This is a genomic window from Halostella litorea, assembly GCF_004785955.1.
GTDB classification, from domain to species: domain Archaea; phylum Halobacteriota; class Halobacteria; order Halobacteriales; family Natronoarchaeaceae; genus Halostella; species Halostella litorea.
The window spans coordinates 1-55,968 of record NZ_SJER01000010.1 but is presented as its reverse complement, the minus strand read 5'-3'; the positions used below and the strand labels follow the sequence as shown (position 1 = coordinate 55,968).

Sequence of the window (55,968 nt, the reverse complement as noted above, 5' to 3'; positions counted from 1 at the left end):
CTCTGCCAAACGGCGATGGTAGACAAGTTAACGAGAGCTTCGATTATTAGACCAGAACGCCTACTCTAGTCGGGATGGGACTCTGGGGTATGAACGAACCCCCGACTCCCACACGACGCAGACTCTTGCACGTGCTTGGTGGAATCTCGCTCGTTGGACTGGCAGGCTGTGCCAGTGACGATTCTCAGTACGAGGACCTTCAGGGATCGGTCCCTGATGAGTACCGAACAGCGACTGCCCAGGGTGGGACTGAACGCTCCCCAGACAACCTTCAGTCGAAAGCAGGTGTCAACTACCACGAGGCACAGGGAACCACCACCTGCGAGAACTGCACCCACTACATCCCCGATATGAACGACGACGGTCTCGGTGCCTGTAGCCTCGTCGAGGGATATATCGAACCGAATGCATGGTGTACGATCTACGCTAGACACATCGAACAGTCAGTGAATTGATGAATTCGTGCTCGGTGAGAGGATTCGAACCGCCGCCGATGCAGATGACAATGGAACGGCCGAACTATACGTCGGATGGGACGGAGGGACATTTCTGACCCTGGTTGTCTATCAGAACAGACCAATTAGTCGACGGCGGCTCTCGAAGAGCGACGATACTATTAATCCACCACCAGTCCTCGCTGATATCGACGATGTCGGCCGGACCGACGAGATTCTCGTTCGGTAATGGGACCGTGGTCGTCATGACCACCTTCACGTCATGAGTGCACTTCGTTAATCGGACCAGAATCGCCATACTTCCACGCGTTGCCTCTCGTCCTGTTGCATGAGAGAGCAACAATCACCACTGCCGGACGAGGAATCGACGTCAGATACAACGACTCGACGGCGCTACCTCAAAGGGACGCTCGGTGCTGCTGCTACTGTCGCTGCCATTCCCGCTCTGAGTGGCGTTGCTGCGGCGCACTTTCCACTCGAACTTGATATCGATATTCAACCCGAGAACGCTGAGAACTTCATTGACGTAGAAGAACACGAGTGCGTCTCGGTCGCGGTCTATCCCTCCGTGTTTCTCAATGGCGATGGCGAACGAGAGACGTTCGACCCCACGAATGAACCTGTGCGGTATCGGTTCGGGTCACGGTTCACTCTCCAGGATGGCGAGGGGGCACGTCCACTCGACGATGGAGAAGTCACCCAAATCGAGACTGGGCATGGTGACAGCCAAGAGGCGCTCGTTCTGGAATTCCCGGTTGGCGACTTAGGGTTCGATGGTGAAGAGGAGACTGGATGGCTGTATTGGGAGCGTAATGAGGCCGGCGAACATGGCTACGCTGGCGTCGATTCCGTCAGAGTCTACGGAACGGAGCCATCGAACCGAGACCTTCTCGATCTACTCGGACGATTACTGCGTGGACGCACTCAATCACCAGGGCGAGCAGGGTCTAACTAAGAGCACGCAAGGACGTATATTCGAGACCCGAACCAGACACGCCAAATGGTTGAGGCCGTAACTGCCGAGTATGCACCGACGGACGTTTCTCAGGTCAACCACCACAGTGGGAGTGATCGGCGGACTCGCCGGTTGTCTCGGGAGTGTCGGCCTCGGCGATTCGAATCCCGATGTTGTCCTCGGTGAACCTGATCGAGAATTCAAGAGCAGTGACGTTCCGTATCCCGCGTGGGGCGAACGGATTCCGGATGTAACAGTTCCCGCGCCAATCGAGTCCCGAGAGATTCGCCTGCGTGATAGTGAGACGCCGTCGCTGCTTACGTTCTTTTTCAGCCATTGTCGAACCGTCTGTCCCGTCCTCATCTCGACACAGCGAAATATCCAGGTTCACGCGAAGAACAATGGGTACAGTGACGCCGTTTCGTTTTTCCCGATGACGTTTGACCCCGCCCGTGACACTGCCGAACGCCTCCGAACGTACGCCGAGGAAATGAACGTGGATGCCGATAACGAGAACTGGCACTTCCTCCGGCCAGCCTCGAAGGAGCGAGCCAAGGCCGTCATCGAGGACCAGTTCGGCGTCGCCTTCCAGCGGACTGACCCCGAAGATATGGATATGTATATGTTCGTTCACTCGGCTCTGACGTTGCTCGTCAATGCCGACGGGTTTGTCGAGCGTGCCTATCGCTCGAAATCGCCGGACGAGGAAACCATTATCTCCGATTTGAAGACGGTGAGAAACGCGTGAACCGCCGGCAGGCCATTGCCGGGATCGCTGGACTCGGACTTACTGGGGGGAGTCTATGGGTCGCACAAAATGGTCTGCCAAGTATGCAGTCTCGAGGTGAGCAGCAGCTTCCAATTCGCGTTGAGACCCTAGACGCACGTGGTTCGACGGCCGGCGAAGCGGTCGTGCCGACACCAGATACTGTCACTGTGGTCGACCTCTTCGCCACGTGGTGTGCCCCTTGCGACGACCAGCTCGAGATTCTGAACGCGATCCGGCCCGAGTATGAGGAGGTATCGTTTATCTCCGTGACGAACGAACGCCCGAGCGAGACGCTGACGAAAGCTGACATCGCCGAGTGGTGGAATCGCAATAACGGTGCTTGGACCGTCGGCTTGGATCCCGGTAGCGAGCTGCTGGCGGCGTTCGGAGCGGGAGGACTCCCCTACATCGCCATCACCGACGAGAACGGAACCATCGAGTTCGGCCACAGCGGGCTCGCCGGGGAGAAAACACTCCGAGACCAACTCGATTCACTGGTGTAACATGGTCGAACCTGCAGTCGTTGGGGCACTGGCCTTCGCTGCAAGCGCTGGCGTCGCGACGTTCTTCGCACCCTGTGCGTTCCCGCTTCTTCCGGGCTACGTGGGGTACTATCTGAGCGAGAACGATGGGGATACAGGGATGCTCGCACCTGCTGGTGCTGCTGCCGGAGGCGCACTCGGTGCTCTCGCCGTCGTCGCGCTGCTCGTCCTGGCGGTGGGTCAGCCAGTGAAGACCGCACTGCCGGTACTCGAACCGATTATCGGGGTTGGACTGATCGCCTTCGGCATCGCGACGCTCCTGAACCGCGGACCGGAACTTCGCGTCCCGCTTCCCGAACGACCGGCGTCAGTGACCGGATTCGGTGTGTTCGGTGCCGTGTATGCAGTTGCCGCAGCAGGCTGTGTGGTGCCACTCCTCTTCGGCGTGGTCACCCAAGCGCTCGCATTGCCGGCCCATTCGAGTGCCCTCGTACTGGCCGTGTATGCACTCGGGGTGACGCTCCCACTTGTTGGAGTGACGTTGCTCGCGGGCGTCGGAATCGACTCATGGCGCTCCTTGGGAACGTACTCGAGACGGGTCCAACAGGTTGCGGCCGTGGTGATGATAGTGGCCGGTGGTGGGCAGATCTACCTTGCAGTGTTCGAACTGGGCGTTCTGTGACGGGACCAGGACCCAAAGTGAGCTCTCAGCCCGCTACAGATCCCTCGTTTTGGGTGATTTTCACTCGTCGAGTCGCAACGGCGAGTATTGTCGCCAGAATCGTCAGCGCAACAGCGCCCGCAGCTGCAAAGTCGTGTGCCGGGGAGAGTGCTGGACGGTGCCGTTCACAATCGGTTCGACCGGCAACAGGGTGTGATGCGGTGTCCCGACGATCGGGACGAAGTAGTCGACGAGGTCGTTAAATCCGTACCAGATCACGGCACCGAGAATCGCTCGACCCGGAAAGTCACTGTAGCGATGGATGAGGAACGCTTGGACGACCATCCCCAAGTGTGAGACGAACAGGAAGGCGTACATCGCGTTCGAGACGAGTTTTCGTCCGAACAGTGGAACAACCTGCGGTGGTGGCGTAACCGTCGCGAGAAACGCGTCTGCGAACACCGTCAGGACGTACGAGGTCCAGAAACCGATCTCGATGAGACCGTATGCATTGAGACGACCGGGCTCAACTTCCACGACCCTTGGAAGTTGAGACTATAGCGGGTTTGTGATGCGTGTTTTCGGCTGAATCGACGAGCGGAATCTGCTTCAGATTGTTCTCCAAACGAGCATTCTTATTGCATTTCTAACTATAAACCCAAATTTCTGCGATTTTCGGTAGCGTTGCCACTCAAACGGCGCGCTAACACGGGTAGATCCCCCTCACTACCCGATTCCAGTTTCCTTCTTCAGCAGCGTCAGCGTATTATCGGCTGTCACGATTGGCGAATGCTCGTACTCACCAGTCAACTCAACCTGTACGAGCAGGTCCACCGCTCGCCAGATCGAGTACAACAGACAGGCGAACACGAAGTAGAAGAACCGCAATCCGAAATTCTTGGAGGTCGTCACCGCCATGAAGCGTTTGATCGACCTGTAGCCGCTCTCGATTTCCCACCTGTAGCCATACTCACTGAGGAAGCTACTGCCTCGATTGGACATGAACACCGAATACTGACGGTGGTCGTCGTGCTCAGAGTTCTCTTTCCGACGGTAGATCAGCGTCGTCTTGTGCCACTCGTTGTTGCCGAGATGGAGTTTCCGACCCGTCTCGTAGCGGTCTTTCCCTCGGTTGAGCAGGCGTTTCGCCTGGGCTTTCTCGCTGGTCTGCATCCGCTTGGGCACGACATACGAGAGGCCACGTTGGCTGACCAGCTCGAGGACGTGCTGACTGTCGAACTCCCGGTCCATCAGGACATTATCGACGTGAACGAGGTCCTGAGCCGAATCAAGCAAGTCCTCAACGATCTCCTTGCGTGACTCGCCTTTCTGTACCGGCCGCACATCAAGGACGAGCGGGACTGCATTACCGACTAGCTGGACTGTCGCCCACTGGTACGCGTACTCGTCGGTCTGTTCTTTCGTCCCGATTATCTCGTCCTCGTGGCCCGTTCTATCGCCTGTGAAGGGGTCGGCTTCAGTGATGTCGACGGCGACGATCCCTGCGCGGAAAAACTTCTCCGTCTCTGCGACTTCGTCTATGAGTTGCCGGATCGCCTGTCGGTACATCGTTCGAATCTGCTCGATAGAGAGACCACGAATGTGCTCGCGATGGGCGTGGCCCAGCGGCGTCCGGTCTCGGTTTGACTCGTGAATAAAGCTCCAAGCGCCTTCGTTCACGGCGAGATTCTCTCGAAGTCCGAGATACGTCTGGAGGTCCCAGTAGGCGTTCTCGTGGATCTCACACCCCTCACCACGGTCCAGTGAGAACGTCGGGAAAGCAACGCGACTTACGTGCTCAGTGACTGTCTCTGCTTGCTCCAGCACGACCTGATCGCCAGGGTCCGATTCCCTACTCTCGTCACCGTGTCTACGGCTCTGTCGTTCTGGCTTGCGCGGAACTGAGATACCTGCATTCTGGGCTTTGATGAGGATGGTTCGAGCCGCTGTCTTGACGGTGTTGCGGAGGTCAGCTGTGAAACGGTGGTGCCAGCTGCGCCAGAGTGTCGACTGATTCGGCACCGACTCTAGACCAAGTCGCTCGCAGAGGTCGGGTTGCTGGGTAAGGTATTCGACGAGGGCAGTCTCGTGGCCCCAGCCGTAGAGTTCTTTCAGCACAAACAGGCGAAACAGCGTCTCCATTTCGTAGCTTGTCGAGCTTGTGTACTGGTCATGTGCATCAAACCGGACGTATGCGAGCGGCAGTGTGGAGACAAACGGTTCGACTGCTTCGTATTCGCCGTGGTCAAACTATATTTCCGCGACGACGCGGACGTCCGATTCGAGCGCGGGAAGCGACGTGCGATCGAACAGCGGGGTGGATTCGTATGCAGGCCAGTCCACGTAGGATTGTTGGGCGATCTGGCGGAAGACAGTACGGCGAGACTCACGTGTCGGGGCCACGGCGGGACGGTAGCGATGACACGCTCAAGAATCCGTCTGACTACAATGACGTTCCCATGTACTGTCCAGCGCTGACGGACGCAGAAGTTGGAAACTTTCTCTACTATAACAGACAGGGGTATGATTCGGGGGTCGGCATCGAAATCCTTGACAACTACGACTTGCTTATCGAGGATGGGATGCTCGCTGACACGACAGGTCTGATCGCAGTCGGAGGTGGCGTTCCGAAACACCATTCATGACGAATCTGTTCCGGGGTGGGGCGGATTACGTCATCTACATTTCGACCGGTATGGAAGGAGATGGATCACTCTCTGGAGCGCCCCCGGACGAGGCAGTATCGAGGGGGAAGATAAAGGATGATGAGCGGTGAATTACACGCAGGTCGAGGCAGAGGCAACGCTCGTCTTCTCACTGCTCGTGGCAGGTGCTTTCAGCGATTAATTCGAAATTAAAAGCCTGCAGCACTACCTCACTCTGGGCCGGGGGCCGAAGTGGTTCTCCAGGTGCTTCGATCGAGCGTTCATGCCCATTTCTCAGTTGAAGACTCTGAAGCGTCGCTGGCGGACATAGTTGACACTGAGAACCTTGACGTGTGAGTACGATCTACTCACTGAACCGCGCAATGCGGCAGTTACATCCGTCTTTAGCTAAGAGGAGAACCACGAGACAGCGGCGGCTTATCGAGGCTTCTTTTCGAGAGGAATGAGGAGGCGACGGCTGTGCACACCAAAGCCTCCTCATCGAGAATCATGCGTCGGCTCACTACATTGTTTCCCTCCGAGTTCCTCGAAGAGCACGCCGAGGAACTCGGCGTGGTCGAGCGTGAAGGGAAGCTTCAGGTTCCAGTCCTCGTGTGGGCGCTCGTGTTCGGCTTCGCCGCAGGCGAGAGCCGAACACTCGCTGGGTTCAGACGGAGCTACAACTCGACCGCTGATGAGACGATCTCACCAGGCGGTTTCTATCACCGGTTGACGCCGACACTCGCGGAGTACCTCCGCGACCTCGTCGAGCACGGCCTCGACGAGGTCGCTGTTCCCGACGCTGTTGACGCTGATATCGACCGATTCAGGGACGTGATGATCGCTGACGGAACCGTGTTGCGGTTGCACGAGTTCCTCTCTGAGGAGTTCCAAGCCCGTCACGAGGAGCAGGCTGGAGCGAAGCTCCACCTGCTCCACAATGCCACCGACGAGACGATTGAACGGATCGACGTGACCGACGAGAAAACGCACGACAGCACGCTGTTCAAGACGGGTTCGTGGCTGCACGGACGGCTAGTTCTGCTCGATCTGGCGTACTTCAAGTACCGTCGCTTTGCGTTGATCGACGAGAACGACGGCTACTTCGTGAGTCGGCTGAAAGAGAACGCGAATCCGGTGATAACGGAGGAGTTACGGGCCTGGCGCGGCCGCGCCAGGCCCTTGGTGGGTGAACAGATCCAGGATGTCGTTGACGATCTGCACCGACAGTACATCGACGTGGAGGTCGAAGCGGAGTTCAAGCGGGGACAGTACGAGGGAACGCGCTCGCTGGACACGAAGCGGTTCCGCGTCGTCGGCGTCCGTGACGAGGACGCCGACGACTACCATCTGTACATCACGAATCTGCCGCGAAATGAGTTTCTCCCGGCGGATCTCGCAACGCTGTATCGGTGCCGGTGGGAGGTAGAAACCCTGTTTCGTGAGTTGAAGACGCAGTACGAGTTGGACGAGTTCGACACGAGCGATCCGGATGTCGTGAAAATTCTGTTGTACGCGGCGTTGCTGTCGCTGCTGGTGAGTCGTGAGCTGTTGGATCTGGTCACCGAGCAGGCCGACGATGAGATCGTGTTCCCGCCGGAACGCTGGGCGGCGACCTTCCGGTCGCACGCCCAGCTCATCCTCCACGAACTCGGCGAATATCTCGGGTACTCGCCACCGCCGCTGTTGGAGCGGCTGATCGAAGATGCACAGAAGATCCACCAACAACGACCGATCCTACAAGAGACGCTCGCTACCACTACGCAACCGAGGTGTGAGTCTTAGCTAAAGACGAATGGATGTAGGGTTAGTTCCGGTTTTCGATGGGATGAGTAGATCAGGATAGAGATGGTAGAGTGAATGTCAGAATCACAACCCCAATTCCAAATGTTGTTAATCCCCAAGCCATCTTGCGATATAGGTGAAATAAATTCTCCTCGTTGTCTTCCATAATATCTCTGTTCTTTTCAATACAGTCTATTTGATCCCCTAATAATCTGGCTGGATTCTCGTCTTCAATAATATCCCTCAAATCAGCCGCTTCTGGGCCTATTATTGCCCTTCGTGTTGGACCATAGTCAACTCCTTTTCCGACAAGAAGGAGAACTAACTTTGTGACTTGCTTCCAATAGGGAATCGAATTTACGGGCCTACCGGAGAGGACGTTTAACGCTGAGTAACTTCCGCGAAAGAATCCAATAATGCCACGAGCTAATAGGAATATTCCAAGAATTACACTTATCGGTCCGGCTATTACCCCTGAGAACCCTTCTCCAACAATTCTGACGGGTAGTTCAGTAGTGATCGAAGTCGAAAGAACAGCGGTTAGAGCCGCCACAAGGATACCAGCCACGGTAAACTGCACGCGGAGAACCCTGAGTGCTTGATTGCGTTGTTCCCGTATTTCTTGGAGTTGATGGTTCAAGATTCGAGTTATTTCTGAAGTAGCCCACGAACTATCGTTGTGAGGTTTCTCTTCATTCTGTGCTGGCGTATTCTCGGACATATTGAAACCAATTTCAAGTTGACCCGTTTGTTCTTTGGGTGAATACTCCTAGGAATAAGGAGATGCATCCTCTATACTGACCAATTCAACAGTGTAGCACAGTTCAGCTATGACAGGTTAGTTGTTTAAACGCGCGCTTGTACAAGCCTCGCTCAGTTCCGGGAGGGGGATTCCAATTACATGCTCAACCCGTGCCACTGCATGGCCCTGTGATGAATCACTTTCACAGGTGAGTTTTTAACTCATAGGGGCTAAAATAGCAATAAGCAACTGAAAATATGTGGGATGCTTTTGTAAGCCATGCGGGAGAAGATAAAGATGAATTTGTAGAACCTCTAGCTAAGGAGTTGGAAAATTACGGTCTAAACGTATGGTATGATGATTTTGAACTCTCTGTCGGAGATAGCATCCCGGACGAAATTCAACGCGGTTTGCATAACTCTGATTATGGTGTTGTTATCCTTTCTGAAGCTTTCTTTGAGAAGAGTTGGACACAAGAGGAATTAGATTCACTAATCCAACGGGATGTGACTGAGATGGATAAAGTCATCCTCCCCGTTTGTTATGATATTACACCACAAGATGTACTTTCCCACCACAAGCTTTTGGGCAAACGATATCTGATTTCTGGAGATTCAATGTCTGTTTCCAAGATCGCCCAGGAGCTCTACCAAGAGATACTAGAAAATCGCACAAAACCTCTCACAGACGACGGGTTGGAAGAGTTCGACCCTGAAACTCTGGACTATCTCGCCGAAATTATCGGGGATATAAAACAAGGGACAGAAATTAAAAAATTTTTCGAACGTCTGAATTTTGAAATCGATTGGGATGATGCAAAAGAAGGCAGCATACATGAGTGGATTGCAACATTCCCCGTTGAGGCCAAAGAAAAAGGAATAGATTTAGAGAGTGCAAGGAAGAGTACGATTTTAGAAAACCTCAAAGAGCTAAATAACGAAGACCCATCAAATATAATATCTATTGTTGAAAAATTAGCTCATCCTAGACACTATATTGAGAATGATAAAGATAGAGCGCAAGTTGTAGAAAAATTGAACATCATCCTGAAATGGGAGGACTTGAGAATAGTTGACCAAGGAGAAGTAAAGAAGTTAACCTAAGCCACTAATCAATCGAGCTGATAAGAGAATTCTCTGTACTTAGCGACCTACGCTCGAATCTAGTAGCCGTTGAGAGTTTCAACAGAGCCCCAAATTTTCACCCGCCGTACTTTAAGTGAGTTGTCCGAGGAACACTCTGTATGAGCACGCTGGCAGACACGATTCACATCGAGAACGTTGTTGCATCCAGTGATCTCGGCCAAGAACTCGCCCTCGACCAACTCTCCACAGACCTTCCCGGCGCCGAGTACAACCCCGAGGACTTTCCGGGAATCGTCTACCGCCTCCAGGAACCGAAGTCAGCCACGCTGATCTTCCGGTCGGGCAAAGTCGTCTGCACTGGTGCGAAAAGCGTCGATGACGTTCACGAAGCCCTCGGGATCGTTTTCGATGATATCCGCGAGTTAGGCATCGATGTCGCGAGTAATCCGCCGATCGAGGTGCAAAACATCGTCTCCAGTGCCAGCCTCGAGCAGTCGCTGAACTTGAACGCAATCGCAATCGGGCTCGGCTTAGAGCAAATCGAGTATGAACCCGAACAGTTCCCTGGCCTTGTCTACCGGCTTGACGACCCCGACGTCGTCGTTCTCTTGTTCGGCAGTGGCAAACTCGTGATTACCGGCGCAAATGAATCTGAGGACGCCAAGCACGCGCTGGGACACGTCAAAGACCGCCTCACTGAGCTCGGCCTGCTTGAATGAGCCCATGGTCTCTAAACCGATAACTGTCCGAAAGAAGCAGTGTTGCTGGAGTGGGTGACATCCACCGTCCCTGATCGCTGGAAACAGAGGTGTTACTCGCTGAGGTCGACGTACTGGGTTTCCCAGTCGCGACGAGCAGCAATTTCACGGCGGCCACGCTGTGTGAGCGTGTACACGTTCGTGCGTTTGTCGAGTTGTCCCTTTTCGAGGAGGCCTTTGTCGACGAGGTCGTCGAGATTTGGATAAAGACGGCCATGATTGATTTCTTGTTCGTAGTAGTCCTCGAGTTCGTCCTTGACTGCGAGCCCATGTGGTTCGTCGAGCCCGGCGATCACGGTCAAGATATCCCGCTGGAATCCGGTTAAATCGTGCATCTGTCTATTTCTCTTCTTTTCGGGGATTGATTAAGTGTTCTCTGGTGCTCAGAGGGGAATACTCGATACTACTTGGCCGAAATCCGGGGTGAGAAAGTTCGAACCTTTATACGGTGGCCAAGCGAAACCTGCGATGGAATGTCTGACCTAATCGTCAAAGCAGCCGTGAAGGACGAACTTTCGGAGCACAACGTCTCGGCCGATTTCTACGACGCCCTCAACGAGGAAGTTGCCGAACTGCTCAACGACGCCGCCGACCGTGCCGAGGCCAACGACCGGAAGACGGTCCAGCCCCGCGACCTGTAGGCCTGTGTAACGCAGCCGACCCCGTCACTCGAACGTAGCTTTTTGAGGTTCCTGTTCAGAAGTTAGGAAACGGAGATGGCGGACGCACCGGACACCGAACGGCAGGCGGTCGAACCCGACGCGAAAGAGGTTCTTAGCGTGTCACAGCTGAACGACCGGATTGCATCGGTCGTCCAGGACACGCCTGCCCTCAACGGCGTCCGCTGTATTGGCGAAGTCACTGACCTTCACCAGAACAGTACGGCGCTCTACTTCACACTCACCGACGGCGACGCCGAACTCCCCTGTATGATCTGGGCGAACCGTTACCGGGAGATGGACGCCGACCTCGAGGACGGGACCGAAGTCATCCTCGAGGGCGATATCGACTACTGGGTCGAAGGTGGGAAAATCGACCTCAAACCGTGGGAGGTGATCGTCGTCGGCGACGGCGACCAGGCGGCTGCAGTCGAGCGACTGCGAAGCGAACTCGAAGAGCGTGGCTGGTTCGACGACGAGCAGAAACAGCAGCCGCCAGCGTTCCCGGAGCGGGTCGGCGTCGTCACGTCCCTCCGAGGGGACGCCCGGTACGACATCCAGAACGCGATCCACGAGCAGGACCCCACCGTCGACATCCTGGTGAAGGACGCAACCGTCCAGGGGTCGAACGCGCCGACATCCATCGCGAACGGCATCCACCATCTCGACCGCTCGGAGGACGTCGACGCGATCATCATCGGTCGGGGCGGTGGGAGCGATTCGAACCTCCAAGCGTTCAACACGGAGCGGGTCGCGGAGGCGATCTTCACCGCCAATACCCCGGTGGTCACGGCGATTGGACACACCGATGACCGACTCATCGCGGATCAGGTGACGGACGTCGCGACGATCACGCCCACCGCCGCCGGCGAGTATATCGCGAACTCCCGGAATGACTTTCTCGCCAGCGAGATCGAGCCGCTAGAGCAGCAACTTGACGCTGCGTACGAGACCTTCCAGCAGGAGCACGAACACGAGGCGGAACTGGCAGAGGCTGTCGAGGAGGTGACGGCACCAGAGGGTCTTCCGCCAGTCTACTACAAGGCCGCTATTGCCGTGCTTCTGGTGCTGTTGCTGCTCATCACTGCGCTCTGGCTGGAGGTGATCTAAGCGTGGCAAAAGACTCTGAAATCCACGACCGACTGAGCCGCGTCGAGGAGATTATTGAGCAACTCGACGCGGACGAGTGCAACCTCGATGAAGGCACAGCACTCCACGAGGAAGGCCAGGAGCTCTTGGCTGAGGTGCGAGAAATCCTCGACGAGGGAAGTGGAGAAGTTGTGGAGCTCGAGTAAGCGAGCTGGCGCTCATTCTTAACCAACAGCCCCCTCATTCTTCCCCGGTTTGTTGGTTAAGTCTTTTTCTGCGACATGAACTAGTGATTCGGTTATAAGTCTTCAAACATTATTACGCCACTTGATATCCAGAAAGCATTTAGGTATCATCCAGCTACGCCGCCAATATGTACCGGGACTCAGCCAGGGCACACCCATACCCGCATGGATGATTACGAGGTCAGTCACCATCGAGGACATCGATGATCTGTACCTGATGTGGAACGACCACATCAACGCCTCCGCCCTCTATCGCCGCGCTCTCCGCGAGGAAATGGACGTTCACGGTGTTGATCCCGATGAACTCCGCGACCTCCTCGAACGGGCCCGCGAGCAGGGCTACACACTGGAAGAGATCGCAGAGGACACCAACCGATTCGACGACCTCCAGTCGCTCGTTGAAGACGAGCAGAGCCAGCCACCGACTGGAGATGCCGCCGATGATTAACCCGCTATGTCACAGGATCAGACTCCCTCCGACCCTGAGCGTAGTACCGACACCGAGTCACTACTGACGGGCAGGATTCCCCGACAAGCCGCGCTGACGTTCGTCCTCCTAGGCCTGTTCGCTGTCGAGCCAGTTGCCGCTCAGGACAACGCTGTCTGTAGCGCAGACAACCTCCCGAGCATGATTGAGGGGTTCTTCCAGCTGACTACCGCGCTGGGGATAGTCGGCCTCGCCATCGTTTGGCAGGCAGACTCCCTCATCGAGATGTTTACCCTCAACCCCGATCAGAAGGAGAGCCTCAAGCGCCACAAGCGCTCGGCGATGAAGTCCACAGTCGTCCTCGTCATCCTCGGACCGCTGTACACGGTTGCCGGGTCGATGATGAACCTGCCACTCGCGACGTGCGTTGACCTCGTTCCCTGGTAACCACCCCGCAGTCCCCGTTGCGAGCCCTATGAACCACCAAGAGCTCTCCGTGCTCATGGCCGGCTTGCTCGCGACGAGCCTAGTCACGGGTGTCGTCGCCGCTGATCCGCCGCGACCGGGGACGGAGAGGAACGGGCTCTCCGAGAACGAATCCGCGACCCTCTGGTCTCGCGACGCAGACAACTATATCGGTCAGGAGGAGTACCGCCAGCGGTACGGCGAGAACCGTTCCGCTGTCCATCAAGTAGCAAACGGGACGGATATCACGTTCAAACAACCGCCGGCGACTGCGGCGACGTGGACGCGAAACGACTTCGAGGACCTCGACGCCGGCGGCCCAGATACGTCCGTGCATCCACAGCACGCGGACCTCGAGGACGGCGTCTTTATCGAGGATGCTCACGCGACGATCTTCGCCGTCCAGCCCTCTACTCGTGGACACCTTGAGTCCGGTGAAGCCCCACTCTACATCGCGCCGAATGGGACGATGCGCGGGTTCGTTGATTACCGCGTTCGCGTGCCCAACGGGAGTTCCTCCGGCAACACGACTATCTCGTGGTCGCTCACGGAGCACGAGATCGAAGAAGTCCGGTTGAAGAAGGACGGCGAGACCATCGCCGAGCGTGACGGGTCCCATACGCCTGCCCTCGACTACCAGATCGAGGACGACTGGAGTGCGAATCTCACGCTGGAAGCGGAGATAAGCGTCCGGCTGAAGAAGACTGTAAGGACCGACCTGGGTGACCGGACGAACGTCGACGTCACCTATCAGACGGAATCACGCAACGTCTCCGATTCGATCACTGCCGAGATCTACGACCTCTCGGCGTCCCCCTACTACGCTGAGTATCCGAACGGCGATGCCGGCGTGGCCATCTTCCAGTCGCGGCCGTGGCAGGGATATACGCTCACGGACGACGGTGAGACACGGGTCCGTGGCATCTGGCGGTTCTACACCGCTCGGAACACCAACTGGGACACGCTCGTCCGGTCGAATCGCACGGATAGCGCCACCGTCGAGTCAGACGCGATTCCGGTGTACGTCCACGCCTATCCCTCACGGATCGGGCCGCGTGCCGAGCCGGTTCGAGACGGACCAGAACTCATCGAGACCTGGGGGACTGACCGCCCGTCACCAGTCGGCACCATCGGTGAGAACATCAATATCGACATCGTCAACCAGTCATACACGACGACGTACGGCGTCGCCGTTCGAGCCGAGAACGTCGACCGTGAGGCGCTCCAGGTAGCGGGCATCGTTCGCGGAGTGAATGCCTCAATTGCTGAGCCAGGCAGGGGCTCTGAGCGGCAGCTCCGCCGCAGCAATCTCACTGTCGGGGTCATCAAGCAGAACCAGTCGCAAGCGACGCTCAGGGTCGAACTTCGCGACAATCAAACCGGCGCACCGATCACGCTCGACGAGAGCCGTCAATATCCAATCGGCGGCACCACCCGGAACGGGTACATCACGGTTGCGGACCAGCGTGTCGAGACTAATGCCTCGGGGGTGGCGATTGTACCCATCGATGAACCGGGCATCTACACGGCTCGCTACCATCCGGGTTCGTGGCTCGGGCATGATCCAGCGTACGTGAGCGACACGGCGACCGCTCGCTGGCATTCGCTCGGAACCATCGACGGCTGGTTTGCGTTCCTCTTCGAGGTGGGCTGGCAGCTCATCCCGTTCGTCGTAATGTTCTACGCGGGACGCCGAGTCCTGCGGATGCTCGGTCCGGACGACATCTTCCAACGTAATTCATGAAACGAGAATCCCCACCCATCAGTAGGCGAACCGCCCTCCGAACAGTCGCTGGCGTCGCACTCACAACCATTACTGGGTGTATGAATACGAATGGGAACTCCGGAACACCCAGTAATGGGTCTCCATCTCAGAATGACCAAGGTCCACTTCAGCGCGTTGCTGTTGATGGGACAACGCTCGTGGTGGAACTCTCAGAAGACACCGATGTCAGCCAAGTCAACCTCATCCAGCCGAATAAAGAACTGTTCGGTCAACGTGATGTAGCGACAGGAGCACAGCAGGTTTCGTTTGAGATTGGAACGTCATACGTTCCAGGCGAGTATCGCGTTCTCGCACTAGAGGGCGAAGAGACTGTGCAGGAGTCCGCTCTTTCCATTCAGCCGAATCTTAGCATCGTGGAGATGGGGATCGGGAAGAATCAGTCTGAAAAGATGTGGGATAGCTCAAGTGACAAAATCTCAAAAGAGGCCTTCGTATCTGTTGAAAACCAAGGTAATGGCCCGGATGCGATCACGCAGCTCCTCTTTATTGGAGATGTTCCATATCCCTCGGATGAGGAAGGGACGAACTATGATGAAAACGACGATGTCAGTGGCATATACGACCCAGAAGAAGATACAGAAGTTGACGAGGTGGTCATAGAACCGGGAGAACAGCTGACACTGTACAGTTACCGTTCACCGTTTGCGTTCGTTCGAGGAGAGGGGACTTCGTGTGAGAGCGAAGAACAAACCGGGAGCTTCGAAGTCATTCTAGAAACACGAGTAGGGACTAACCGAGTTTCCAATACTTACAGCATCCACTACTCCGCGTCAGAGGAGTTCAATAATTGCGAGGCCACGATTAGTGAGGACTAATCATGGTAGACCTGATTGATGTCGTTCTAGAGGGGTTCAAAGACGTCGTCGATTGGGTGATCTCCCTCTTCATGGAGGGATTGAACACCGGTTATGAAACCCTCACTGAAGAGATGTTCGGGACTCCGACGCCCGAAACGGAAGGTGCATTTGTCTTTGGTGCGCCAACGAACGGCCCCTGGCCAGCAATTCGCGATGCGTTGGTTGGAGGTGAGATTATGCTTATCTCACTGCTCCTTCTGGTGATGTGCGTTCAAGGGCGACACACGGTCCGGATTTTCAATATCGGAAGTGCATATGAAGCGAGACGGACAAAGAAGACGGCGTGGGTTGGTGCGTTTCTCATCATCAGCTGGTACTGGGTCAGTGTTCTTGGTCTCTACATCGTCGACGGGTTCACAATTGCGTTGATGCCGAGTCTAGAATCCCTGGGTGACGCGATGCTGAATTTCCTCAAAGAGTCACTGACCAATCCAGGGCTTGCATTCGTGTTCGCAATCGTTGGCGGCCTCTCGATGTGGGCACTTGAGGCCCTCTACTACATTCGAGAGGTGTTACTTTACGTGTATGTCTACGGGATGCCGATAGCGTTTGCTCTCGGCTATGGTAATGTTCCAGTCCTTTCGGACATCGCGATGGGATTCTCCAAGCGGTTTGTTCCTTTGGCGGTTCTCCCCCTCCCGGCAGCAGTCGTGTTCAAAGGATACGATCTGCTCTATTCTGAAGGGGCGCTCACACCAAATAGTGCGTTTCTGAAATACTTGATTGCCGCTTCACTGCCTCTCATTGCTCTCTATGTCACGTGGAAGACGTTCAAATACGCGACTCCGCTGACTGCCAAGGTCGTCGGTGGTGCTACGAAAGGGGCGGCACTCGTCGGCGGTGTCGCTGCTGGAGCCTACGTCGGTGGTGCTGGCGTCGCGACAACTGCCGCCCGGTGGGGGCCGAAAGCGGCCGCAGGACAAGCTGTCGCCCAGAAAGCAGCCGCCCGTGGAGACAATAGAGATCAGGGCAGCGGTAAGCCGTCGTACCGCAGAACCGAGAACGACCCGGGCGAGCCGACAGCGAACACATCGAATGACAAACGCGATACGGAGTTTGATCGAGGGACCCAGTAATTATGTCAACCGATAAAGACGCAGCTGCACGGCGAATTATGAATCAGTTCGGAGAGAAAGGCCGTATCCCGTACCTCAACATCGAGGAGGGTGATGTCGGCGTTCTCATTGCCTTCCCCATTATCGGGTTGTTCGTCGCCGGCCTCACCGGTATCGAGTCACTTGCCCTCCCGTTCGTAGCTGGCGGCTTGGGGTTCGGCGTTGCCGTCATCTACGTCTCACCGAATCACTTGAACGCCTGGACGTGGACGAAAGACGTCTATCGGTACGCCAAGCGACCACAGATTACGTTCAGCGCCCCAGACAACGCAGAGAGCGGCACAAATGAGACGACACGGAATGAGGGCGGGCTCGCCAACTATACGCCGTTCAAACCTGACGAACGAACCCAGGACCTCACGAACGTCAAGCGGGCGTGGCCCGGCGTTGGTACCATCCAGCGGGCGGACGGGACGATGGAAGCGTTCGTCGAGATCCAGCCGGGGAACATGGATTTCGCAATGTCCGACGACTGGGCACAGCTTCAGGAGGCTGGCGAGGAATTCGCTAATAAGGAACTCGACTCGAAGCTCAAAGTCCACGCTACAACTCGCTCGTTCCCGGTCGAGCAAATCATCGAAAATATCGAAAATCGCCTCTCCGACGAAGACGTCACGCAGAACCCGATCTTCCGGGAACTTCTCGAAGAATACCGGGAGACACGGCCGAAGGAAATGCGTGACCGGGGCATTCAGCAGGTCCGGTACTACATCGGTGTCGAGGTCAGCCCCCTGGAGGTCTATGATCGCTACCAAGACGAGGGTACCCCCGTCGAGAAGCTGACCCAGTTCCCCGTCATCGGGTTCCTGTTCAACCCGTTCGTCACCCGCCGCGAGGATCTCACCGACGTCGAGCGCCGCACCCAGATGTTCGAGAAGCTGGACAGTCGCGTCAACGACCTGCGGGCCGAGTTCATCCAGCAATCCTCTGGCTGGTCCGCTCGTCGCCTTAGTACGGTTGAGCTGTTCGTGCTGAATATGGACTTCTGGAACGGTCGGGAACACGACTACGATGACGCAGAGCGCGTCGTTCGAGAGCAATCGATCGTCGGCCATTCGCGCCGGGAGGACGAGTCCGATGTTTAGTGTCCTTCTTCAGGCCGGCGGGAGGGCAACCGACCAAGTCGCCGAGTGGTTACTGAATCCAACGTCGACCGAAGGCGCAGCACTCTACGTCCTTCTAGCCGTCATTCTCGGCGTCGCTGGCAAGCTTCTGTGGGGTCGATATCACAGCACTAACGACGAGGAGGAAGTCGATTTCTCGGACGTCCTCGACGAAGAGACGCTGGAGGAAGGCAACGCAGAAGGGCAGATCCTGGATGATATCTCAGAGTCGCACAAGACGGTAACTGCGCCGGCAGCCATCGAGTGGGAGACGCGAGCAGCCCACGTCGGCGAGCAGTGGACGACGACGCTGTACATCGCCGACTACGCCGACTATCCCAGCGATGGCTATCTGAGCGACCTCTTCGAGATGACGGACGTCCAGTTCGATTTGACGGCCCACATCACGCCGAAGAACCAGGAGCGGGCCCGGAACGAACTGCAGGACATCGCGGACGACCTGCAGGTCGACGCCGATATCGAACAGAGCGTCCGTAGCGCCTACCTTCAGGAGCGAGCGAACGAGGCCGCAGCGACGTACAAGGCCGTCGAGAATGGCGCGAACGTCTTCGACCAGGGGATGTTCATCACCGTCCGGGCCGACGAGAAAGAGGAACTGCGGGACGCCGTCCAGGAGGTCAAGAGTGCGCTCCGCGATGATCCATCGAACCTCACGCCGAAGACCGCGATCTGCCGGCAGGACCTTGCCCTCCAGTCCGCCGCACCCATCGGTGACAACGAGTTCGGCCGCGAGTCCATCGCCCTCGGCGGCGCCGTCGGGGCGTTACTCTCCTCGCCGCACAACGCGACGATTCTCGAGGAGGGCGGCGTCGAGTTCGGGATTCACAAGGACAACCAGAGTCCCGTGGTCATCGACCCGTTCGCGCGGGATAACGGCTACGCGATGTTCACCGTCGGCGACACCGGCTCCGGGAAGTCGTTCAGCTCCAAGCAGAACTTCATCCGCTCGATCGAGCAGAGCAAGGACCGTATCGGCATCATCCTCGAGCCGCTGAACAACTGGGCCGGCGTCGCGGAAGCGCTCGATGCCAAACGCATCACGGTTGGCGGGACGCTCGGCTTGAACCCCTTGGAGATCCGGGAGACGCCCAAACACGTCCAGCGAGCGATGGGTGAGGACGCGAGCCCGTTCAACGAGAAGCTTGACGACGCGATGAGCTTCCTCACCAACTTCTTCGCCCTCCGGGGTATCTCACTGGGAGACCGGCGCACCACGCTCGAGCTCGCCCTCAAGCGCGCGTACAAGCGCAACGGCATCACCGACGACATCTCCACGCACGATAACCCGAGCCCGACGATTCGGGATATGATGGACGTCTTCGAGGACATGGTCGACGAGCCCGAGGAGTTCGTCGTACGGGCTGACGAGGAGGCGGGGAAGATCAAGGAGGACGCGACGTGGCTGCTCGACCAGCTTCGGCCCTTCGAGGAGAGCGGTCGGCACGGCAACCTCGGCCAGGAGTCCGACTTCGATATCCGCGACGAGAAGGTCATCTATCTCGATCTCGCCCAGCAGGAGGGCAGCGTCGACAGTAGCACGGCGCTGACGATGCAGCTGCTCATCTCGCTGGTGTACGAGCGGGCGAAAACCTCGGACAAGGAGGTCGTGTTCTACATCGACGAAGCGCGATACATCATGCAGGACGCCGCGAGCCTGGCGTTCCTCGAAACGGTGTTCCGCCACCACCGTCACCACGATCTCTCGATTCGGTTGGTCACCCAGACGGTCGACGAGTTCTTCGAGCACGCCGAATCCGAGGCGATTCTGGACCAGTGCGCGGTCAAGCAGTTCCACCGCCTCGACGGGATGGACGAGGAGTGGGCCGACGAGTTCGGCCTGAACTACGCGCAGATGCGGTTCGTCCAGGACGCCGTGCCGGGCAACGAGGACGCTGGCTTCTCCGAGGCGCTGGTGGGCGTCGATGGCGAGTGGCGTGGCATCCAGGTCAAAGCGATGGCCAAGGAGAAGCAGGTCATCGACTTCGAGCCGACCGAGCAACGGCGAACCTCACTCCCCGGTGCTGGTGAAGACGCTGTGAATCCGGATATCCAGACATTCCAGGATGACCTCGAAGCCCGAGCAACCGGGAATGGAGAAACTGCACCCGAGCGGACGCCGGCGGAGACCGATGGGGGCTCAGAGGAAGGTGATGACAATGCGTGAGTACCTTCGCGTGACGCCGACATCCGAACAACTCACGCCGGAGCGTGTGCCCCAGGCACTGGAAAGCCTCCACAAACTGACCGCAAGGGACTCGACAGGGCTGGTCGACAAACTGAATCCACTACATAGCGAGACACCTCCCCGGTTCGAATTCCTCGCACTCAGTGACGGTGCGGATGAGCCCGTCGAATTCTACTACGGAGCCAACGAGCATCTGGACACTCTCGAGAAGCGTCTCCGGTCGATCTATCCCGAGACGTTCGACATCGAACGCACCGAGGTCGATGTTGCATCGCGACTCGTGCAGCCCGTCGAATTCGACCAGGAGACATTCGTCGAGCAGTATGAGTCGGACGACCTCCAGTACGAATTCGGTCCTGACGAGCAATACGAACTAGCGACTGACGACAACAATCAAACCGAGCTAGTAGACGCCGAATCAGCCGCGGATGGAGAGACGGTCGCTGACCCATCTGTCGACCACATCATCGAGATTGGGGATACTGCCCTCGAACTCGCCCCACCAGATGCGATTCCCAGGGATGAGCCGGTCACAACGCTGGCGAAACCAACGATGACGTCAGAGGGAACGGTACTTGCCCGGCCAGCGACTGATACCGTCTCCCCACTCGGCGTCCGGTGGCAGGGCTCGGCGACTCGGAAACAGGACTGGATGTCTTCGCTCTCGCCGTTCACTGGCGACGATGTAGACGATAGTCCCGATGCCGTCGACCAGCCTGGTGGCGCGCTCGCGTCGCTCGTCGATGACTTGACGGAGGCGAGTGCCCCACTAGCGTTCCACGTCGTCTTCCAGCGACGGGCGAGCTGGCAGAGCGATGCTGAAGTTCGTATGGAAGACATCATCGAGGGGCGGGATACCTGGGCGCAGCGGTTTTTGGGGCCACTCTTGGAGTTTGACGACGGCTCCGACCGCCGAAGCCGGGAGGAGTTGAGTGACACACAAACAGCTCGTGTCGGAGCTATCGAGGCGAAAAACGCGAAGCGCTCGTTTACCGCGAATATTCGCGCCCTTGGCGTTCCGTCTGGTGACGACGAGCGTGAGGAACTCGACGAGCGGTTGGAGTCACTTGCCCCCGTCTTCGATACACTCGATGGGCCGTGCTACGAAGTGGAGGCCGAACGGGTGCGCGACAACGGCTTGCGGCAGGCTAAAAAAGAGCAGCACGCACGAACCGCGCTGCAACGGCTTTTGGACCGCGAGCTTACGACCGGCCGTGGCAAGACTCGACCCGAGTTCGTCCTGAGCGGCCGCGAACTCGCGAACTTCCTCGTCGTTCCCTCTTCGGACCAACTCTCCGTGGAAGGCGAACGTGGAACGCGTGCGGAACAACAGAGCCGGAATCCGCTCGCCCGCCCTCACCAAGACATTATGAGCGAGTTCCGTGACGGGATGGCTATCGGGTACGCGCTCGACGACACTGGCGACCCCGAAGATATCCCGACACACATTCCGCCCCGCTTACTGCCGATGCATTACGGACGATTCGGTACCACCGGCTCAGGCAAGTCAAAAGCCCTCCTCAACGATATGCTCTCGTTGTACGACAACACTGAGGGACCGACCATCCTCGTCCTTCCGAAAAACGACGAGATGGCGCAGAACTACATGCGGGCCCACGCGCGCCGATTCGGGATGACCGACCTCAAGGAGAACGTCGTCCACTTCCCGATCCCGGACGTGCTTCCCGGATTCTCCTTTTTCGATCTCGAACCCTCGCTGGAGAGTGGCCGCCGCCGTGAGGATGCAGTCCGGCGAAAAGCCGACCACTACGAAGAGATCCTGAAGCTCGTCATGGACGAGGACCGATACAAGCGGGCGACGGTCGCCCCAACCCTCATCAAGACGCTCATCACCGCGCTGTTCGACGAGGAATACGGCCGTGAAAACGGCCAGTACCGGGAGTCAACCGATTACTTCGCCCACCGACAGCTCGAACACGTCATCGACCAGCTGTGGGAAGCCGGCCCGCCACAGCCGAATCTCGCAGACGCACCCCGATCGAGCGACGAGGAAGTCTCCCGCATGATCCGGCGGCAATTCCAACACGATTCGACCACCTTCGACAACGTGATGGGTGGGGTTACACACCGCCTCAACTACATCTCACAGAACCCCCACCTGCGCCGCATCTTCAACAACACCGAGAACCAGTTCGACTTCCGAGAAGTGCTCGACGATAACCAAGTCATCCTGTTCGACCTCGGCGATCTTCGCGACGAGGCCGCCCGGATTATGACGGGCATGATCCTCACCAATCTCGACGACGCGCTCAAAGACCGCAAGCGCGACCTCACCCAGTACTCCGACGACTACGTCGTGAACCTCCTCGTCGACGAAGCGGCCTCAGTCGTGGTCTCCGATATCATGAACGACCTCCTCGAGAAAGGACGAGGATTCCGGCTTTCAGTGGGCCTCTCAATGCAGTTCCCCGAGCAACTGGAAGCTGAAGGTGGGCGGAAAGTCTACCTGAACGCCCTGAACAACATCGGGACCTCACTCGTCAGCAAGATCAACGTCGACCGAGAACTGGCTCGGGCGATGGCCCACGAGGAGATGGACCCGGACGATTTCGCCAACCGGATTCGCTCGTTACCCCGTGGCGAGTGGATCGGCAGCGTCCCGAGCCCAGCATTCGGAGAAACCGGGCCGTATCCGTTCAGTCTCACACCGCTCGAAATCCCGCCGGGCCATCCCGAGAGTGAGTACCCGCTGACACAGCGTGAAGAAGAACAGTTCACTGAGACGCTCGCCTCGATGCACGAGGACATCAGTGACGACTACGGGGTGCCAGCGGAATCAGATGTGTCGACAGCGAGCGCACCTGCCGAATTACACGAGGTACTCAGCATCGAAAGCGACGACCTAGACGTCGCGCTAGCGAAGGTGGTTCGAAGCCGCCAGCTTCGAGACGGCTGTCGGGAAGAGAACGGCTGGGTAGATGTCGAAGCGGTTGACGAGGAACTCAGGCGGCTCTTCGAAGAAGTCGATGCCGAACCACCGTCGTATGAGGAACTAGCAGATATCCGCGAGCGATCACGCCATCTCGATACGACCGTCGATATCGAAGCAGACGAAATACGGATTCGATTGACCGACGCTGGCGAAGACATCGCGACACCCGAGACTGGGGGCGTACAAGCCGCCGGCGGACATGACCACGATACGGCACTCCTCCAGATCGAAGAAGAACTCAGCGAACTCGGCTGCACCGTCTCGATCCTCGCACAGGATGGCAGCGAGAAACCTGACGCGAGGGCGAGCCATCCCAAGGTTGACGACCGATTCGCGATCGAGGTCGAGACGACGACGCCCGAGAATCCCGCAAAGGTACTCACGAACCTCCGGAAGGCCCAAGCAGCAGGGGATATCCCGCTGTTTGTCGTTCGACCAGGAAACGACGAAACTGAGTGGGCCGAGCGTGTCGACGGCATTCTCACACCACCCGTTCATACCCTCCAGAATGACGAAACGCGGTTCTACACGACTGACTCGAATCTCACATTCAACGGCGGGGCGACCGAAGAAGGTGGAGTGACGGCCGTGCGACCGGCGACCGACAACGAGAACGGGACTCACAATATCTGGCAGCGTGATGGCGACGAGATCGTCCTCCGTGATACCAGCGGGACGGAACACATCCGCCTCCCGTCGCTTGGAAACCTCTCGAAGGATCGTGTGCCAGCCATCTACAGCTACGACCACGCTGCCGACGAGTACGTAGTATACGAGCACGGTGAGCAACAGATCTACGAGACGAAATCGGCGTTTGAGGACGACTGGGTGCGTATCAAGAAGCCATTCGTCCCCGAAGCCGAACTCCCCGCACCAGACTACACGCGTTCGACGTACGGCATCGTTATCCTTCACGATGAGGCGGAATCGGTCGTGTATGAAGACGGTGAGAAGCGGCCACTCTCGGCAATCACCGATGGGTCGCTCCACCCAGTATCATCTGGTTCAGCGGCCGCTGAAAAACCTGACCAGGCTCCTCAGCCAGATAGCACAGTCGAGGAACAGCAGGAAACCTCATCGCCACCGTCGTTCGAATCGTTCGTCGACGAATATCTTATCGAAGACGCAGATGGAGCCGTACCGAAAGATGACGTATTCGGCCTCTACAACGACTGGGCAGAGACTCATGACATCGAGGATCCGCTGAACAAGAGCTGGTTCACACGGAAGCTCAACACCCACATCGAGGTGGACTCCACGAAGAAGCGAATCGACGGAGAACCCGTCCGGCATTACACTGGTGTCCGCCTCCGCTCTGAGGAGGATTCTCAACCATGAAATGGATGTACACGGTCCAATGCCCAGCTTCATCGCGAGTTCTCGGGAGCTGTTCCACCCAAACTGAATCATGACCCTACCCGATCAGACCCTCTGGTCGAGAATCACCCGACGGCGGCATGTTCCACCCAAATCCTCAATAGGTGGAACACCAACGAAACGACCGAAATGGGTGGAACACACTCACGTCCAGCGATTTTCAACCAGCTATAGCGAGTGTTCCACCCAACAACCAACTAGGATAGAACGGGGGGTCCCCGTTGGGACCAAGGGATTGGATCGAGACGCAGAGAAGCGTGAATTCTGTGCTGGCTCACAGCCAGTGAGAGCCATGCGAGGTGCTACGTGAAGATGAGTGAACCGATCGTCAACGAGCCGGAGGCGATTCCGGAGGCGTTGCGCGAACGCGAGCAGTGGGTGTGCTGGCGCGAAGAGGAGCGAGATGGGAAACCGACGAAGATTCCGGTGACGCCGGGGGCTGGTGGGTTCGCGTCGTCGACGGAATCCGATACTTGGAGTGATGTCGAGACGGCACTCGAGTACACCGAGACAGAGCACGCGGACGGCGTCGGGTTCGTGTTCACCGACGACGACCCCGTCGTCGGCGTTGATTTGGACGACTGTCGCGATCCGGAGACCGGCGACGTCGACGATGCCGCGCGGGACATCATCGAGCGACTCGACTCCTACACGGAGGTGTCGCCGTCGGGCACCGGCTACCACGTCCTCATCAAGGGGGAACTCCCCGAGGGGCGGAACCGTCGCGGGAGCGTCGAGCTGTACGACACGGCCCGCTTTTTCACCGTCACTGGCGACCACGTCGAGCGGCAACCGAATCGTGTAGCACGCCGGCAGGACGCGCTCACAGCGATTCATCGTGAGTACGTCCAGGACACCGAGCGTGCCACAGCCTCCGAGTCCGAGCAGCGTGATGGCACTGACGACCAGTCAACGGAGACCGATACGGTCGACGCTGGCGTTGACGTCGACCTCGAGGATGAGGAACTCCTCGAGAAAGCCCGGAATGCGTCGAACGGCGAGAAGTTCGAGCGGCTCTGGAACGGAGACACGGGCGGCTACGACAGCCACTCCGAGGCAGATATGGCGCTGTGCTGTCTGCTGGCGTTCTGGACCGGCGGTGACCAGACGCAGATGGACCAACTGTTCCGCCAGTCGGAACTCCACCGCGAGAAATGGGACGAGGTCCACTACGCTGACGGGTCGACGTACGGTGAGAAGACCATCGAGCGATCGATTGCGACCACCTCCGAGTTCTACGAGCCGGACGCCGGCGACGACACCGCGGACGCCCACGACCCAGCTGCCGACTCGTCTCCAGGTGTCGACGCCGGTGACTCGGAGCGAAGCCGTGCGTATCTAGCCGAGAAGAACCGGCTCTTGGGCGAGCGTATCGACGAACTCGAGGCGACACTAGCGGAGAAAACCGAGCGGATCGACACCCTCGAAGCAGAAGTCGAGCGACTCACCGAGGAGCTGGCAACCCGTGACCGAGAGCCAGGGGATCCCCAAGAATCGACCCCTGCCGATACTGGTGAAGGCGATAACGAGTCCGAGACAGCGTCCGTATGGGGCCGGACGAAACGGTTGTTCGGAAGTGACTCGAAGTAACGTCGAGACCGCAACGTAGCGTTTCTCACCCCCGAGACGGGTGACGGGGTTTCGAACTACCCCGAAACAACGCATGCATTCTGAGCGACAGCACCACCGAGACCATGGCATTGACCGAGTGCCAGCCCATCTCAACGCGTCGAGACCGCCCTGGTCGGATCTCCGCCTGTCCGTTCCGAACACTCGTAACAGTGAAGCGATCGTCTCGTTCGTCGAATGCACTCTCGTCGAACTCACCCACGAAGACGTCGGTGCCGAGTACATCTCCTCGAATGTCTGGGGGATGAAGCGGACGCAGTTCATCGTAGCCGACGACGTCGGCGAGACGTTCCAGAAACGTCACTACGACGGACGCCTTGGCTGGCACGAGCAAAGAATCAGTCGCGAGGACGTCCGGGAGGAGCTAGTGAACCGTCTCTCACGCCCATCTTCCCTCGCGACGAATCAGAGCCACGGATCATCCGTCAACGAGCCTGATACATTCGCGGTGAAGGGCCTCCAAGAGTTACAGTACGAGACGCGAAGCAGGTGATATCTTAACCAACACTCGCCGCGACAAGGGCCGGAGTGTTGGTTAATAAGTGAGCAGCGTCATCTCTCCCCGACGTCGGTCACAGCGAGCACAGTGCCGTCAGTAGTTTTTTCGGCGCCGTGAGGGCCGAGGCGCGCAGGTGAGCGTGCCTAGAGTTGATTTCCATATGAATGGCCCGAACAGATACGACGACGCATCACACGATCATGAGCGATTCGAAGACGAACTGGTAGCCCAAGACCAGGACGCCACACAGGTTGCGACCGAGGACATCGATGAGACCGGCGCGCGGCACCTCGCCGCGGACCTCGTCGAGGCGGGTGTAGTTACCCCTGTCGCCGAGGAACGGGTACTCGTTCACGAGCCCAGTAACGCGGCCTTCGATTCGATCAGACAGTTGGCCGTCTTCCACCGTGGCTGGACGGCCGCACGCGACGCCGACGAAGAGGACGCGTAACTGCTGCAAACACTCTCTGGGTGTGCATTCTGCGGTGCGCTCCCCGGCTCGGAACTCGGCGACGCCCGCACTTGGGGAAAGACGACCGGGTCACCCACCCGATCTGCGTCGACTGCGCTATTCAGGAGCGCCCTGATTCCAACGACCTCGACCACCATGCCTACGACGGCTGTGGACGCATCGTCGATACGCTGCCGGCACTCACGTCCTTCCGCGTCGAACTCGGCCACCTCGACGGAACAGTACACCTCTGTGTCCGCTGTAGTCCTGGTGGGCCCGCGACGTACTGGACGCGCGACCTTGATGACCACGTTGTCGAGTCAGAATGAGCGTCCAGCGAAAAAGCTGCGAGGGCGTGTCGACAATCGTTCTGGTCCAGAAATACGCCGATACACCTAATACGCTCGGCGACAATGAATACATATGCCAATCGACGTCGAGACATTCGAGTCATCCTCCGAGGAGCGACTCCAGAACGGCGGCGAAACGAACGCTGAGCGGGTGATGCGCTTCCTCGCTGCGCATCCCGACCAAGCGTTCATGCAGAGCGAGATCCGCGATGCAACCGACGTGAAAGCTGGGAGTATCAGCGTCGTGCTCTCCCGTCTCGAGGATCGGGACCTCGTCCGACACAAGGGCAACTACTGGACACTCGGCGAGGACGAAGACATCGCAGCATACACCAGTATGCTCGAGAGCACGCGCGCTGCGAACGACCGCTTCGGCGAGGAAGATATGGACGAATGGTTGGAGCACGCCGTCGACGATGAGGATCAGGAATGAGCTACCAGCGCGGTGATGTTGTCTGGGGGCCAGATCCGTTCAAGTCCACCGAGAATCCACGCCCATGGCTGATCCTCAATAATGACGCCCATCCGTTCGGTGAGGAGGAGTACATGACGGTCACGCTAACCACGACGCCACACGATGCAACCGTCCCAATCGAGTCGGCTGACTGGGTCGAGGGCGATATGCCACGCCAGAGTTACGCCTCTCCCTGGGCGGTCGCCTCACCGAAGCACGCCGCAATCGTCCGGCGTCAGGGCCGACTGCAAGAGGATTTCGTCCGGACCGTCATCGAGACGATGCAGACGTATCTCGATCCGCCGGCCGACACTCAGTGAACCGCCTCGGGGTCAAGCCCCGAGGCACTCGCCTTGCTTATCTGTAGAGAGGACGCTACAATGCCTGATTGCGACGTGCGCTACGAGGTCCAAGACCGAACGGAGAACGCCGCCCATGCGTCGGTCGATGACGTCTGTGGGCTCCTGCTGTCGCGAGCGGCAGCGCCGCGTGACGACCACGAGGACGGATATGTTGATGCGGCGATGGCAACGATCGTCGATCAGTATAGGAAGGATACCGTTCGAGATATCGTTCGACTGATTCTTGCCGAGGGGCTGACGCATCGAACCGCTGCGACCGATCTCGATATGCGCCCGGTCGAGGGCGTTTGGATCGGAACGACCGCGGGCTGGTACCTTCGAGAGCTGAACGCCCAATCGGAGACGTGACACACGCAGCCTGAAAGCCCTCGGCCGCTCGACATCCCGCGACCACCGCTGCGCTCCTCGTTCCTGCGGTGCTAGCGGGATCGGGGGACGTTCACGGCGCTTTGCGCCGTGAGCTCGGGAGACGTTGTCTCCCGGTGACCGAGACGGCCTCGCCCTTTCTGCGTCCACCAGGACGTCGGCTGGGTCACTAAGCGTCGGGCCCGGTTGAATGGTGTTTCTCAACGGCACGCCCCGCGCGCCGCGTGCCGCCCTCCGCGTCGCTCGCGACCGACCATTCCGGGCGTGCGGGCGCTCTCCGCACCGCGAGCGCCCGCTCCGGGCTAAAATGCATGTGCCCTCGGCGCCAGCGCTTCTCCCGTTTCGGTCCCGGACTTCCGGAGGATTCCGGGACTCGCCGACCCACGACGGACGTGGTTGCGTCGCGGGCGAAACGGGGAATGCGCTGGCCGCTCGCTCCGGGCGGGTCGACGCGCGGTGCTGGATGGTCGTCCGCCTCGGGCGCGCTCTCGCTCGCGCCCGGTAGGGCGCTCGCGAAGGCGCGAGCGAGAGCGCGCAGACGAGTCTGTCGGTCGTTGTCGTCGAGGAAATCCGCGATGTAGGAGCATCGCGGTGTCGGGCGCGTGAGCGCCTTCAGGAACCAGTGAGTTCCAATGTCAAGTAAGAACGTCTCCAGTGAAGTAGTTTCGGTCGATGAACAGGCATTCGAGAAACACGATGAAGCGACGGTCGATGAGGACGGTTTCGAAGTCGTCGATGAGACCCCGGAGTTCCAGGCGACGGTCGACATGGAAGTGCAGGCGAAAGTCGATTCAAACCATCCGGACGCGCGAGTCGAGGAAGGACCGGATCACATGTTCGGGAAGACCCTCGAACAGGAAGAGCGTATCAAGGCGCAAGAGGCTGAGCTGGAGCGCATCAGTGCCCAGGCCGAACTCGGGACGCAAGAGGGTCGAGAAAAACGAACGCGAGACATCGCGGCGAAGCGGAGCGCTGAGCGGCGTGCAGAGTTCCAGAAGCGGCGAGCGAGCGTGGACCCGCTGGCAGACCCAGAACGGGCTGACCCGCGTGCAGAACTCGAACAGGAGGAGTTGGCAGCGGTGAACGAACAATCGATGCGGTTGGCCGAAAAGCTGGATGGATGGTCGCGGGCGGCGATCAGTCGGCGGCTGGCCGAGGCGGTCGTCACGGGGAAAGACATGATGAGTGCGGTCGTCGGGGTGTTCGAGGAGTTGCAGACGGCGCCAGGACAGGTGATCCCGATAGAAAAGGTTGAGGACGTGAACCGAAAGGAGGTGAGCATCGAGGGAACAATTACACAGCTTTGGGAGTCATCGAGTCCGGCTATTGCCCAAGTGGGACTCATCGAGGACGAGAGCGGACGAACGAAGGTGACCGTCTGGGAGAAATCGAATCAACCCTGGATGGAGGAAGGCGAGCGTGTGCGGATTCACGGGGCGGCGCGGAACTGGTATCAGGGGCGCGTCTCAGTGGCCCTGACCGGGTGGAGCACCGTGCTGTTCCCAGAGCGCGGCCAGTGGTGGGAGTAGTCAGCTAACGCGGCCTTCTTTTTTGCTGATGCCCGTTCACCCGCTTCCCGCCGCCCCACCCAACCTCCACGTTCCGGGCGGCTCACACAGCCGCCGGGCTTTCGCCACAGCATCGCACTGCGCCGGCTCCGCACCGCTCGGTGTTTATCTGCCCCTAACGGGTGAGGGGCGCTCTAAGAGGCGCGATTCATTGTACTGTCCCTCGTGAGAATCATGGCAACCAAAGAGATCTACGAGACGACGTTCGACGAAGATGTCCAGACTGACTCAAGTGCAAAACAGTGCCCCGAATGTGACGGCCGGGTCACCACCAATGCGGTCGAAACCGTCTGTGAAGACTGTGGCCTGGTTGTCGACGAGCAGCGCATCGACCACGGGCCTGAATGGCGAGCATTCGACGAGGACGAACGTGAACGGACGGGTGCGCCGCTGACTGCGGCGCGACACGACCGAGGCCTATCGACCGAAATCGGGCATGGAACGGACGCAAACGGAAATACGCTCTCCGGACGGAAGCGCCGGCAGGTCGCACGGATGCGCCGGGAGCAGACTCGTGGGCGGTTTCAGTCGAAAGCCGAGCGCAATCTCGCACACGGTCTGGGTGAGGTCCGCCGGATCGTGAGCGCGCTCGAGCTGTCCGAGACGATTCGTGATCAGGCGTGCCAGCTCTTCCGGAGCGCTCAGAACGAAAATCTCCTGCTGGGCCGGTCGATCGAAGCGATGGCCACCGCGAGCGTCTACGGCGCCTGTCGGTGCGACGGGCTCTCACGAACCCTCGATGACGTTACCGATCCGGCGCGCGTTGAGCAGTCGCGCGTGACGAACGCGTACAAGACGCTGAATACGGAACTCGGCCTCCCGGCCAAGCCTGTGACGCCCAGTGCGTTCGTCCCGCGTTTGGCCTCGGAACTCGATGTCCCAGATCAGATTCGGCAACGAGCACGGAGGTTGGCGGAGGATTCTGAATCAACGGGAGTCACTACGGGTGTCTGCCCGTCAGGGTTCGCCGCGGCCTGCCTGTACAAAGCGGGGTGCGAACAGGGCCAGTTGCTCTCACAGTCGGACGTCGCAGAGGTCGCGAACGTTTCAACCGTAACCGTCCGAACTCACCGAGACGCGCTGGACGGACTAGCTGTCTAACGACGCTCCTTTTGTTGATTTGCGTGTCTGTAGTGGAATTGGCGTAAGAGCAATCATTTAAAAATGAAGACGAAGCATGTTGCGACCAGACTACTCTATGACCGGACGTTACTCTGACTGCGAAGAGCTCCGGCCGCTTGGCGAAGCGACGCATATCCCCGACGACAATCTCTCCACCAGTAGTGACGGAGAGCCCCGACGTCAACGAACAGGTAAAGCCCACACAGGCTATCCAGACCCCACGACAGCAACTGCGGCCGAGTGTACCTCCTGTGGGACATCGATCCCCGCTGGCCAGACGAAATGCCGGTTCTGTCTCACGAATCATCTCGATGCAGTCACCGATGGCCAGGACACCCCTGATTCGGAGTGTGATATCCTCCACATCATCCACGTCTTCGTCGAGTCGCGGACGTTCTACGGCGCCGTGGCAAAGGGATCTACTGCGGCCGCTCTTCTCGCGAAATCGGCTTCCGACCCCGCGGTCGACAACTGCCAGCTCATCGACGACCTCGACGAGGAACCTGTAGCGCAGCTTGCCGACCAGTGGCCCTCGCTTCCTTCGGCGGCACGGGTCTCATCGGAGTGCGGCGAGCAGCTGCTCGCGGCAGCTCGTGAGCGGACTACGTGGCAAGGCACAACGCAGTCGCGTCACGACGGCGAGCGCGCGACGTTCCTCTATGACGAAAGCGGGAGTGGGATTCACGACGAGGAGCGTCTTGTGACCCTTCGTGAGGACGCAGACGACGATGTCTGGCTGGTGCCGGCGATTGCACTCCAGCGATCCGTCACCGACTCCAGTACCGGGAGACCGCGACACGAGAGCCCGAACAGAGGTCACCTCGAGTGTCGAGAGTGCGACCGAAAAACCGAACATCGATTCCGCGATTTCGAAGTCGTCCCTGACGATGAATGGACCGGCCAGCCACTATGGGAGTGCCAGGTGTGTGGAACGCCTAGATACGGTCCACACCCTGCCGAGAAGGCTTAATCGTGCTAGTGATGCCAGATACGTCCAGGTCTGCCCGTTCAAATGGACTCTCGATAGCGAACGGTGAAATCAGTTCAGAGAAGCCCAGCGACGATGAGGAGTGCTATCGAAACAACACTCGCAGTCAGAAACCACGGTCGCGCTGCCGTCGCTGCAGTTGCCGCCGATTGTTCCGGTGGAAGGCCGGTTAGCTGACGGAAGCCACCGTAGAGCACTATTGGAAGGACGAGCCACAGGCCGACCATTGTCAGGACGAGATGCCCCCGCCCGGTCAATTGGAGGGATTCGGCGGTGTAGAGCGTTCCTGCAAGATGCCCACCGGTGAACAGCAGTAGCAGCACCGAGGCGATCGTGAGATACGAGAATCGACGGCCGATAAGAGCCAACGCCTCCTCTCCGAGCAAGTCTCTACGAGCTGCAGGGAGCACAGTGCCTGCAACCAAGAGTGTACCTCCGGTCCACAGTGCAGCAAAAATAGTGTGGATAGTCATAACAACGTCGAGCATCGTCGCCATTACTGACCCTCCATACTCAGGCACGATCTTTGTCCAGTATCCGCGTTGTCGTCAACAGATTCACCAGCTTCGAGGATCATGAGTTCGGTTCGTTCTTTCGGCCGGTAACGGTATCTAGCCATCATTCACCCAAATCTGTGACAGCAGTAGATAAACAACGATGGAACTGTCCCAGAATGTGGGATTGGAGACCGAGCGGCGGAGATCAGACCAGTATTCGGCATCGACTCTACCCAACTACGTATCGGACGTTCTGCTAGTCCAACGATCTGGGAACACCCGATACCCCTATACACCCATAGTCGTAAGACAGAGCTAACTGACAGCGTACCCGTCTCGGAGTCGAGACGACCTGGAGAATGCGATATTCGAATGACTGAGGAATTCATCGACCCAAACCGGCTCTCGCTCATCCCATCACGGTCGAACGCGACTCAGACAGCCACCAATATGGTGCAGGATCCCTCGACGGATGACGACGATCCGCCCGTTTCAGCAGTCCTTCAATCGCTCGAAGACAGTAAATGCAGAGCGATACTCACGACATTGACCGAGCCGAAATCCGCAACCACACTCTGCAACGAATGCGAGTTGCCGAGTTCGACAGTGTATCGCAAACTTGAGCGACTCCGTGAGGCCGCTCTCGTCAAAGAGTACACTGAAGTCCGCCGTGACGGACCGAACGCCACGTTGTACGAACGGGATTTCGCGGATATCTCGATCAGCATCGACGACGACGAATTCACCGTCTCCGTCGAACGACCAGACGAGGATGCCGAGGACCGTATGGCGACGTTCTGGTCCGAGATGAAGAAAGAATCATGACGGACAGTATTATCATCCTGCTCGGCATCGTCAAAATCGCTGCATTAGTCCTCGGGGGTATCGTCTCCCTGTTAGCGTATCGAGCCTATCAACGAACGCAGATCGAGGGACTCCAGTACTTCGCAGTGGGTCTCATGGTCATCACCATCGGGACGTTTCTGGTCGGGATCCTCCACCACATCTTCGGCATTCCGAGCGTCCAGGGAATGCTCTTTGAGAGCCTCATCGCTTGTGGCGGTTTCCTCGTCATGATATACGGACTCTACGGTCAGTAGCCGCGGCTACTCGATCGGTTGGAACCACTCAGAGACTATTCCATCCAGCCCACCCACGCCGTCTGTTTCATTCAGAGTGGCCTGTTCAGTTGTCTAGTTACGAAATCGTTTCCAGAGAGTAACCGAACTTCGCGGTTGTCCCACGTTGTGGGAGACCTCCATCGTTCCATATGAGGCACACACGGAGAGTGTGACAATGAACGAGTCGAATACACCAGTCCGTCAGCCAACCTCAACGCCACAGCCCACGCGAATACGAAGCGGTGTCGGTGACCAATGAAACGGAATTTGCCGTCTCGATACGCGGACGCGCTCGTCTCGCGGAGCAAACTCATCATCGTCCTGTTGCTCGTCCTCACGGCGATCGTCGGCGCTGGCGCGGTGGTCGGCACCAGTGAAGACGGTGCGATCGGTCAGGCAGGCATCGACTCCGAGGAACAGGTAGCACTCGAGGAGATCGAATCGACGTACGGAACGGACGATGCGGTGGTCACACAGATCGTCGTCAAAGACGAAGGTGGAGACGTCCTCACCCGCGAGTCGTTACTGCAGAGCCTCCGACTCCAGCAGGAGATACGGGAAACCGAAGCCATCAATACGACGCTCCGAGCGGAGTCGGGGCTCCGCGGTCTCGAGAACATCGTGGCGACTGCGGCCTACTTCGAAGCCCGAACGGCTGGGAGCGGGACAAACGACACAGCCTCCACCGGTCGGAACGGGCAGCCACCAGCGCCGACACTCGACCAACAGATCGAGGCGCTCGAATCACGCTCAGACGAGGAGGTTGATGCACTACTCACTCGACTACTCAATTCGGATTCGACCGCCCCTGACCGTGACCCGACCACATTCCTGCCGTCGGACTACGAACCCGGCGCAACGAGCGCCGACGCGAGACTGACACTCGTCTTCCAATCCGACAACAGTGGCGGCGCTAGCGGAACGCCCCAGGAGGCGTCCGATGCGCAAGTGGCTATCGCCTCCCTGGTCGACGAGCGCTTCGACGACGCCGACGCGTTCGTCTTCGGACAGGGCATCATCGACGAGGCGTCCTCGCAGGCCATCGGCGACAGCTTCCTCATCATCACCCCCGTCGCTCTCGTCCTCCTGCTCGTCGTCCTCGGTATCGCGTACCGCGACGTGGTCGACGTGCTCGTCAGCCTGTTCGGGATCGGCATAGTGATGGTGTGGCTCCAGGGTATCCAGGGCTGGCTCGGAATCCCGTCCAGTTCGATACTCATCGCCGTCCCGTTCCTGCTCGTCGGGCTGAGTATCGACTACTCGCTCCACGTCGTCATGCGCTATCGCGAGGCGCGAACGGGGGAGCTCGACGCCGATTCCCAGTCCGATGGCCGACGTGACCCGACCACTGCGATGCGGGTGGGGGTCGCCGGTGTCGTCGTTGCGCTGGCCGCTGCCGCGTTCTCGACCGGCATTGGCTTCTTCTCGAACTACGTCAGCCCGCTCGGGTCGATACAGGACTTCGCGCTCCTGAGCGCGGTCGGCATCGTCGCGATGTTCGTCGTCTTCGTGGCACTCGTCCCGGCCGTCAAACTCGAAGTTGAACGACTCCTCGCTCGACTCGGGCGTGACCGCCAGCAGTCAGCGTTCGGGGTCGGCTCAGGGCCGATTCGCCGTGTGCTCTCGGGTACTGCGACTCTCTCTCGACGCGCACCGATCGCTATTCTCGTCGTCTCACTGTTGTTGGCTTCGGCAGGTGCTTACGGTGCGACGGGCCTGGATACGGAGTTCAATCAGGCGGATTTCCTGCCGGAGGATGCCCCAGAGTGGATGGAGTCGCTTCCGGAACCGTTCGCCCCCGCTGAGTACGACGTCCGAGAGGATCTCTCGTACCTGAGCGACAACTTCCGTCAACGCGGGCAGGGTTCGGAGGCCCAGATACTGATACGCGGGAACGTGACCGCGCCGGCAGTGCTCACTGCAACCGACAATACGTCTCAGTATTCGAGTCGAAATGGAACGATCGCCATGCAGTCGGACGGCACGGCCGCTGTCGAGAGTCCGGCGACTGTCCTCCGGTCTGTCGCCGCCGGGAATCAGACGGTCGCCGCCGCGATTGACGCGCGAGACTCGGATGGTGATGGCCTCCCGGACGAGGACGTCGCGTCTGTCTACGACCTCGTGTATGGCGCCGCTCCCGACCGGGCGTCGACAGTCCTCTATCGTACCGAGAACGGGTCGTATGCGACAGCCAGGTCACTCGTCGGTGTGCAGACCGACGCGGCCGCCCAATCGATCGCCACCGACGTGCGGCAGGTCGCCACAGGCATCGAGGGGAACGCACCGGTGACAGCCGTTGCGACGGGTGGGCCGATCATCACTGCTGTCGTCCAGAGCGCCCTGTTCGAGACGCTCGTCGAAGGATTCGCCGTAACGCTGGGTGTCATCCTGGCGTTTCTCCTTGGCCTGTACTGGTGGCGGTACCGCGCGCCAGGGCTCGCGGTCGTGGTGCTCGTCCCCGTCCTCCTCGCGCTTGCGTGGTTGCTCGGCACGATGGCACTGCTCGACATCCCGTTCAACAGCGAGACTGTCGTCATCACGAGTTTGGCGATCGGGCTCGGCGTCGACTACAGCATCCACCTCGGTGAACGATTCGTCGACGAGCGTGAGCGCCGAGCGTCGCTCGACGAGTCGCTGGTGGCGGCAGTCACAGGGACTGGCGGTGCGTTGCTGGGGAGTGCAGCGACGACGGCTGCGGGCTTTGGCGTCCTCGCACTCGCGCTCTCCCCGCCGCTCCACCGCTTCGGCCTCGTGACTGGGTTGAGTATCGTCTTCGCGTTCGTGAGCTGTGTCACCGTGTTACCGTCTCTCCTCGTAGTCCGAGAACGATACCTCAGCTGAAAATAGCCGCAATAGAGTCACAATGGAACCGGTGATTCATTCGCTATGTACCGCCTGACGGCGTCCTCGTGTCTCCAGACCACAAATCGGTTCAGGTACAGCCGAGTGAGCTCTGGTGACCCAAGCGACGACGACCTGCGCACGTACAATAGGTTGTTCTACGCCGAAAATCGGCGGAGGCGTACACATGGACCCACGAAACACACCTGGTTATCGGATGCACCGCACGCTCAGCAATCTCATTGATATCGACGTCGATGAATTGGATCCCGCCAATCGGGAGCGAATCGACGCAGCGATGAGAATCCTGGAGCAAGTGAATCTCCTTACTTGACCAGCCGCCACGGGGGACGTTGGCGGCCACGTAGTATCCTGATACACGACCCTCGAGGAGCGGTTCTTCCTGGTTCGTCTCAGGATATGTTTGTTATCCCCTGAAGGAGGTGAGGAGCAGGGGAACGTCCCCAGGTACAACTCATGCCAACACTCCAAGCAGCGACGATGTCGACGTCGTTCCGAACATCGACCTCCGGTACGTGATCGCGTTCAGGATCCGTCATCGTTATCACCGCCAGAATACGGCAGTACTCTGAAGGGCCGCATCATGTCGTGGTCCTCGTGTTCGAGCATGTGACAGTGCCACATGTACCAGCCGGTCTGGTCGTTGAATAGGCCCTCAAACCCGCCGAAGTGAACGATCACGTGAGTTACCTCCCCCGGATTCGCCGTGACGACGTCGTTCCAGCCCATTTCTTCCGGTGCGGGGGGTTCAAGCGACTCGATATCGATCGTCTCCGCCTCGGGGTCGTACTCACTGTACGGCTGTCGCCCAAGCACCTGGAAGTGCACGAGATGCATATGCATCGGGTGAGACATTCCCGTCAGGTTCGCGAAGCTCCAGATTTCCGTGTCGTTGAGGGTGGGCTCCTCAGTAACCGGATCGTACAGTTTGTGGGGCGATGACTCCGCTTCCGAACCCAAGAGGTGCAAGGGTCGTCCGTACTCGTCGGAACTCATGGTCATCGGGAGGTACCGTTCCTCGTCGACCGAGTCGACGGGGATTTCTGGCACTTCCGCCAACGTACTCGGAACCTGGCTCGGATCGTCGACGTCATCGGCGGCGACATCGACAAGCATCACGTCCGGTAGCGGCTGTTGTTCTCCGGTATTAATGTCCGGGCCACGGTAAGGTGCCGCGGCGTCGTTGTGCACCAGGAGCGTCTGTCCGGCGTAGTCCGAGAAATCAACGACGACATCGGCACGTTTGCCCGTACCGATCTCCAGACGGTCCTCGATCGTGACCGGTGAGGCCAGCAGACCACCATCGTTTCCGACGAGGGTGAACGGCGGCCCGCCCGCTCCGGTCGTTCCGTCCGACTCGTTGTACTCGAACAGCTTGAGGTTGTAGAACCGACAGTTCGACCCATTGAGGATCCGAAATCGGTACTTCCTCGGGTCGACTGAAAGCCGAGGCCAAGCCTTCCCATTGACGACGGACGTGTCACCGAAGAACTGCGAGACGATGCTCGGGTTGGGGTTCGGCGAGTCGCTGTCCGTCCCGGAGCGGGCGGTCGGGTAGAACAACGATCCGTCGTCGTTGAAGCTGCGGTCCTGGAGCACCAGTGGGATCTCGTACTCGCCCGACGGTAGACCAAGTGACTCCTCTCGGTCGTTCCGGAGGAGATAGAGTCCGGCAAGACCGGCGTAGACGTTCAACCGAGTAATTCCGAGCGAGTGGTCGTGATACCAGAGCGTGGCCGGGGGCTGGTCGTTTACGTAGTAGTAGTCTTTTTTCTTGAACTTCGGGCCGGTTTGCTCGAAGTCCCGCGTGAACCACGCTGTCGGCTTGCCGTCGCTCGTGTGCTCGACGTTCCCGCCGTGAAGGTGGGTCACGACCCGTACTCCGGTACTGTCGTAGGGAATCTTGCTACTGTGAATCGTCTCATCCACCGGCAGGAGATGTTCGTTCGGTAACTTGTTCATCCAGCGCACATAGACTGGTTCGCCCTGCTGTGCTTCGATCGTCGGCCCCGGGTATTGGCCGTCGTACCCCCAGACAGTCGTCGGTGGAAGGTTAGGATGAATCTTCTGCTCAATCTCGCGCATTTCAACCTCGTAATAGGGGTTCCCGTCCTTCTCCCCAACTGGTTCCAGGACACCTGGCCGAGGGACTTCGGCAAGCCACTTTTCAATCTCAGGCGACGAATGCTCGCCTGAGAGTGACTGCGACGGAGTCTCAGTTCTTCCAGTCGGGGCTACACACCCTGCGAGACTCAGCGCGCCAGTACTGCCCGTCGCCGCAATGAATTCACGCCGCGATAGGCCGGTCCCGGGCGCTCCAAGATGGTCCCTCATGTATAGAACTTCGTGCGCAGTGACAGTCAGTCGACGGCGGAATCCCGACCGGTGGGAATCCGCCAAAGTGGTCTATCAGTGGCGTTCCAATGGTCGGGTATGGAACGTCGACAGGTCCTGAAAGCAGGTGGAGTCGCCGCAACCGCAGGTCTCACCGGGCTCGCTGGCTGTAGCAGCTCGAACCCCGACGAAAGCGGTGAGACGGATACTCCATCGAACGGAGACACAACGACAATTCTGATGGTCACGGAGGGAAGCGACTATTACTTCGACCCGATCGGGCTCTTCGTCGAATCCGGCGAAACGATCACGTTCGAGATCGATAGCGGCAGCCACTCTGCGACAGCATACAAGAAGGGGAATGGACAGGCGTCAGTCACGCGCATCCCGGACGGTGCCGAGGCGTTCGACAGTGGGATACTCAGCGAACAAGGTGCTACCTTCGAACACACTTTCGAGACAGCAGGTACGCACGACTACTACTGTACCCCCCACAAGAGCCTCGACATGGTCGGCCGCATCGTGGTTGGAGAGCCCGGAGGCCCCGCTGAGGGGAGTATGCCGCCGGACGGAGACGTCCCTGAGAGTCAAACGATCGTCGACCAGGGAGCGGTTTCGTACAGCGACTTTTCTGGGTGACGCTCCACCCGCAGCTGTTAGCTGGTCGGTTCGTAACCTTAGTATCCCAATCAGAGACAACTATATTTCCGACACCGCGAATCTTAGTTTGTGCTCAATAAACCAGATTGCCGGATTCCCATATGTTGGGATTCCGCCCGGTATTCTTGGGAGTGTCGACTCACAGCTACGCTAGAGACACCCACTCAGATTGATCGAGAGACGATATCTGGAATCTGGTACTCATGCCCAACACGACACTCAACATCGAAGACAACCATACAAGTGAACAGCAATCAACCTCCGAGTCCCAGTCGAGAGTATCATGTCCGGAGTGTGATGGTCGGGTCGTTCACGATGATGAGCACGGGGAGACAACTTGTAAGGAGTGTGGCTTGATTCTCGACGAAGCAGCTATTGACCGCGGTCCGGAATGGCGGGCATTTCATAGTGAAGAACGAGACGAGAAAAGTCGCGTTGGGGCTCCAACAACGCAACTCATGCACGACAAGGGACTCAGTACGACGATCGGTTGGCAAAATAAGGATGCGTCTGGACAGTCGATTTCGGAGCGTAAGCGTGCCCGAGTGCAACGACTTCGAACGTGGGATGAGCGGTTCCGAACGAAGGATGCACACGAACGGAACCTCAAACAAGCACTCGGCGAAATCAGTCGGATGGCATCCGCCCTCGGTGTCTCAAGACCAGTTCGTGAAACCGCTGGGGCCCTTTACCGCCGGGCTGTCGACGAAAACCTCCTTCCAGGCCGATCCATCGAAGGAATGTCGACAGCCGCTCTGTACGCAGCAGCCAGACAACACGGAACGCCACGTCCTTTGTCTGAATTCGCTGAGGTCAGCCGAGTCGAAAAAATCCGCATTCAGCGTGCATATCGGTATGTATCTCGTGAACTCGAGTTGCAGATTGAACCAGCAGATCCTCTCCAATACATCCCTCAATTCGCGTCGGCGCTCGAGGTGAGCGATGAGGCGACACGACAGGCCCGTGAACTACTCACTACCGCAAAGGCGCAGGCTGTTCACAGCGGAAAGAGCCCTGCGGGTCTTGCAGCGGCCGCGCTCTACGCGGCGACTCACTTAACGAATGAACAGTTGACACAGGAGACGGTGAGTAACGCTGCTCACGTGAGTATGGTAACCATTCGGAATCGCTATCAAGAACTGCTCGAAGTCTACGCAGAGAACGGTGACTATGCGTGAAGAGCGATCCAGCGGAGCCATGCGAGAGGGTTCGGACGCCTCCAGTTCAGCGAGGGACGTGATGAGTGAACTCACTCGCGAAACCGAACGGGAGATCCTTGAAATACTCATCGCGGAATCGCCACTGGGTGTCATGGAGATCGCTAAAACTGCTGAGCGCCATCCGATAACGGTGGATCAAACCTGTGCTCGTCTACACGAGAAGGGATATATCCATTCACGCGGCCGAGGACGCTATGAGGTCACTGAGAATGGAGTCAGACAGATTTGAGATGGATGCGATTGATACTCTCGAGGAGCCGATTTCTGTTCCAGACTACGTCCACTCTCCATTGTTTGAGTTGTAATCGGATGCCATATCCCCAATACCGTCCAAAATTAGAGTATGGTGAGCGATCCCGCGTCATCTGAGGACTCTCCATCGTTGCAGAATGTCCTTGATGCGCTGGACGACGCCAACTGTCGAGCTATCCTCCGTGAAACAGCTGAACCCATGACCGCGAACGAACTCATCGACGCCTGTGACATACCCAAATCGACGTTGTACCGGAAACTAGAACTCCTTAGTCGAGCCTCCCTCGTCCGCGAACAGGACACAATCAATCCTGGTGGGGGTCGAACTACGCGATACGAACGAGACTTCGACAATGTGACCATCTCTATGGACGACGAAGACGACTTGTCGGTAGCCGTGAAACGCCCACCACGGAGCCCCGACGAACGCCTCGAAGATATTTGGTCGAAGATGGGGGATGAGTTATGATGTGGACAGGACCGGCCATTGTCGTCGTGAAGACGGTGATCCTGCTGTTGGGGAGCGGTATCACGTATATCGCGTACAAGGCATATCGACGAACAGGCACGCACTCACTGCGAGCGCTCGGAATCGGGTTCGGTGTTATCACGTTCGGCGCGCTGCTCGCAGGAATTGCACATCAAATCCTCTCCGTCTCACTTGAATTGGGAATTCTAATCAATAGCGTCCTTGTTGCGATTGGATTGGCAATCATCATGTACTCACTTTATCTCGAGCGCAGGTAGGACAATACGTACCGAAGCAAAAAAGAGATCACTGTTCTCAATCATTCACCGAACTGAATCGGTCGATACAGCATAACGACATACGGATTCAGTGGCAGCTAGCCGCTTGGCAACGGAACTGCACTAAACGGCTGGAGAATGATAGATACTCACGACGAAACCTGTTATCGAAGTCCATTGCCTGCCGCGTCTCCTGAGTGGACAATAGCGATACGCAGTGAGAACATTGAGAGCAAGTCTCGACCATTAAGAGGCTGGCATCAATCCTGACGCCGGTGAGGAGATCGACAACCATTGGTTTTCCCCTAGAGCAGGTGGGTCTCCTCACTCGACCAGCTGCCACGGGGGACGCCGGCGGCCACGTAGAATCCTACCTTCACGACCAATCGAGCAGCGCTTTGTCCAGCTTCACCATAGAGGAAGAGTTTGTAACCCCTGAAGGGGGTGAGGGGCAGAAGAACCCCCCAGGTACAACTCATGGCAACACTCCAAGCAGCGACGACGTCGACCGGTGCCATCGTGACGGATTCACAGGCAGTCCGTTAGCTCTGTGAGAGCTATTGTTTCGGGACCCTCAACTGGGAGGTGACCGAAGACGGCGAACTCACCATCTGGGGGTACGCCAGCTTCGAGGTGTACGAAGCCCGTGAAGACAGCCCCGCAACTACGAAGGCGAGTGCGTAAGCTTGAAACTCAGCCTGACCAATTCTAGAGAAAGTACGGTACTGTGGGTGTGCAACTGCGTTGGCACGCAGTTTCTGTCAGCCCGTCTGTACGCTGATTGTGAATCTGATAACGCTGACCGTTGCCTCGGCGGTATCTCACTCACGCCCCACTACCGTACACAGCGCTATTCGATGTAGTATCGGCAAGCGAATTTCGAACGACAACATCCATGAGAACAGCTCTATCCAACCCACTCACAGACATCCAGCAATCACAGACAGTCCTCATCATCTTTGCGAGTACGCTCGTGAGTGTGATGGGCGTCTCCCTCATCAGCCCAGCACTGCCGACGATTCAAGCAGCATGGAACATCTCGGCGAGTCAAGCGAGTCTCCTCATCTCGGCATTTACCTTGCCCGGTATCGTTCTCACACCGTTCATCGGTCTCATCGCCGACCGCGTTGGTCGCAAACGTGTGCTCGTCCCTTCGCTATTCTTGTTTGGCGTGAGTGGCATTGCAGTCGTGTTTGTCGACGGATTCACAACGCTTCTCGGTCTCCGCGTCGTGCAGGGAACCGCTGGCAGTGCCATCATGAGTCTCACCGTGACGCTGCTCGGTGACCTGTTCTCGGGGGAACAGCAGAGTCGTCTCATTGGACTGAACGCGGCAATCCTCGCCATCGGCGCGGCTGGCTACCCCTTACTGGGCGGTGGCCTTGCGCTGCTCTCGTGGGCCGCGCCGTTCGTCTGCTTCGCACTCGGTATTGTCGTCGCCGTTGCCGGCTCTGTGATTCTCCCTGAACCCGAGAGTAGCATGGATTCGTCCGGACTCTCGTACGTCGCTAACGCAGCGCAATCGGTACCAACACGGACGGCTCTCGGGTTGTACGTCGCTATTTTCGGCATTTTCTTTGTTCTCTATGGCGCACAGCTCACGGTCGTCCCGTTCATTCTCGACGAATCCTACGGCCTTTCTTCTGGGATGATCGGGCTGTTGCTCGGACTCCCAGCGGTGACGATGGGGGTGACGTCCTCACAGTCGTCCCGTCTCATGCGCCATCTCTCACCCCCGCGGCTCATCACACTCGGTTTTGTGACCTACGGTATCGGGATGACGCTCGCTGCACTCGCCCACTCGATCACCGTCCTTGCCGGCGCACTGTTCCTTTTCGGTATCGGGCAGGGATTCGCGGAACCGATCACCGATACAGCACTGAATACACTCGCGCCCGATGCGTTCCGCGGCGGAATCATGAGTATCCGAACGAGCGTGCTTCAGTTCGGAACGACCCTCGGCCCGCCAGTGTTCGTTGCTGTTGCCTCAATTGTGGGCTACACCGATACGCTCCTCATCGCCGGTCTCGCTGCCCTCGCTCTCGGCATCTCTGCGTTCGGCCTTCTCACACTTTCAGAAACTGGGCAATCAACTCAACGTCGCACATTCACAAATGAGTGATTGATCTGTTCCATGAGCTTGTCTCTATCCCGAGTACGGTTGCCCCGCACCCACGAAAAGAGGGTGTAGATGGCTTCGTTCAGCGAGTGTTCTAGGCCCATATCTGCCCCTCGGAACGTAGGCCAATAGACCGAAGGCCGGTATCACAACAGATCTCGATACGTGCGTGTACTTGCTTGGGAGGTCTTCTAAACGCTTTCCGCACATTCGAGAGGAGCGAATCATCCACCGTCCCGTTCCAGAACCCAGTAACCGCAGTACGTTTGTTACCCCCTGAGGAGTGCGGGGGTAGGAAAGCGCCCTCGAGTACAACCTATGGCACCACTCCAAGCAGCGACGACGTCGACCGGCACGATTGTATCGGACGCACAAGCAGTCCGTCAGCTCTGTGAGAGCTATTGCTTCGGGACCCTCAACTGGGAGGTAGACGAGGAGGGCGAACTCATCATCTGGGGCTACGATAGCTTCGAGGTGTACGAAGCGCGTGAGAACGGTCTCCCCGATTATGACGGTGGGATCGTGACCCACGAGTTCCTCCGGCAGCTCGCGGAGTACATCGATGGCGACCAGGAACTCGACATCCAGACGGCCGGGTATACGAAGTGTCGATTTCCGGTCCTCGCCAAGCGGTACGTCATCCGCAATGGTGAGGTCCTTCACGCCGATCTGACCGGACTCGACCCGATCGGCGAATAACTGGTGATCATCCCTTGGCAGGTGAAGAGGAGTCGTTTATCGGGGGCTGACGGACTGAGCCCCACGTGGGGCTTCGTGATACCATGTCCGAGCAATCTACTGACGACTCGTTCGAGGACTGTGAGCTAGGCCCCGAGGCAATCCTCGGTACGCAGACGTTCGAAGACGTCCTGTTCACCGAGGAGACAGAGACCCCGGTGAATGTTCTTACTGGCGAGACGCCCGAGCATTCGCAAGCGAGCGTCGACGAAGCTCGGGCCTTTGCCGCCGGGATCGACACCGATACGCCGCAGATCGCGCTGCAAGCATCGGTCGAATCGCAGATCGAAACCGCGAGCAAACCGTACACGGCAGCCGCGTTCTTCCACTTCAAAGCGACTGGAACACTCGCACTCCACCGCGCCTACCACGCAGCGTACGAATCGGCGGCGTTCGCGGTCGATTTCGACGCCGACTACGAAACCGGTGACCTGACGATCACCGTCGAGGAGATCACTGGGTCGGAACGAGACGACGCCTAGCGAGCGCGTATTCCGGCGGTGTTTATCGAGCGCCGGCGATGGGTGCCGGCGCACCAAGCAGTGATGCGGAGCGGAGTCGCGTGCGTCGGCAGACCGAGGTGACAACCGATGCACATGGTCATTTACACGCTAGTTGAGGCATCGACACGAGATGATGCGCTCGCCACCGGAAAGACGGTGTTCGATCGACTCGTCGGCGCCGTGCCACACGCAGGTGCTGTCTTCGATTACTACGTGTGCTTTGACGAGGAGGACACGACGGTCGCTGGAACGGCCCGTTGGGGTGATCTCCCGGTTGCAGCTTCTGTGGAATCCGATGAGGGCGAGGAGCTGCTCGAACGCGGCTGGGAAGCCACGAAAGAGGAGTTTCAGCGGAATCTCGACCGGGTGAAGGAGGCACTCGACGAACACAGCGACGAGGAGATCATGCGCGATGCGGACCTCGCCCGGCACGCATTCCACCAGGTCGGTGCGTACGACGGGCCTTCGGTCTGCCTGTATGACGAACATGGCAGCGGCATCCGGCATCGAGGCCAGTTGGAGCGAATTCTCGACGAGAGTGACGATCTCTGGATTGTGCCGGCGGACATCCACTTCTGAGGGAACAAACCGGCCAGCTGCTCCGTGGTGCAGTGACCGCAGAGCATTTTTTTCGCCCCCTGAGGGGTGCGGGGGTGCTCGAACGAGCACACCTCGAATAGAACGATGAGTGGAACTATCGACTCACAATCAGTCGAACAGACACGCCCGAGAAGTGACCGTGACGTCGTCTACGTCGGCTATCGACAGCGAGGCCGCGCCATCGTGGAGAAACAGCCCGGTCAGGAACGGCTCACTCCAAATCGGAGTCTCGAGTTGGCGAGTCACAGTCCCTCTGGCTTCGAATGGGGATACGGGGGCAGTGGCCCGGCACAACTCGCGCTCGCGCTCCTGCTCGATTACTCCGACGACGAGGAGGTTGCGCTAGCGCAATACACGGAGTTCAAAAACCAGGTCGTAAGCCAGTTGGATTGCACTGGTCCCGGCGGGCGCTGGCGACTCACCGGCAGTGACATCGACGCAGTCCTTCGCGAGACATCCGACGAAGCGGCCGCACCGTCTATCTGAGCACCAATCACTGAGAGTAACATATGTCGGAACACAACCAGCCGTCTCGTGCGGATGTCGAATCGATAGAGAACAGTGAGCGGCCGTCACCAACGGAATACGTCGAACGCAGCGACGTCGGTGTCTCGCTGACCGTGAAGCTCAAGCGCGGAACCGGGACACGAGATGAAGACCAGATCAAAGCCAAGGTGAAAGCGAAAACGCTCGAAGACGCCCGAGAGGACATGGAGATCCTTCGAGCGTACGTTTACAAACTCGCCGAGGACGCCCGCCAAATCCAACCCGAGGAAGAAGACGAGTAAGCAGTCTAGCGGGTCTCACAAAACGATTTGGCAGGCCACAAATTTCGACTCGTTTTGACTGAACTATCTGTTCAATGTGTGTGCGAATGGGGCGAGTCGATTCAAAAATCGTAGTATCAGCTATTGCTAGGCCCAGTGAAGGAGATAAAGGAGATAGATGCTAGCGCCCGTAACGAGTATACCGACCGCTGCAAAGGCCACAACAGCCAAACCAGTTGTGTAGAATGCCATTTGAACCGCTTGAAGGCCAACGAGGATCGTGAATGCTGCCAGTATCGTCCAAAAGACAGTTGAGAGAACTGACCGTCCCGCTCTTGACATCTCCTCCCTCACGGCACGCCGAATTTCGGATTCAGTGAGGTTGTCGGAGTCAGCCATATCAAGTCCTACGCTCGCCATCCATTATATATTTAGCTTGTACCGAGCGATAAGTGTACTACCTGTACTGAGCGTTCAGCCTATTCGCCACACGACGCGAAACGAGGATGCACAAACTACTCTCTGACATTCTCAGTCCGGCGCTGTTTTTTCGTCGCCTCAGCAGGAGCGGAGGCGACACTCAGTGAGCAACTCCTCAGAGCAATCCACGGAATCGAGCGGCCTATCACCGGAACAGCGTCTCGAACCATCGAATACGGGACTTCTCAACGCCGGCATCGTGACGATTCACGACATGGAGACGCTGCGGGCCTGCGTTGCCTACGAGAACACCCACCAGAATCGGGTCCAGATTCTCCGGCGTCTCGAACACAGAGCCAGCGAACTCCGCAAAGAAGAGGGCTGAGACAACGCTCGTGGAAGTTTTTCGGAGCCTCCAGTGGGTGGAGGCTCAATTCACATGAGCAATCGACCGGAAATCGAGATTCAACAGCAGACCGCCTTCGGAGACGATGGCCAGCTCGAAGTGACCGGGACGAGCGTCGAAACCTCCCTCGAGGACTTCGGTGCGGACGTGGACCACCGCGACCGTGATTCACGGCTCGATCGGCCCGAGGCGAGTGAGTTCGGCGTCGACGACCGTCCGGAGGTAGAACAATCGTCCGAGAGTGATCAGTCGAACCTCTTCGCCGATACTACCGAGGATCAGCAGACGCTCGCCGGCGACGATGCATCCGATCGCTGTCTCTTCGAGGAGTAACCAACAACCAGTTCGTTCGACTGGCTGTGTTGGGTAAGTGATGGTGAGAAGCGAGATATCGACTCGCGAGACTAGTCAATCCCCGAATCAAGCGACTGCGAGCCTCCCGAACGCGGGGGCATCAGTACCCATGCCACGAATTACAAATTGGACGCGTGAGAGCCGTACCCCGAAGCTAGCGTATCGCAACACAGAGACCAACGCGCACGCGGTGTTTCACCGAGCGCCGGACTCGTATATCCACAAGTGGCGTGCCGCGATCCTCGTCGACGGCTACCCGGTGTGGTCGCGCGGATTCGAGACGAAAGAAGCTACCTCGCTTCGCGATGAACTCCGAAAGCGACCCCACCCTGAGTTACCCTGTCCAGAGTGTCCGAACGACGACGTCGTCGTCGGCCAGAAGAGTGCTGACGGCGCGAAAGTCCAACGGTGGTTCGAATGTCGAGAGTGCGGCTACGAAAGCCGGTCAGCAATCATCTACGGCCCTGAACGCTGAACGAGAGTTCGGAAGGACACGTGCTCGTTAGCGGAAGGTGTCATAGAATAGTCCCTCCGAGATGAATTTCGGGATGATGCCGATGCCGTTCGCTGTGAGGAAGTCGGCGACGAGTGCAGAAAGGCCGTCGCACCAGCGCCAGAGGAAGGCGAATCTGATCAAACGGTTTCGAGCGCGCTCTCGATTGGTTCGTCGCCTTCGATCATCTCGAAGGTCTTCCCGTAGGTGTTCTCCGTGTCGAGTGCGGTACCGAGCGTGCGGGCAACGTCGGCGCGGGTGACTTGGCCGCGTTCGACCCGACGGGCTGCCTCAATCCGCCCGGTTGCGGACTCGTTGGTCAACTCCCCTGGTCGGACGATCGTCTCCGTGAGTTCGCTTGCTTGGAGATGCTCATCAGCCGCCAGTTTGGCTTCGAGGTACGGCCGAAGCGCGTCGGGACTCTCCTCAGGGTTGTCGGCATTGATCGCACTGAGCATGACAAAGCGCGGGACACCGTGCTCTTCGGCTTCGTCGATTAGCCTGATTGCACCGTCTCGATCGACGCCTTCGACGTCCTCGCCACCAGACCCCGCCGCGAAGATGATCGCGTCGCTTCCGTCGACGGCGTGGGAGACGTCCTCGGTGAGGTCCGCGACGACCACCTCGACGCCGAAGGCCTCCATCTCCGAGACCTGTGACTCCTCGCGCACCATCGCTTGGACTGTGTGATCGCTTTCGCTCAGCACCGCAGTAATATGCTGGCCGACCCCGCCGTGTGATCCTGCGATGAGTACGTTCATGGCGTCGTAACGGACGTGCGATAGCGCCAAAAGAATTCGTACTCGGGGAAGCTCCTGATCCGGCAGAGAGGTCATCAGAGACCACCACTGGCCCTTCACGAGGTAGTTTTTGAGCGCCCGAGAGGGGCGCGGGCGCAGGCGAATGTGCCCCCAGAGGTGACCAGAATGGACGATACAACCCAGACGATAGCGTACCGGCTGACGATCACCGTCGACGGCGTCGAGCTACCCGTCGATGAGGAAATGCGCCATGCACTCCTGGACGATCTTCGCGTAGCAGTCCGTGACCGAATCGGGGAGCGCCACGGCGTCGAAGTGGACCAGGACGACATCACCATCGCGACGGGGTATCGCTACGCGCAGGTGCCAGCAGAGTGTCCGCTCTGCAGCGAGCGTCTCGATCTCCTGAGTGTCCATCTGAACAACGAGAATGGCGCGTACGCGAGCGCGAAGTGTTCCGATGAAGACTGCGAGTGGAGCGGCGACGCCGTCTATCGCATCATCGACCTCGAAGGCGGCGAGAGCAACGCCATCGAGAGCAGCGTCCTGACCGGCGATATCACGCCGAGCTACGACCCTTACTGATGAATTCAATGGAAGACACGCCCACATTCACGCGTATCGAACCGATCTGCCCTCGCGACGGCTGCGACTCGCAGCTTGGTATTGGGAAACCCGTCTATGCAGGCGAGCAGACCGACATCGCCTACGCCGACGTCTGGTGTCAGAACGAGGCGTGTTCGTTCACTGCCTGCGCGCAGTTCGCACTCGTCGATCTTCTTCACGAAGAGGCGGACTCAGAGACGAGTCTCGTCCACGCCGGAGAGATCGACCCACTCGAGGCTCGATACCACCGATGAGTTAACCAACATCAGAAGCGGCTAGCTCTTATTGTTGGTTAAGATTGGCGTCTGCTCGTGGTTTTTTCTCGCCCCGAGAGCGAGCGCGGGGCGATCAACCCTGCATCTTCTGGGTGATTCGAGATGGCGCTCTCAGCACGTCCGACCAGCAGCATCGCGACTGAAATTACAGCCGCTCGGCAGGCTGACCACCTGGCGTTCCTCCACCGGGTTCCATTTGCGCTTGACGCATTCCGGCTCGGCTTTCTCACGGGCTTTCGCGAGGACTGTACCTACCAACAACAGCAGTACACAGACCTGGACCTACCGGTCGGGATGCTCGACAACGATTTTCGAAATCCCGACCTCGATCGGTATATCGAGCGCTTCTTCGAATACGAACCGGAGGTCGGTGTGATTGGCGACGCCTACGACGTCGACGAGGTCGACGAATACGTTGCTGCTGCCTGCGAGATCCAGGGAAGTTACCCGGACGCAGACCCCGTGATCGTCCCGAAGTGCCAGGCAGCGATCCACGCTGTCCCCGATGACCTCGTCGTCGGGTACTCCCGGGGATACGCTGATCGACTCGCTCACGAGTTCTCTGATCCTGCTGATTGGCGCGGGCGGCGCGTCCATATTCTCGGTGGCAGTCCACCCAAGCAACTCGATGTGATCGAGCAGCTCACCCGACCGACGCTGACGGGTGACCCACCTGCCGACATCGTCGGCCTCGACTGGAACGGGCTGCATCGTGGGGCGCAGTTCGGCGAGTTCTGGACGTCGGACGGCTGGGACGACAGCGGTCGCGACGCCGAGCACATGACAGTTCGGAAGACCGTTCGCCATGGCCTTGCCCAGATTCGCGAGTTCTGGCAGGCACACGGCGTCTGGCCCGAGTCGACGCCCCAAGAGGATGGACTTGAACTCGAGTATCATGGCCCGTCACCGACCCATCTCGATGGTGCTGCATGTACTGAATGTGAGGCGAACGTCTGGATGACCCGGCGCAGCCCCTACATCGCTGAGTACGACACGGGCGAGATCTGTGGCTACTGCAGCTATGATTGCTACTTCGCACATCGTCATCGGAACAATCTCGAGGAGCTCGCCGGCGAGCAGAGCGTGTACCTCCCGCCCGCATGACGCCACAAGCGGTTTTTCGTGCCCCCGGAGTGGGCGAGGGCTCGAAAAAGGCCTTCACACTGAGGTGAACTCCTGTGAGTCAACAACAGAGTACGAACGACGTCTCGATTGATGAGATTCCAGTCGATGTCGCGAACACCCAATCCGGCGAGGTCGATTCCGGCGAGGTGCCCGAGGAAATCCGATCGGTTACTCGTGAGCTAGCCGGCGAGCAGCCACCGACGAATCCGCTAGTCGTGTTGAAGGCCGCCCGCTGGTGGTACATCCACGGAAAGGGCGGAGCCGATCCCGCGTTCCAGTGGGCCATCGAGTGGGTACGACACCTCGCGGCCGACACCCCCAGCGACGTGGAACAGTTCGATGAGTTCCTCGAGTACCTCGTGGCGGTCGGCTTCGCTGACGAGAAAGCAGCCTTGCGGTGACCGCCGCCGCGAGTTTTTTATGCGCCCCAAGGGGTGCGGCGCGTCCTGAACTGACGCAATCGCCGTGAATTCGATTCGGTGAACACTATGGCTACGACCAGTGACCCGTCGGTCTCATTCGAGGAGACCGACACTCGACATGACGAGATGCACAGTACCATCGAAGCGTGGATCGACGAGCTCGTCGACCACGTTGACGATGCGCAGGCGAGCGAGGAGTTCCAGGAGTGGCTCGACGTCCAGAGTCGCTTCCACGACTATTCCCATCGAAACACGCTCCTCATCAATCTCCAGTGTCCCGAGGCGACGAAGGTCGCCGGCTACAACACCTGGCGGAATGAGTTCGACCGGCACGTCCAGGAGGGCGAACAGGCCATCTGGATTTGGGCCCCGATCATCACCAAGCAGTGTCCCGAGTGCGAGAACTCGCCTAGCTACCATGAACAAAGCGACTGTGAGTACGACGAGACATCGCCTGACGAGTGGTCGAAAGGGCTTGTCGGCTTCAAGCCAACTGCTGTCTTCGACGTGTCTCAGACCGAGGGTGAGCCGCTTCCTGAGCTGGAGACTGAGGCGACTGGCGACGCCGACGACCTAGTACCCGCACTCGAGGATGCAGCCGCTGAGATCGACGTGACGGTCCGCATCGTCGACGCTGTCGACTGGGAGCATGGCGACGCCAAGGGCGTCTGCAAATACCGGAGTAAGCGTGATCTCCAACCAGTCGTCGAGGCGAAAGCCCGTACGAATCAGGCTGATCTCGCCGTGACACTCATCCACGAGTACGCTCACGCGCTCCTCCACGCAGACGTCACCGACGAGACCGAGCGGGCGAAACGCGAGGTTGAGGCCGAGGCAGTCGCCTACATCGTCGGGCGGTATTTCGAACTGGATACGAGCGGGTCCGCGTTCTACCTGGCCGCGTGGCAGGACGACGACGCAGACGCAGTTCAAGAACGGCTTGGTCGAATCGGATCGACTGCGAAGGAACTCATCGAAACCGTCGATGGGTAACGAGTCTGTGTCTCTCCGGCAGACGAAGTAGCGGAGGTATCCGCGCTGGCGCGTTTCAGGAGTTGTTTTTTCCGCCGACGAAGAGTGGCGGCGTGACCGAGTTCGTCACGCCGGACAGACCCAGACCAATCCATGTCCGGACGAAATGAGACAAGCGAGACTGAAGAGATGGATCGAGACGAACACGAACGAGATGGATTAGCCGCCGATGGCGGCGTTGTTGCTGCCACCTCCACGACCACGACTCCCGGAGGAGATGTGCAGCAGCCGTCGGTTAACAATGAAGACCACCAGGAGGATAGCGACCCCCGTACCGAGCGTGCTCGAACTGAGGAGATGGACGTCTCATTGCTCAGGAAAGGTGGTGTGTACGAGGTGGAGTCGGCATCGGGGAACACCTATGAGGTCGACGTCGCGAGCAAGACGTGTACGTGTCCAGACTTCACGAAGCGCCAGCCGAGCGGTGGCTGTAAGCACCTACGACGGGTCGACATCGAGATTCGGAGCGGGAGCGTCCCACGTCCAGATGGACGGCTTCCGGCGACAATAGACGTGACGGAGCAGCTTTCGGAACGAATTCTCGAACTAGAGCAGGAAATCGACGAACGAGAAGCCCGGCGCAGGGAACTCGAAGCAACAGTGGCGGTCCTCGAAGAGCTCTCGATTCGATAAATACCCAGATTAACCAACAGCAAGAAGATTCCAGTGCCAGTGTTGGTTAACACGCCGTGACCTATGTCTTACTCGCCACCATCCCCACCGCAAGAAATCCCCGACGACGTCGTGGAGATGCTCAATAAGCAATCACCAGAGGTGCTCAAGCATATCGCCCAGTACGGCGAGGAACTCGCCGAACATCGCGAACGCGAAGCCCGACTGGCCGAACAGGACGAGGAAGAACAGATCGAGGACCGACCGGGGGATCATCCGGACGACGTCCCCTCGAAGGCTACAATCACGATCAAGAAGATCAACGACAATCGCTACTACTACTGGCAGTGGCGAGATGGCGACAGAATCCGCTCTAAGTATAAGAGACCAGTTAATCCCGACGAGTGAGTTCGTACTTGTTGAGGGATGAGCGTTCACATCGGTCGCAATTTACGGATGAGAGGCGACACCATCTAATTATCTGATATTCCGTCAGACACTCCACTATTGCCAGTAAAAGCGGCGTACGATAGTGCATCATAGAGTTACTGGCAACCAGGGTGTTTGAGAATCAAGTCATATATGGGGATACTGGCAACACCGGAGAGGATACTGGAGAAACTGGCAGTGACGGTTACGTGGTTACTGGCAAAAGTGGAGAGGGTATTGGCAGTACTGGTGTTGGCGGTTCTGAAGTCATTCCAGAACCCGATGCCGTTTCGCAGTTTCACGAATATCGTCAAGCTCTCCTAGCTCACCCTCGAGTGCATCAAGAGCTGACGATAGAGAGACATCAAGCTCGTATTCGTTGTAGTTCCCGCGTCCACCCGACGAGTCGACCAACCGCAGGATTCCGTGAAGGCTCAAATCTGACAAGTGGTCGTGTACCCGCCTGCGTTTCAGCGGTTCACTGCCGTGATCACGAAGGACCTCTTGATACCGTTCATAGATCAGTTTCGTCCGTTCGGGTGTTTCACCCTCTGCTGCCAGCTGGCAGACTGTTAGTAGCACATACTGTCCCTGTCGGGTCAGTGAATGCATTCCCTCGACAACCTGTTGGCGCTGAATTTGATGTTCGCCCTCCCGAACGTGCTCCTCAGTGATCTTCGCCTCCCCGTCGGCCATTGCCTCGTTTTCGGCGATATCGGCTGCTTTACGGAGTAACCGTAGCGCCTGTCGAGCCGACCCCGAATCCTGTGCAGAGAACGCTGCACACAACGGAATTACATCTGTCTCAAGAACATCATCGTAGAACGCAATATCGGCGCGTTGCCGGAGAATATTCTGTAATTCCGTCGCGTCGTAGGGAGGGAATAGAATTTCCTCCTCGCAGAGCGTATCCTTGACCTTCGGAGAGAGGTTTTCGCGGAATTTGAAATCATTCGAGATGCCGACTACACCTAATTTCACATCGAGATCCAGCTGTGAGCGTGCTCGCGGGAGTTCGTACAAGATATCGTCATCCGATCCGATATTATCGATCTCGTCCAAGACCACGAGAATCGTCCCACCGACCGACTCGAGGTCATTGTAGAGTTCGTTGAAGATACGCTTTTGCTGATATCCGGTTTCACTCATGGGTTCGCGTGGAGACGAGACAGTAGTGAGAGGATGGGATGGAGAACGAATCTCGTTCACGAGATTGACCGCTACCTGATAGGATGTGGTGCAACCAGTACAGTTGAGTTCGATAACGTTGAGATCGACGTCATCATATTCTTCGGCAGATTCCTGCAGCTCCTCAAGAAGATCGTGCGTCGCAGCTGTCTTCCCAACGCCGGTAACGCCATAAAGAAAGACGTTGTTCGGTTGCCAGCCCTGAATGACGGGACGGAGAGCGGCCGCATATTCGTCGAGTTCTTCATCCCGCTCCTCGAGCGTCTCTGGCTGATAATCATCTCGGAGGACGTCTTTGTCCTGGATGATGAACGATTCTCGATTGAATCGGCCCATAGGCGGCCCAAGACGAAGAACCATCATAAAACCAGGGGTTCCAGTATCGCCACTAACCCACCACTCGAACCAGTTATGCCAGTATCGCATCTACTTATAAAACACACACACTCCACTATTGCCAGTAAACCTTCGCAACAACTGGAGGGGGTCGTTGACCCCCTCTCTAGCCAGCGATACTTTTATTATAATAGGCATAAAACCAAAACCGTACTAGCGGAAACGCAAATAGCTGTAGTGGGTGGAGTAATAGCAACTAGACTAGAGACGTGACAGCTTCTGCCCTCCCGTCTCGTTACTGGCAATAGTGGAGTGAGAGAGGTACTTAAACGACGGTATTATTGGCAATACTGGCAACTCTGGTCGTCCTCTCCCTGCTTCCATCGTTGCCTGCCCGATATTCCAGCTGAAATCTACCCTTCCCGACACCAACCGATCGATGACCGTGGACCTCTTTCCACATGTTTCGCTCGTTCCCACTTCCCGATGATGACCGTTTCTGAATCTACTCTCCGTGATCCCTGTCGTTCATCGTGGTTCGAATTTCGACCGATAGGCACTGTCTAGTTGAGTTAGTTTGAGAAGTGAGCAGGCCGTTGAGTTAGTTGGTCAAGATGCTCGCAGACCTGCTCAGCGAGAGCTATGAACCGGATTTAGAAGAAACTTGGGAGAATGAGCGGA

58 protein-coding genes and 4 pseudogenes are annotated in these 55,968 nt (G+C 58.2%); 53 read left to right on the top strand and 9 right to left on the bottom strand.

What is annotated here, in order from left to right:
• Window positions 1-89 precede the first annotated feature (89 nt).
• From EYW40_RS19315 to EYW40_RS19295, 5 genes are all read left to right on the top strand, one after another.
• A complete protein-coding gene (locus EYW40_RS19315) occupies window positions 90-455 on the top strand; it encodes a high-potential iron-sulfur protein (RefSeq protein ID WP_135823199.1) in 366 nt (121 codons plus the stop codon).
• Between the two features lie 328 nt (window positions 456-783).
• Window positions 784-1,410: a hypothetical protein gene (locus tag EYW40_RS19310; RefSeq protein WP_237560663.1), complete on the top strand. Its 627-nt coding sequence runs from the start codon at window positions 784-786 to the stop codon at window positions 1,408-1,410.
• Window positions 1,411-1,480: 70 nt separating this feature from the next.
• Window positions 1,481-2,158 carry an SCO family protein gene (locus tag EYW40_RS19305; RefSeq protein WP_135823198.1) on the top strand — a complete coding sequence of 226 codons (678 nt, stop codon included), beginning with the start codon at window positions 1,481-1,483 and terminating at the stop codon, window positions 2,156-2,158.
• Entirely contained in the window at window positions 2,155-2,682 is a 528-nt protein-coding gene (locus EYW40_RS19300) for a TlpA family protein disulfide reductase (RefSeq protein ID WP_135823197.1), read from the top strand. Before EYW40_RS19305 ends, EYW40_RS19300 begins: the two co-directional genes overlap by 4 nt.
• A gap of 1 nt (window position 2,683) precedes the next feature.
• Complete coding sequence (locus tag EYW40_RS19295) at window positions 2,684-3,343, top strand: cytochrome c biogenesis protein CcdA (RefSeq protein WP_135823196.1); 660 nt, start codon at window positions 2,684-2,686, stop codon at window positions 3,341-3,343.
• A gap of 25 nt (window positions 3,344-3,368) precedes the next feature.
• Here the strand turns inward: EYW40_RS19295 and EYW40_RS19290 are convergent.
• Window positions 3,369-3,829: pseudogene (locus EYW40_RS19290) on the bottom strand (DUF1405 domain-containing protein); the annotation flags it as partial.
• A 219-nt stretch (window positions 3,830-4,048) separates the two neighbouring features.
• Window positions 4,049-5,725, bottom strand: a pseudogene (locus tag EYW40_RS19285) (transposase).
• 14 nt (window positions 5,726-5,739) lie between these two features.
• Between EYW40_RS19285 and EYW40_RS19280 the strand changes: the two are divergent.
• Both EYW40_RS19280 and EYW40_RS19270 read left to right on the top strand, forming a co-directional pair.
• Window positions 5,740-6,169 (top strand): annotated as a pseudogene (locus EYW40_RS19280) (deoxyhypusine synthase family protein); the annotation flags it as partial.
• A 308-nt stretch (window positions 6,170-6,477) separates the two neighbouring features.
• A complete protein-coding gene (locus EYW40_RS19270; protein WP_135823195.1) occupies window positions 6,478-7,752 on the top strand; it encodes an IS4 family transposase in 1,275 nt (424 codons plus the stop codon).
• Between the two features lie 52 nt (window positions 7,753-7,804).
• On the opposite strand, the gene EYW40_RS19265 is transcribed toward EYW40_RS19270, so the two are convergent.
• Complete coding sequence (locus EYW40_RS19265) at window positions 7,805-8,473, bottom strand: hypothetical protein (protein ID WP_135823194.1); 669 nt, start codon at window positions 8,471-8,473, stop codon at window positions 7,805-7,807.
• Between the two features lie 278 nt (window positions 8,474-8,751).
• Between EYW40_RS19265 and EYW40_RS19260 the strand changes: the two genes are divergently transcribed.
• Both EYW40_RS19260 and EYW40_RS19255 read left to right on the top strand, forming a co-directional pair.
• Complete coding sequence (locus EYW40_RS19260) at window positions 8,752-9,597, top strand: toll/interleukin-1 receptor domain-containing protein (RefSeq protein WP_135823193.1); 846 nt, start codon at window positions 8,752-8,754, stop codon at window positions 9,595-9,597.
• Window positions 9,598-9,737: 140 nt separating this feature from the next.
• The gene (locus EYW40_RS19255) at window positions 9,738-10,298 is read left to right on the top strand and encodes a TATA-box-binding protein (protein WP_135823192.1); all 561 of its coding nucleotides are present in this window, start codon (window positions 9,738-9,740) and stop codon (window positions 10,296-10,298) included.
• 92 nt (window positions 10,299-10,390) lie between these two features.
• Here the strand turns inward: EYW40_RS19255 and EYW40_RS19250 are convergent, their stop codons facing one another.
• A complete protein-coding gene (locus EYW40_RS19250) occupies window positions 10,391-10,672 on the bottom strand; it encodes a PadR family transcriptional regulator (RefSeq protein ID WP_135823191.1) in 282 nt (93 codons plus the stop codon).
• Window positions 10,673-10,810: 138 nt separating this feature from the next.
• Here EYW40_RS19250 and EYW40_RS19245 point away from each other — a divergent pair, with 138 nt between their 5' ends.
• From EYW40_RS19245 to EYW40_RS19140, 21 genes and pseudogenes are all read left to right on the top strand, one after another.
• Window positions 10,811-10,978 carry a DUF1931 domain-containing protein gene (locus EYW40_RS19245; RefSeq protein ID WP_135823190.1) on the top strand — a complete coding sequence of 56 codons (168 nt, stop codon included), beginning with the start codon at window positions 10,811-10,813 and terminating at the stop codon, window positions 10,976-10,978.
• 75 nt (window positions 10,979-11,053) lie between these two features.
• Complete coding sequence (gene xseA / locus EYW40_RS19240) at window positions 11,054-12,106, top strand: exodeoxyribonuclease VII large subunit (RefSeq protein ID WP_135823189.1); 1,053 nt, start codon at window positions 11,054-11,056, stop codon at window positions 12,104-12,106.
• A 2-nt stretch (window positions 12,107-12,108) separates the two neighbouring features.
• Window positions 12,109-12,291, top strand: a complete 183-nt coding sequence (gene xseB, locus EYW40_RS19235; RefSeq protein ID WP_135823188.1) for an exodeoxyribonuclease VII small subunit — start codon at window positions 12,109-12,111, stop codon at window positions 12,289-12,291.
• A 208-nt stretch (window positions 12,292-12,499) separates the two neighbouring features.
• Complete coding sequence (locus tag EYW40_RS19230) at window positions 12,500-12,778, top strand: hypothetical protein (RefSeq protein WP_135823205.1); 279 nt, start codon at window positions 12,500-12,502, stop codon at window positions 12,776-12,778.
• A gap of 6 nt (window positions 12,779-12,784) precedes the next feature.
• Window positions 12,785-13,204: a DUF7985 family protein gene (locus EYW40_RS19225; protein ID WP_135823187.1), complete on the top strand. Its 420-nt coding sequence runs from the start codon at window positions 12,785-12,787 to the stop codon at window positions 13,202-13,204.
• 28 nt (window positions 13,205-13,232) lie between these two features.
• A complete protein-coding gene (locus EYW40_RS19220; protein ID WP_202614618.1) occupies window positions 13,233-14,966 on the top strand; it encodes a DUF8186 domain-containing protein in 1,734 nt (577 codons plus the stop codon).
• Window positions 14,963-15,823 carry a hypothetical protein gene (locus tag EYW40_RS19215; RefSeq protein ID WP_202614617.1) on the top strand — a complete coding sequence of 287 codons (861 nt, stop codon included), beginning with the start codon at window positions 14,963-14,965 and terminating at the stop codon, window positions 15,821-15,823. The genes EYW40_RS19220 and EYW40_RS19215 overlap by 4 nt, the downstream gene beginning before the upstream one ends.
• A 2-nt stretch (window positions 15,824-15,825) precedes the next feature.
• Window positions 15,826-16,941: a TrbL/VirB6 family protein gene (locus tag EYW40_RS19210; RefSeq protein ID WP_135823185.1), complete on the top strand. Its 1,116-nt coding sequence runs from the start codon at window positions 15,826-15,828 to the stop codon at window positions 16,939-16,941.
• A gap of 2 nt (window positions 16,942-16,943) precedes the next feature.
• On the top strand, window positions 16,944-18,065 hold the full coding sequence (locus EYW40_RS19205; protein ID WP_135823184.1) for a TraC-like domain-containing protein: 1,122 nt from the start codon (window positions 16,944-16,946) through the stop codon (window positions 18,063-18,065).
• Complete coding sequence (locus EYW40_RS19200; RefSeq protein ID WP_135823183.1) at window positions 18,058-20,268, top strand: VirB4 family type IV secretion system protein; 2,211 nt, start codon at window positions 18,058-18,060, stop codon at window positions 20,266-20,268. The genes EYW40_RS19205 and EYW40_RS19200 overlap by 8 nt, the downstream gene beginning before the upstream one ends.
• Window positions 20,255-24,580 carry a conjugal transfer protein gene (locus tag EYW40_RS19195; protein WP_135823182.1) on the top strand — a complete coding sequence of 1,442 codons (4,326 nt, stop codon included), beginning with the start codon at window positions 20,255-20,257 and terminating at the stop codon, window positions 24,578-24,580. Before EYW40_RS19200 ends, EYW40_RS19195 begins: the two co-directional genes overlap by 14 nt.
• 351 nt (window positions 24,581-24,931) lie before the next feature.
• The gene (locus EYW40_RS19190) at window positions 24,932-26,209 is read left to right on the top strand and encodes a phage NrS-1 polymerase family protein (RefSeq protein WP_135823181.1); all 1,278 of its coding nucleotides are present in this window, start codon (window positions 24,932-24,934) and stop codon (window positions 26,207-26,209) included.
• Between the two features lie 73 nt (window positions 26,210-26,282).
• On the top strand, window positions 26,283-26,741 hold the full coding sequence (locus EYW40_RS19185) for a DUF8030 family protein (protein WP_135823180.1): 459 nt from the start codon (window positions 26,283-26,285) through the stop codon (window positions 26,739-26,741).
• A gap of 166 nt (window positions 26,742-26,907) precedes the next feature.
• Window positions 26,908-27,198: a DUF8069 family protein gene (locus EYW40_RS19180; protein ID WP_135823203.1), complete on the top strand. Its 291-nt coding sequence runs from the start codon at window positions 26,908-26,910 to the stop codon at window positions 27,196-27,198.
• Window positions 27,199-27,527 (top strand): annotated as a pseudogene (locus EYW40_RS19175) (DUF7558 family protein). It begins immediately after the preceding gene.
• A gap of 94 nt (window positions 27,528-27,621) precedes the next feature.
• A complete protein-coding gene (locus tag EYW40_RS19170) occupies window positions 27,622-27,981 on the top strand; it encodes a MarR family transcriptional regulator (RefSeq protein ID WP_135823179.1) in 360 nt (119 codons plus the stop codon).
• Entirely contained in the window at window positions 27,978-28,322 is a 345-nt protein-coding gene (locus EYW40_RS19165; RefSeq protein WP_135823178.1) for a type II toxin-antitoxin system PemK/MazF family toxin, read from the top strand. Before EYW40_RS19170 ends, EYW40_RS19165 begins: the two co-directional genes overlap by 4 nt.
• Before the next feature lie 60 nt (window positions 28,323-28,382).
• Window positions 28,383-28,712 (top strand): DUF8158 family protein, encoded by a 330-nt coding sequence (locus tag EYW40_RS19160; RefSeq protein ID WP_135823177.1) that lies wholly within the window; start codon window positions 28,383-28,385, stop codon window positions 28,710-28,712.
• A gap of 650 nt (window positions 28,713-29,362) precedes the next feature.
• Complete coding sequence (locus EYW40_RS19150; protein WP_135823176.1) at window positions 29,363-30,259, top strand: replication factor A; 897 nt, start codon at window positions 29,363-29,365, stop codon at window positions 30,257-30,259.
• Between the two features lie 213 nt (window positions 30,260-30,472).
• Entirely contained in the window at window positions 30,473-31,399 is a 927-nt protein-coding gene (locus EYW40_RS19145; RefSeq protein ID WP_006186984.1) for a transcription initiation factor IIB, read from the top strand.
• Between the two features lie 97 nt (window positions 31,400-31,496).
• Window positions 31,497-32,390: a biosurfactant protein 1 gene (locus EYW40_RS19140; protein ID WP_202613934.1), complete on the top strand. Its 894-nt coding sequence runs from the start codon at window positions 31,497-31,499 to the stop codon at window positions 32,388-32,390.
• A gap of 74 nt (window positions 32,391-32,464) precedes the next feature.
• Here EYW40_RS19140 and EYW40_RS19135 read toward each other — a convergent pair whose 3' ends face one another.
• Window positions 32,465-32,905 carry a hypothetical protein gene (locus EYW40_RS19135; RefSeq protein WP_135536396.1) on the bottom strand — a complete coding sequence of 147 codons (441 nt, stop codon included), beginning with the start codon at window positions 32,903-32,905 and terminating at the stop codon, window positions 32,465-32,467.
• Window positions 32,906-33,277: 372 nt separating this feature from the next.
• Between EYW40_RS19135 and EYW40_RS19130 the strand changes: the two genes are divergently transcribed.
• The 3 genes from EYW40_RS19130 (at window position 33,278) to EYW40_RS19120 (ending at window position 36,867) form a co-directional block, all read left to right on the top strand.
• Window positions 33,278-33,730, top strand: coding sequence for a winged helix-turn-helix domain-containing protein (locus tag EYW40_RS19130; RefSeq protein WP_098727617.1), 453 nt, complete (start codon window positions 33,278-33,280; stop codon window positions 33,728-33,730).
• Complete coding sequence (locus EYW40_RS19125; RefSeq protein WP_098727616.1) at window positions 33,727-34,005, top strand: DUF7521 family protein; 279 nt, start codon at window positions 33,727-33,729, stop codon at window positions 34,003-34,005. The genes EYW40_RS19130 and EYW40_RS19125 overlap by 4 nt, the downstream gene beginning before the upstream one ends.
• A 276-nt stretch (window positions 34,006-34,281) precedes the next feature.
• Window positions 34,282-36,867, top strand: coding sequence for an efflux RND transporter permease subunit (locus EYW40_RS19120; RefSeq protein ID WP_115864527.1), 2,586 nt, complete (start codon window positions 34,282-34,284; stop codon window positions 36,865-36,867).
• Between the two features lie 546 nt (window positions 36,868-37,413).
• On the opposite strand, the gene EYW40_RS19115 is transcribed toward EYW40_RS19120, so the two are convergent.
• Complete coding sequence (locus EYW40_RS19115) at window positions 37,414-39,222, bottom strand: multicopper oxidase family protein (protein ID WP_115864528.1); 1,809 nt, start codon at window positions 39,220-39,222, stop codon at window positions 37,414-37,416.
• 99 nt (window positions 39,223-39,321) lie between these two features.
• Between EYW40_RS19115 and EYW40_RS19110 the strand changes: the two genes are divergently transcribed.
• The 10 genes from EYW40_RS19110 (at window position 39,322) to EYW40_RS19055 (ending at window position 46,849) form a co-directional block, all read left to right on the top strand.
• Window positions 39,322-39,861 carry a plastocyanin/azurin family copper-binding protein gene (locus EYW40_RS19110; protein WP_115864529.1) on the top strand — a complete coding sequence of 180 codons (540 nt, stop codon included), beginning with the start codon at window positions 39,322-39,324 and terminating at the stop codon, window positions 39,859-39,861.
• 224 nt (window positions 39,862-40,085) lie between these two features.
• A complete protein-coding gene (locus EYW40_RS19105) occupies window positions 40,086-41,060 on the top strand; it encodes a transcription initiation factor IIB (RefSeq protein WP_135536394.1) in 975 nt (324 codons plus the stop codon).
• Window positions 41,061-41,445: 385 nt separating this feature from the next.
• Window positions 41,446-41,823: a winged helix-turn-helix domain-containing protein gene (locus EYW40_RS19095; protein ID WP_135823175.1), complete on the top strand. Its 378-nt coding sequence runs from the start codon at window positions 41,446-41,448 to the stop codon at window positions 41,821-41,823.
• Window positions 41,820-42,101: a DUF7521 family protein gene (locus EYW40_RS19090; RefSeq protein ID WP_135823174.1), complete on the top strand. Its 282-nt coding sequence runs from the start codon at window positions 41,820-41,822 to the stop codon at window positions 42,099-42,101. The genes EYW40_RS19095 and EYW40_RS19090 overlap by 4 nt, the downstream gene beginning before the upstream one ends.
• Before the next feature lie 895 nt (window positions 42,102-42,996).
• Window positions 42,997-44,223, top strand: coding sequence for an MFS transporter (locus EYW40_RS19080; protein WP_135823173.1), 1,227 nt, complete (start codon window positions 42,997-42,999; stop codon window positions 44,221-44,223).
• A gap of 315 nt (window positions 44,224-44,538) precedes the next feature.
• Window positions 44,539-44,919, top strand: a complete 381-nt coding sequence (locus EYW40_RS19075; protein WP_135823172.1) for a hypothetical protein — start codon at window positions 44,539-44,541, stop codon at window positions 44,917-44,919.
• An 83-nt stretch (window positions 44,920-45,002) separates the two neighbouring features.
• Window positions 45,003-45,440: a DUF8025 family protein gene (locus EYW40_RS19070; RefSeq protein ID WP_006186968.1), complete on the top strand. Its 438-nt coding sequence runs from the start codon at window positions 45,003-45,005 to the stop codon at window positions 45,438-45,440.
• Between the two features lie 108 nt (window positions 45,441-45,548).
• Window positions 45,549-46,040: a DUF7995 family protein gene (locus EYW40_RS19065; RefSeq protein ID WP_006186967.1), complete on the top strand. Its 492-nt coding sequence runs from the start codon at window positions 45,549-45,551 to the stop codon at window positions 46,038-46,040.
• A gap of 105 nt (window positions 46,041-46,145) precedes the next feature.
• The gene (locus EYW40_RS20270; RefSeq protein ID WP_006186966.1) at window positions 46,146-46,547 is read left to right on the top strand and encodes a DUF6166 domain-containing protein; all 402 of its coding nucleotides are present in this window, start codon (window positions 46,146-46,148) and stop codon (window positions 46,545-46,547) included.
• Window positions 46,548-46,570: 23 nt separating this feature from the next.
• Window positions 46,571-46,849 (top strand): DUF7389 domain-containing protein, encoded by a 279-nt coding sequence (locus tag EYW40_RS19055; protein ID WP_012289570.1) that lies wholly within the window; start codon window positions 46,571-46,573, stop codon window positions 46,847-46,849.
• Between the two features lie 126 nt (window positions 46,850-46,975).
• On the opposite strand, the gene EYW40_RS19050 is transcribed toward EYW40_RS19055, so the two are convergent.
• Complete coding sequence (locus EYW40_RS19050; protein WP_012289569.1) at window positions 46,976-47,227, bottom strand: hypothetical protein; 252 nt, start codon at window positions 47,225-47,227, stop codon at window positions 46,976-46,978.
• Window positions 47,228-47,411: 184 nt separating this feature from the next.
• Here EYW40_RS19050 and EYW40_RS19045 point away from each other — a divergent pair, with 184 nt between their 5' ends.
• From EYW40_RS19045 to EYW40_RS20265, 3 genes are all read left to right on the top strand, one after another.
• Window positions 47,412-47,633 (top strand): DUF8129 domain-containing protein, encoded by a 222-nt coding sequence (locus tag EYW40_RS19045; protein ID WP_049892641.1) that lies wholly within the window; start codon window positions 47,412-47,414, stop codon window positions 47,631-47,633.
• Between the two features lie 54 nt (window positions 47,634-47,687).
• Window positions 47,688-47,987, top strand: coding sequence for a hypothetical protein (locus EYW40_RS19040; RefSeq protein WP_049892640.1), 300 nt, complete (start codon window positions 47,688-47,690; stop codon window positions 47,985-47,987).
• 130 nt (window positions 47,988-48,117) lie between these two features.
• A complete protein-coding gene (locus EYW40_RS20265; protein WP_012289567.1) occupies window positions 48,118-48,483 on the top strand; it encodes a DUF7568 family protein in 366 nt (121 codons plus the stop codon).
• A 158-nt stretch (window positions 48,484-48,641) separates the two neighbouring features.
• On the opposite strand, the gene EYW40_RS19030 is transcribed toward EYW40_RS20265, so the two are convergent.
• On the bottom strand, window positions 48,642-49,262 hold the full coding sequence (locus tag EYW40_RS19030; RefSeq protein ID WP_012289566.1) for an SDR family oxidoreductase: 621 nt from the start codon (window positions 49,260-49,262) through the stop codon (window positions 48,642-48,644).
• A 165-nt stretch (window positions 49,263-49,427) separates the two neighbouring features.
• Here EYW40_RS19030 and EYW40_RS19025 point away from each other — a divergent pair, with 165 nt between their 5' ends.
• The 7 genes from EYW40_RS19025 to EYW40_RS18995 all read left to right on the top strand — a co-directional run bounded on the left by EYW40_RS19025 (window position 49,428) and on the right by EYW40_RS18995 (window position 53,742).
• Window positions 49,428-49,847, top strand: a complete 420-nt coding sequence (locus EYW40_RS19025; RefSeq protein WP_049987713.1) for a hypothetical protein — start codon at window positions 49,428-49,430, stop codon at window positions 49,845-49,847.
• Window positions 49,847-50,122: a hypothetical protein gene (locus EYW40_RS19020; RefSeq protein WP_012289564.1), complete on the top strand. Its 276-nt coding sequence runs from the start codon at window positions 49,847-49,849 to the stop codon at window positions 50,120-50,122. The genes EYW40_RS19025 and EYW40_RS19020 overlap by 1 nt, the downstream gene beginning before the upstream one ends.
• Window positions 50,123-50,245: 123 nt before the next feature.
• Complete coding sequence (locus EYW40_RS19015) at window positions 50,246-51,247, top strand: DUF6610 family protein (protein WP_012289563.1); 1,002 nt, start codon at window positions 50,246-50,248, stop codon at window positions 51,245-51,247.
• A 74-nt stretch (window positions 51,248-51,321) separates the two neighbouring features.
• Window positions 51,322-51,669 carry a DUF8013 domain-containing protein gene (locus EYW40_RS19010; protein WP_012289562.1) on the top strand — a complete coding sequence of 116 codons (348 nt, stop codon included), beginning with the start codon at window positions 51,322-51,324 and terminating at the stop codon, window positions 51,667-51,669.
• Window positions 51,670-51,756: 87 nt separating this feature from the next.
• The gene (locus EYW40_RS19005; protein WP_135823171.1) at window positions 51,757-52,683 is read left to right on the top strand and encodes an ArdC-like ssDNA-binding domain-containing protein; all 927 of its coding nucleotides are present in this window, start codon (window positions 51,757-51,759) and stop codon (window positions 52,681-52,683) included.
• A gap of 168 nt (window positions 52,684-52,851) precedes the next feature.
• On the top strand, window positions 52,852-53,355 hold the full coding sequence (locus tag EYW40_RS20415) for a hypothetical protein (RefSeq protein ID WP_310732465.1): 504 nt from the start codon (window positions 52,852-52,854) through the stop codon (window positions 53,353-53,355).
• Between the two features lie 63 nt (window positions 53,356-53,418).
• Window positions 53,419-53,742: a DUF6788 family protein gene (locus EYW40_RS18995; protein ID WP_135823169.1), complete on the top strand. Its 324-nt coding sequence runs from the start codon at window positions 53,419-53,421 to the stop codon at window positions 53,740-53,742.
• Between the two features lie 288 nt (window positions 53,743-54,030).
• Here the strand turns inward: EYW40_RS18995 and EYW40_RS18990 are convergent, their stop codons facing one another.
• Window positions 54,031-55,287, bottom strand: a complete 1,257-nt coding sequence (locus EYW40_RS18990) for an orc1/cdc6 family replication initiation protein (protein ID WP_135823168.1) — start codon at window positions 55,285-55,287, stop codon at window positions 54,031-54,033.
• Window positions 55,288-55,968: the final 681 nt, after the last annotated feature.

Excerpts from the sequence above, each read along its gene's own strand:
- EYW40_RS19015 (WP_012289563.1), top strand. The coding sequence starts at position 50,246 with ATGGCGCTCTCAGCACGTCCGACCAGCAGCATCGCGACTGAAATTACA.
- EYW40_RS19250 (WP_135823191.1), bottom strand. The coding sequence starts at position 10,672 with ATGCACGATTTAACCGGATTCCAGCGGGATATCTTGACCGTGATCGCC.
- EYW40_RS20270 (WP_006186966.1), top strand. The coding sequence starts at position 46,146 with ATGAGTGGAACTATCGACTCACAATCAGTCGAACAGACACGCCCGAGA.
- EYW40_RS19255 (WP_135823192.1), top strand. The coding sequence starts at position 9,738 with ATGAGCACGCTGGCAGACACGATTCACATCGAGAACGTTGTTGCATCC.
- EYW40_RS19185 (WP_135823180.1), top strand. The coding sequence starts at position 26,283 with ATGCATTCTGAGCGACAGCACCACCGAGACCATGGCATTGACCGAGTG.
- EYW40_RS19190 (WP_135823181.1), top strand. The coding sequence starts at position 24,932 with ATGAGTGAACCGATCGTCAACGAGCCGGAGGCGATTCCGGAGGCGTTG.
- EYW40_RS19130 (WP_098727617.1), top strand. The coding sequence starts at position 33,278 with ATGACTGAGGAATTCATCGACCCAAACCGGCTCTCGCTCATCCCATCA.
- EYW40_RS19220 (WP_202614618.1), top strand. The coding sequence starts at position 13,233 with ATGAACCACCAAGAGCTCTCCGTGCTCATGGCCGGCTTGCTCGCGACG.
- EYW40_RS19145 (WP_006186984.1), top strand. The coding sequence starts at position 30,473 with ATGGCAACCAAAGAGATCTACGAGACGACGTTCGACGAAGATGTCCAG.
- EYW40_RS19080 (WP_135823173.1), top strand. The coding sequence starts at position 42,997 with ATGAGAACAGCTCTATCCAACCCACTCACAGACATCCAGCAATCACAG.
- EYW40_RS19230 (WP_135823205.1), top strand. The coding sequence starts at position 12,500 with ATGATTACGAGGTCAGTCACCATCGAGGACATCGATGATCTGTACCTG.
- EYW40_RS19115 (WP_115864528.1), bottom strand. The coding sequence starts at position 39,222 with ATGAGGGACCATCTTGGAGCGCCCGGGACCGGCCTATCGCGGCGTGAA.
- EYW40_RS19050 (WP_012289569.1), bottom strand. The coding sequence starts at position 47,227 with ATGGCTGACTCCGACAACCTCACTGAATCCGAAATTCGGCGTGCCGTG.
- EYW40_RS19125 (WP_098727616.1), top strand. The coding sequence starts at position 33,727 with ATGACGGACAGTATTATCATCCTGCTCGGCATCGTCAAAATCGCTGCA.
- EYW40_RS19150 (WP_135823176.1), top strand. The coding sequence starts at position 29,363 with ATGTCAAGTAAGAACGTCTCCAGTGAAGTAGTTTCGGTCGATGAACAG.
- EYW40_RS19260 (WP_135823193.1), top strand. The coding sequence starts at position 8,752 with ATGTGGGATGCTTTTGTAAGCCATGCGGGAGAAGATAAAGATGAATTT.
- EYW40_RS19225 (WP_135823187.1), top strand. The coding sequence starts at position 12,785 with ATGTCACAGGATCAGACTCCCTCCGACCCTGAGCGTAGTACCGACACC.
- EYW40_RS19295 (WP_135823196.1), top strand. The coding sequence starts at position 2,684 with ATGGTCGAACCTGCAGTCGTTGGGGCACTGGCCTTCGCTGCAAGCGCT.
- EYW40_RS19270 (WP_135823195.1), top strand. The coding sequence starts at position 6,478 with ATGCGTCGGCTCACTACATTGTTTCCCTCCGAGTTCCTCGAAGAGCAC.
- EYW40_RS19140 (WP_202613934.1), top strand. The coding sequence starts at position 31,497 with ATGACCGGACGTTACTCTGACTGCGAAGAGCTCCGGCCGCTTGGCGAA.
- EYW40_RS19055 (WP_012289570.1), top strand. The coding sequence starts at position 46,571 with ATGTCGGAACACAACCAGCCGTCTCGTGCGGATGTCGAATCGATAGAG.
- EYW40_RS19020 (WP_012289564.1), top strand. The coding sequence starts at position 49,847 with ATGAATTCAATGGAAGACACGCCCACATTCACGCGTATCGAACCGATC.
- EYW40_RS20415 (WP_310732465.1), top strand. The coding sequence starts at position 52,852 with ATGGATCGAGACGAACACGAACGAGATGGATTAGCCGCCGATGGCGGC.
- EYW40_RS19110 (WP_115864529.1), top strand. The coding sequence starts at position 39,322 with ATGGAACGTCGACAGGTCCTGAAAGCAGGTGGAGTCGCCGCAACCGCA.
- EYW40_RS19165 (WP_135823178.1), top strand. The coding sequence starts at position 27,978 with ATGAGCTACCAGCGCGGTGATGTTGTCTGGGGGCCAGATCCGTTCAAG.
- EYW40_RS19090 (WP_135823174.1), top strand. The coding sequence starts at position 41,820 with ATGATGTGGACAGGACCGGCCATTGTCGTCGTGAAGACGGTGATCCTG.
- EYW40_RS19160 (WP_135823177.1), top strand. The coding sequence starts at position 28,383 with ATGCCTGATTGCGACGTGCGCTACGAGGTCCAAGACCGAACGGAGAAC.
- EYW40_RS19205 (WP_135823184.1), top strand. The coding sequence starts at position 16,944 with ATGTCAACCGATAAAGACGCAGCTGCACGGCGAATTATGAATCAGTTC.
- EYW40_RS19065 (WP_006186967.1), top strand. The coding sequence starts at position 45,549 with ATGCACATGGTCATTTACACGCTAGTTGAGGCATCGACACGAGATGAT.
- EYW40_RS19200 (WP_135823183.1), top strand. The coding sequence starts at position 18,058 with ATGTTTAGTGTCCTTCTTCAGGCCGGCGGGAGGGCAACCGACCAAGTC.
- EYW40_RS19305 (WP_135823198.1), top strand. The coding sequence starts at position 1,481 with ATGCACCGACGGACGTTTCTCAGGTCAACCACCACAGTGGGAGTGATC.
- EYW40_RS19310 (WP_237560663.1), top strand. The coding sequence starts at position 784 with ATGAGAGAGCAACAATCACCACTGCCGGACGAGGAATCGACGTCAGAT.
- EYW40_RS19170 (WP_135823179.1), top strand. The coding sequence starts at position 27,622 with ATGCCAATCGACGTCGAGACATTCGAGTCATCCTCCGAGGAGCGACTC.
- EYW40_RS19120 (WP_115864527.1), top strand. The coding sequence starts at position 34,282 with ATGAAACGGAATTTGCCGTCTCGATACGCGGACGCGCTCGTCTCGCGG.
- EYW40_RS19135 (WP_135536396.1), bottom strand. The coding sequence starts at position 32,905 with ATGGCGACGATGCTCGACGTTGTTATGACTATCCACACTATTTTTGCT.
- EYW40_RS19075 (WP_135823172.1), top strand. The coding sequence starts at position 44,539 with ATGGCACCACTCCAAGCAGCGACGACGTCGACCGGCACGATTGTATCG.
- EYW40_RS19030 (WP_012289566.1), bottom strand. The coding sequence starts at position 49,262 with ATGAACGTACTCATCGCAGGATCACACGGCGGGGTCGGCCAGCATATT.
- EYW40_RS19195 (WP_135823182.1), top strand. The coding sequence starts at position 20,255 with ATGACAATGCGTGAGTACCTTCGCGTGACGCCGACATCCGAACAACTC.
- EYW40_RS19095 (WP_135823175.1), top strand. The coding sequence starts at position 41,446 with ATGGTGAGCGATCCCGCGTCATCTGAGGACTCTCCATCGTTGCAGAAT.
- EYW40_RS19245 (WP_135823190.1), top strand. The coding sequence starts at position 10,811 with ATGTCTGACCTAATCGTCAAAGCAGCCGTGAAGGACGAACTTTCGGAG.
- EYW40_RS19265 (WP_135823194.1), bottom strand. The coding sequence starts at position 8,473 with ATGTCCGAGAATACGCCAGCACAGAATGAAGAGAAACCTCACAACGAT.
- EYW40_RS18990 (WP_135823168.1), bottom strand. The coding sequence starts at position 55,287 with ATGGGCCGATTCAATCGAGAATCGTTCATCATCCAGGACAAAGACGTC.
- EYW40_RS19210 (WP_135823185.1), top strand. The coding sequence starts at position 15,826 with ATGGTAGACCTGATTGATGTCGTTCTAGAGGGGTTCAAAGACGTCGTC.
- EYW40_RS19315 (WP_135823199.1), top strand. The coding sequence starts at position 90 with ATGAACGAACCCCCGACTCCCACACGACGCAGACTCTTGCACGTGCTT.
- EYW40_RS18995 (WP_135823169.1), top strand. The coding sequence starts at position 53,419 with ATGTCTTACTCGCCACCATCCCCACCGCAAGAAATCCCCGACGACGTC.
- EYW40_RS19105 (WP_135536394.1), top strand. The coding sequence starts at position 40,086 with ATGCCCAACACGACACTCAACATCGAAGACAACCATACAAGTGAACAG.
- EYW40_RS19070 (WP_006186968.1), top strand. The coding sequence starts at position 45,003 with ATGTCCGAGCAATCTACTGACGACTCGTTCGAGGACTGTGAGCTAGGC.
- EYW40_RS19040 (WP_049892640.1), top strand. The coding sequence starts at position 47,688 with ATGAGCAATCGACCGGAAATCGAGATTCAACAGCAGACCGCCTTCGGA.
- EYW40_RS19025 (WP_049987713.1), top strand. The coding sequence starts at position 49,428 with ATGGACGATACAACCCAGACGATAGCGTACCGGCTGACGATCACCGTC.
- EYW40_RS19180 (WP_135823203.1), top strand. The coding sequence starts at position 26,908 with ATGAATGGCCCGAACAGATACGACGACGCATCACACGATCATGAGCGA.
- EYW40_RS19005 (WP_135823171.1), top strand. The coding sequence starts at position 51,757 with ATGGCTACGACCAGTGACCCGTCGGTCTCATTCGAGGAGACCGACACT.
- EYW40_RS19215 (WP_202614617.1), top strand. The coding sequence starts at position 14,963 with ATGAAACGAGAATCCCCACCCATCAGTAGGCGAACCGCCCTCCGAACA.
- EYW40_RS20265 (WP_012289567.1), top strand. The coding sequence starts at position 48,118 with ATGCCACGAATTACAAATTGGACGCGTGAGAGCCGTACCCCGAAGCTA.
- xseA (WP_135823189.1), top strand. The coding sequence starts at position 11,054 with ATGGCGGACGCACCGGACACCGAACGGCAGGCGGTCGAACCCGACGCG.